This window comes from Streptomyces sp. NBC_00223, assembly GCF_036199905.1.
Lineage (GTDB): Bacteria > Actinomycetota > Actinomycetes > Streptomycetales > Streptomycetaceae > Actinacidiphila.
Genome location: NZ_CP108109.1, coordinates 57,672 through 114,429, shown reverse-complemented (window position 1 = coordinate 114,429; position 56,758 = coordinate 57,672). Strand labels below are relative to the sequence as shown.

The following is a 56,758-nucleotide window of genomic DNA, read 5'->3' as shown; positions in this document are numbered from 1 at the left end:
GCGTCCCGCCGGGGCGGACGGTGCCCGCCGGCGAATGGGGAGCCGGGCCCGGCCGCGAGGCCGAGATCGGCGCCGGGCCCCGGCTCGGGGTCGGCCTGGCCGTCCCGGCGGCCTGAGTCGGACGCGGGCTCCGGGCCCTGGCCCTGGCCAGGGTTGCGTCGGGTTCCCGCCGGGATGCCGCGGGCCGCCCCCGCAACCGGCCCCCGGCCGGCCGGGCCCTGACGCCAACCGTGCGGCCCGGGCCCAGGCTTCCGCTCCTCCCGCGTCTCGTTCGCCGGGGCGCGTCCCGCGCATGCGGCGGCGTTCATGCGTCGGGGGCGAACTCTCAACTGGCCCCCGCGCGCCGCGTCCCCACCGGGACGCCGAGCTTGCCCCCGGCCCCGACCCCCGCCCCCGGGCCGCCCCAGCCCCGGCCGCCCCGGCCGTCCCCCCGGCCCCGGCCACCCCGTATCCCCCTGTCGGGCTGAAAGCCCGCCGCCCCCCTTTACAACCCCCGCCGCCCCCCTCTATAAACGACCCAGACATCCGAGGAAAACGTTATCTCGGCGGTGAGCCGCCCCGGGAAACACCCGGCGGACCCGGCTCCCCGCCGGGGCCCGACCTCCGATCCCCCCAACCCGCGCACCGCCGTGACGACCCGTTCCACCTGGCCCTTCGCCGACCGTCCGTCAACGCGACGGCGGGCCACCGCCCTCCGCCCGGGGCAGTCGCTGACAACGCTGTCATCCCGCAGGCATCCGATGTCTGTGCCTGCGGGGGAGCGGCGTGGCCGCGGAGAGCCGGGCGGCCACCGGGCCCGTACCGGGCGGCCCCCACCGGACCCAACGGCCCCCCACTGTCCGAAGAGAGGCAGCAGCCCCATGAGACTCACGTTGCTCGCGAGAAGAGCCGGGAGCGCGGCGACCGCCGCGGTCCTGATCGGCGCCACGCTGACCACGGTGTTCGCGCGGCCCGCGATGGCCGACTCGGTCACCGCCGGCCAGGCCGCCCGTATCGTGCAGCAGTACCAGGGCGAATGGACCTCGCCGCCGGCGCACCTCACCGGCGGCGACAGTACCGACGCCCCGGAGCTGGGCAACGGCGACGTGGGCGTCGCGGTCGGCGGCTCGATCGACAACCAGACGTTCTACATCGGCAAGAACGACTTCTGGTCGTCGACGACCCACGCCATCCGCCCCCTGGGCCGCGTCGTCGTGGCGGCCCAAGGCATGGCGGGCGCCTCGTACCACGTCGTCCAGGACATCCAGCACGCCGAAGTGCGCGGCACCTACACCCTGAACGGCCAGACCCTCGCCACCACCAGCTGGGTGGACGCCAACACCAATATGTTCGTCACGTCCTTCACGCTGACCGGTGGCAGCGCGCGGAGCATCGGCATCACCCTGCAGAACGGCAGCGGCGGCACACCGACGGTCTCCGTCAGCGACCACGACCTGGACGCCGACGTGTTCGCCGACACCGGCGGCAGCGGCGACCCGCGCGCCCGTATCGCCGCGCGCACCATCGGGCAGAGCCAGTCGATCTCCGGCAACAAGCTCACCCTGACCATGCAGCCGGGCACCACGTCCACCCTGGTCGCCGCGATCGTGAGCAGCAACGACTCCGCGACCTACCAGACCACCGCCGACGCGATGGTCGACAACCTCACCCAGCAGAACGTCGACGACCACAACGCCTCCCACCGCGGCTGGTGGCAGAACTACTGGAACCAGTCCTACGTCGAGATCGCCGACAAGGCGGTGGAGAAGAGCTGGTACGGCTCGCTCTACCTGCTCGGCTCCGTCTCGCGCACGGGGAAGTACGCCCCGGGCCTGTGGGGCAACTGGATCACCGGCAATATGAACTGGAACGGCGATTACCACACCAACTACAACTACCAAGCGCCTTTCTACGCCGCGCTGACCACCAACCACATCCCGCTGGCCGACCCCTACGACCAGCCGGTGCTGGACTGGATGAGCCGCGGCCAGCAACTCGCCCAGCAGAACGGCTTCCAGGGAGTGCTCTACCCCGTCGGCATCTCCCCCAAGGGCACCAGCGCCGACACCAACCTGCACAACCAGAAGTCCAACGCCGTGAACCTCGCGGGCAACATGGTCATGCGGTACGAGCAGACCCATGACACCGCCTACGCGGCCAAGGTCTACCCGTATCTCAAGCAGGTCGGCCTGTTCTGGCAGAACTACCTGACGAAGGACTCCTCCGGCACGTACCACATCACCAACGACGCGCCGCAGGAGGACAACGCCTATCCGCAGACCGACAGCATCCTCTCCCTGGGCCTCGTCCACCTGCTCATGCAGGGCCTCACCGACATCTCCACCGCCCTCGGCCAGGACTCCGGCACCCGTGCCACCTGGAACGACATCAACGCCCACCTCGCTCCGCTGCCCACGATGACGCAGAACGGCCAGACCGTCTTCCGCGAGACCTCCACCGGCACGGGATGGGTCAACGACGGCAACGACATCGACATCCAGGCCGTCTACCCCGGCGGCCAGGTCGGCCTGGACAGCAGTGCCACGCTGTTGCAGACCGCCCGTAACACCGTCGGCCAGCTCACCGCCGCCTGGCACGGCGGAAACGCCCCCGCCACCTTCTACGCGGCCGCCGCCCGGGTCGGCTACGACCCGGCCACGATCCTGTCCAACCTGCACACCGAAGCGACCGGCAGCAGCTACAACAACCTGGGCATCCACCACAGCGGCGGCGGCATCGAGAACCTCAACGTCACCACGTCCGGTCTGGACGAGATGCTGCTCCAGTCCTTCCAGCACGATGTGAAGGTGTTCGCCGACTGGCCGTCGAGCAGCAACGCCAAGTTCGGCGACCTCCTCGCCGACGGCGGCTTCCTCGTCTCCAGCAGCATGTCCGACAACTCGGTGCAGTACGTGCGCGCGCTGAGCCAGAAGGGCGGCGACTTCACCTTCACCAACCCCTGGCCCGGCAGCGCCGTCCAGGTCTACCGCAACGGCTCCGACGCCGGCACCGTGTCGGGAACGAAGATCACCCTGGGCACCTCGGCCGGTGAGACGGTCACCCTGGCCAGGCCCGGCACGTCCTACGCGACCGTGCAGAGCCGGCTCACCCAGCCTCTCCAGGCGTTCTCCGGCGGCACCACCAGCAGCAGCTTCTCCACCGGTCTCGAACCGGGCAATCCGCAGCCGACCTGGACCGACACGGTCGACACCTCGGGCGGCAACATCGTCGGTGTCGCCGGCATCAACTCCGACTCCGCGGGCCCGCAGGCCGGAACCCGCACCGGCGAGACCTCCCACGCCGGCAGCTCCTCGCTCATGTACTCCGGGTCCGCGTCCGGGACCAGCCCGCACGCCTATCTCAAAGTCTTCGACCTCAGCGGCGCCCCGCTCGCCGTCGGCTCCGCCAAGACGCTGAGCTACTGGATCTATCCGCAGTCCCACACCACCACCCCCTGGGTGCCCTCCGGTTCCACCGAGAGCGAGTGCGTCGCCGTCGACCTGGTCTTCACCGACAACAGCACCCTGCGGGACTCCGGCGCCACCGACCAGAACGGCAACCGGGCCCACCCCGCCCAGCAGTGCGGCCATCTGACCCTCGACACCTGGAACCACGTCACCGTCAACCTCGCCACCAAGAACTCCGGCAAGCAGATCGCCCGCGTCCTCATCGGCTACGACCACCCGGGCGGCGCCGGCGGCTACCGCGGCTACGTGGACGACCTGTCCGTCAACTGACCACCCCCGTACGGCGGGCCGAGCGCCCGCCACCCCGAACGCCCCCGCCGTCTTGTCCACGGCGGGGGCTCACCCCCGTCAGGAGGCACCACCGTGGCCACGCCGACCGTCCACGAGGCCGAGGCCGTCATGCGCGACGGCACGGTGCTGCGCGCCGACATCCACCGCCCGCCGCACGGCGCCGGACCCTGGCCCGTACTGCTGGCCCGCTGCCCCTACGGCCGCCGCGACCCCGGCATCCTCGACCGACTCGCCCCCGCGGCCGCCGCCCGCCGCGGCTGGCTGGTCGTCGTCCAGGACACCCGCGGCCGCTTCGCCTCCGACGGCGACTGGGAACCGCTGGTCCACGAGTACGCCGACGGCTACGACACCGTCCGCTGGGCCGCGCGGCTGCCCGGCGGCGACGGCCGGGTCGCGATGTACGGGCCCAGCTACCTCGGCCACGCCCAGTGGGCGGCCCTCACCGCGGGACCACCCGAACTGGTGGCCGCCGTACCGGAGTTCACCTGGGACGACCCGTACGACGGACTTCTCGCGCGCGGCGGGGCACCCGAACTCGGCCTGGTCGTCCAGTGGACGCTGGGCCTCGGCCACGACGTCCTCGCCCGTCGGTACGCCCACGCGCCCGCGCGGCGGACCCGCGCGCTGCGGGAACTGACCCGCGCGCAGAACACGCTCGACCGCTCCTGGACACCGCCCGTGCTGCGCGAACTCCCCGTGCCGGGCCGCCCCGGCGGACCGCCGCTGCGCCCGCGCGACCCCGACCGCACACCGCCGCGGACGCCGACGCTCACGGTCGCCGGATGGTACGACGCCTTCCTCCAGGGCAGCCTGGACCACCACATCCGGGCCCGGGCGGCCGGACACCGCGCCGGGCTGATCGTCGGACCCTGGACGCACGCCGATCAGGGCCGCCGGATCGGCGACACCGACTTCGGCCCGGCCGCCGACGCCGCCCGGATCGACGGCGGCGCGGGCCTGCGGGAGCGCGCGCTGGACTGGCTCGACGGCGTGCTGGGACGCGGCCCCGCGCCCGACCCGGCGGCGCTGGTCTTCGTCATGGGCACCGGCACCTGGCGTCGGCTGGACCGCTGGCCGCCCGACGCCGCCGGGACCGCCTGGTATCTGCGCGCCGGGGGAGCGCTCTCGCCCGAACCCCCGTCCGCCGACGAGGCCCCCGCCGTCTTCCACCACGACCCCGCCGACCCCGTACCCACTCTTGGCGGCGCCCTGCTGCTCACGCCCGACTTCCCCGCGGGCCCCGCCGACCAGCGTCCCGTCGAGGAACGGCCCGACGTCCTCGTCTACACCGGTGCCCCCCTCAGCGACCCCCTGGAAGTCATCGGGCGGGTCCGGGTCACCCTCGCGGTCTCCGCCACCGCCGGGCCCGCCGACTGGGTGGTCCGGCTCTGCGACGTCGCCCCCGACGGCGTCTCGCGCAATCTGACCGACGGCATCCTCCGTACCACCGCCTCCGGTCCGGCCGAGATCACCGTCGACCTGTGGTCCACCGCGCATGTCTTCCGGCCCGGCCACGCGCTGCGCCTCCAGGTGGCCGCGAGCTGCCACCCGCGCTGGGCGGCCGGCGCCGCCCCCGCGACCCGTACCGTCCTCCACACCGCGGCCCGCCCCTCGCGGCTGGTGCTGCCCGTCGTGCGCTGAGACAGGATGCCGCCCGGCCTCAGCGCACGACGGACACGCGCTACTGCGCGATCAGGTCGAACTCCTCCCACGGGCCGATCGCGTCCCGGTTGGCGATCAGGGCCGCCGCGCCCGCGTTCTCGGCGGTCACGTACTTGCCGTTGATCTGCGCCCGGAGACTGACGCTGCCGTCCGGGTTGTGGACCAGCGCGAAGGTCTCCCAGGCGCCGGCGCCCGTCCGGTTGGCGATCAGCGGCGAGGCGCCCGCGTTGTCGGCGGTCACGATCAGGTTGTTCGCGTGGGAGCGCAGCGCGATCAGACCGCTGCCCTGGCTCAGCTCGTCGAACTGCTCCCAGCCGCCGATCGCGTCCCGGTTGGCGATGAGCGGCGCCGCGCCCGCGTTCTCGGCGGTGACGTACTTGCCGTTGGCGTGCGCGCGCAGCGCGATCACGCCGGCCGTCGGCTGCGCGGGACCGCCGAGCAGGCTCAGGTCCACCGCGTTCGCGATGGCCTGCAACCCGGCCTCGTTGGGGTGCAGATGGTCGCCCGCGTCGTACGCCGGGAGGTAGCGGGTGGGCGCGGCCGGGTCGTGGGTGGCGGTGTCCTGGTCGATGACGCCGTCGCACCCGCTGCCCGCCCCGCGGATGAACGTGTTGACCGCCTGGCGGCCGTCCTCGCCCTTCTGCGTCCAGTAGCCCGCGCCCTGGAAGGGGGTGAGCGTCGAGCACAGGAAGGAGATCCCCGCGGTGTGCGCCCGGCCGATCAATTGCTGGAGCCCGGTGATCAGTTGGGCCGCGCTCGGCGGGTTGCCGCCGCCGAGGTCGTTGATCGGGTCGTCGGAGAAGATCACCCAGCGCACGCCCGGCTGCCCGATCACATCCCGGTCGAAGCGGTTGAGCGCGCTCTGCCCGGCGCCGTCGGTGAGCAGGTCGTTGCCGCTGATGCCCTGGTTGAGCACGCCGACCGTCCGGCCGGCGTCCGACAGCCGCCGCGCGAGGTCGTTGGGCCAGCGGCGGTTGGAGTCCTGCGCCGAGGCCACACCGTCGGTGATGGACGCGCCCAGGGTGACCACCGAACCCTGCGCGGCGGGGTTCTGCACGTCCAGATTGGTGAGGAAGGCGTAACTGCCGGTCGTGGCCGCGCCGGAGAGCGTCGCGCTGCCGCTGACGTCGCCGGACGCCACGTAGTTGGTCTGCGTGCCCTGCTGGTGGTAGGTCGCGGCGCCGGTCGCGTTCGGCAGGTAGAAGCTCACCGCCACGTCCGAGAGCGCGGACACGGTGAAGGCCGCCGTGTCACTGACCGCGAAGGCCCCGGGCGCGACGGTCACCGACGACTGCCCGCCGAAGGTGACCGTACGGTCGGTGCCGGCCGTCACCGACGAGCCGGAGGCGCGCTGGGCCACGTGCACGTCGGAGACGGTCAGCGGCGCCGAGCCGAACGCGTTGGAGATCCGTATCCGCGCCGAGGTGCCGCCGATGCTGGTACGCACGATCTGCCGGAGCGTCTGCCGGCTGTACGAGGGGCCGCCGCTCTGCGGGGACACCGACCAGGTGCCGGTCCAGCCGTCGGCGGCGGCCGCCGCCGCTGTACGGGGAGCCGCGGGTGCGTCCGGGATGGCGGCGGACGCACCCGCGGCGGGGAGCGGGGCGAACAGCCCGACGGCGAGGGCGGCGGCCGCGAGGGCGGCGCCGCGCCGGGCGGTGTGCGGATGTCGTGGCACGGGGGTCTCCTGGGGTGGGGGAGTCGGACGGGAGAGGTGTCCAGTGGTGAGACGACAGCGGACGACGCCTGGACTGTAGCCGCCCTGAAGGTCCGCGCCAATCCCCTTGCAGGGATGAAGAGTTCGGATGAATGATCCTTGTGGCACGGCCTTCGGGAAGGATCGGGCCTCTGCGGCGCTCTGACATCGGATCTCTCCGGTCTTTGGCCCTCGGGTACGGCCCGGTCCGCTCCCTGCCGGGTACGGCCGGATTTGCTACAGTCGAGGACACCCGACGAGCGCGTCGTACCGGGACCCTGAAAAGACGACGCACCCCCGTAAGCAACAACCCCACGGAGGTGCCGTCATGGCATGGGTCCTGATCGTCGTTGCCGGTCTGCTCGAAGTAGCGTGGTCGGTCGGCATGAAGTACACCGACGGCTTCACCCGCCTGTGGCCGAGTCTGCTGACCGGCGCGGGCATTGTCGCGAGCATGCTGCTGCTGTCCCAGGCGGTGAAGTCCCTGCCGATCGGTACGGCCTACGGTGTGTGGGTCGGCATCGGCGCGGCGGGCGCGGCCGTGGTCGGCATGCTCGTCCTGGGCGAGCCCGCGACCGCCGCGCGGATCTTCTTCGTCGTCCTGCTGATCGTGGCGATCGTGGGCCTCAAGGCGACGTCGGGCCACTGATCCGTTTCCCACGGGGGGTTCCGCTCCTGGTGGGGGACGTCGTACGGCCGCTGCCGGGCGGCTGCCCGCTGGCCGCCGGGCCCCGGGGGCGCGTCGTGTCGGCGGCCCCCGGATCCGCCCGGCGCGGGTACGGGGGCCGCCGCCCGGTCGGCAGGCGTCCTGCCGTCGGCCGGGCCTCCGGGGTGGCTCGCTCGACCCCGGCCCTTTTGGGCGCTCGCCCTTGGGCGTGAACGGACTCGGCAGGCACGCTGACCAGGCCGCCTCTGACGGACGCCGATTCCCGGGTGCTGGACAGACCCGGCGGCGGGGGATTTGGGTCGGGCCATTCCGCTGTACGAGAAGGTCCTCGCTGACTGCGAGGTGTGCTGGGCGAAGACCACCCTGACACGCTGACCTCTGGTAACAACCTCGCTTACGCTTACCGGGTGGCGGGGGATGTGGGTCGGGCCATTCCGCTGTACGAGAAGGTCCTCGCCGACCGGCTCCGTGTGCAGGGCGGGGACCATCCCGACACACTGCGCTCCCGCAATAACCTTGCCGGGGCTTGCCGGGCGGCGGGGGATTTGGGTCGGGCCATCCCGCTGTACGAACAGACTCTCGCCGACTGCGAGCGTGTGCTGAGCAAAGATCATCCGCTCGTGGAGTTGGTCCGCGACAACCTGGGGGCCGCTCTGGCCGAGCGTGACGACGGCAGTACGGGATGAGCGTGATCTGGGCGGGGTCGGCTCGCTGGGACGTCCTGCCCGGGTTCCCGTGGACGGGGCCGAACTTCTGCTCGCCGCCGAGCCGTCCACTCAACGCCACCGCCCACCGGCTGCGTACCGCCGCGCCCTCCCGCCGCGCCACGATTCGTCGTGGCCGCCGGGCGTGAATGGGTGACTGTCTGTCAGCTGATCGTGTCCGATGGCGTTGTGCGTCCGCTTTGGGCGTGACGTTCTGGTTAGGTCGGTGACGTCAGTCTTGTTCCCCCAGCGAAAGGAATCGGTGGAATGCGCGCCAGCAAGGGAGACCGTCTGGTGGTCCACGGCCGTGTCGTGGGCCAGAACGATCACGTCGTGGAGATCGTCGAGGTCCTGGGCTCCGACGGCGAGCCCCCTTACCGCGTGCGGGCGGAGGACGGCCACGAGACGATCATGACTCCCGGCCCCGACTCGGTCGTGGACCACCGAGGCGCCACCGAACAGGGCTGAGCCCCCGTACCCGGGGGCGTACCACCCGGTTCGCCGACGCCGCCGGACCCGTAGGAGCCGCGCATACGGTCGCCCAGGGACGATGATCGGATCGGCGGGTCATACGGGCCCGCCGGGACGGAGGCGGGTCCGATGAGTGCGGGAACAGGACGACCGGGCGCGGCGAACGCGCTCACCGATGTGCACGGGTTGCGGGTCGGCCATGCCCAACGGATCGGCGACGGCTGGCTGACCGGCGTCACCGTGGTGCTCGCCCCGGAGGGCGGCGCCGTCACGGCCGTGGACGTACGCGGCGGCGGCCCCGGCACCCGGGAGACCGACGCGCTGGACCCACGCAACCTCGTCCAGCGGATCGAGGCGGTCGTGCTGACCGGCGGCAGCGCGTTCGGGCTCGACGCCGTGTCGGGGGTGGTCGGCTGGCTGGAGGAGCAGGGACGCGGCTTCCGGGTCGGCGGCCCCGGCCAGGTCGTGCCGGTGGTGCCCGCCGCCGCACTGTTCGACCTCGGGCGGGGCGGACGGTGGAGCGCGCGGCCGGGACCGGACCTGGGCCGCGCGGCGGTCGAGGCCGCGGCGGCCGCCGCCGAGGGCGGACCGGTGCCGCAGGGATGTGTCGGCGCGGGTGCGGGCGCTGTCGCGGGCGGCCTCAAGGGCGGTGTGGGAACGGCGAGTTGGGTACTCGACTCGGGCGCGACCGTGGCCGCCCTCGCCGTGGTGAACGCGGCCGGTTCCGTCCACGACCCCGACACGGGCGCGCTGTGGGGAGCCCGTCCGGCCTGGGCCGACGAATTCGGCCTGGACGGCACGCCGCTGGACGCCGAAGCCGTGGCCCGCGCCCGGCGGCCGCCCGCGGAACCGCCCGCCTTCAACACCACGCTCGCCGTCGTCGCCACCGACGCCGCACTGACCCGCGCTCAGGCGCACAAGCTCGCCGGGACCGCGCACGACGGACTGGCCCGCGCGGTACGGCCGGTGCATCTGCTCTCCGACGGCGACACCGTCTTCGCGATGGCCACCGGTCGGCGCCCGCTCGTCCCGCCGGAGCAGCCGGCCCCGCCCGACCCGGCGTTCGGCACGCACATCGAGGCGGGCGCGCTCAACGAGATTCTCGCCGCGGGCGCCGACGTACTGACCCGCGCGATCCTGCACGGCGTCCTCGCGGCGGAGAGCGTCCACGGCCCGGGCGGCGAATTCCCCTGCTACCGCGAGCTGTTCGGCCTCGGCCCGCACGACCGCGCGTGACGGCGGACCCGTACGAGCGCCGCTGCCCGGAGCGGGGGTGAAGGCCAGGTCGAGGGTGCCGGCAGGACCCCATAAGGGTCAAGTTTAGGGTGAGAGTCAGGCCGTACGGCGGCACGTCACGCGCCGCTCGCCGCGCACGGCGGCCGCTTCGGCCCGTTCGCCCACTCGGCCCGTGACGCCGCCCGATTCGTCACCGTTGGTACGGATGGACGCGACCCGCCGCCGCCCGCCCCGCGCTCCGGGCGGCGCCCCCGCGCTCCGGCCCGTACGGCCCACCGTCGCGAGGGAGACACCGCCGTGCCCGAGACCCCACCCGAAGCCCCCGCGCCGGACGCGACCGCGTACCTCGGCCCGCACCCAGCCCCCCAAGCCAGCCCCCACGCCGGCCCCCAAGCCGGCTCCGACCCAGACCCCGACCGCGCGCTCCGGTCCTCTCGCGAGGCCGTCCCCGTCCTGGCCCCCGCGTCCGGCCCGCCCGCGTCCGGCCCGCCCGCGTCCGGGTCGCGCGTACTCAGCGTGCCCAGCGCGGCCCGCTCCTGGTTCGGCATCGGCTTCGGCGCCGGCCTCGGGGCCGTGCTCGCCTGGCTGCTGGTCCGGACCGTGCTGCGGATCGGCGAGCTCCTGACCCTGCTGCTGCTCGCCGTCTTCATCGCCGTCAGCCTGGAACCGGTCGTCGCCGCGCTGTGCCGGCGCGGGCTGCGCCGCGGCTGGTCGGTCCTGGCGGTGCTCGCGGGCTTCGCCGGGCTGCTCGCCGGAGTGGTCGCGCTGGTCATCCCGCCGGTCAGCGCCGCCGTCGCCGCGCTCACCGCCGCCGTGCCGCGCTGGCGCCGCCAACTGCACGACCACCACTCCACCCTCGGCCGGATGGAGGACCACTACCACGTGATCGAGAAGGCCCGGCAGCAGCTCGGCTCGGGCGGCGGCACCTACGAGGTGGCCGGCGGTGTGCTGGGCGCGGGCCAGCTCGTGATCAGCGCGCTGACCTCGACGGTCGTCGTCATCACCGTGACCTTGTACGTGATGGCCGCGCTGCCCGCGATCAAACGGTTCTGCTACCGCTTCGTGCCCGGCACCCGCAGGGCAAGGGTGGAGACCGTCACCGAGGAGATTCTCAGCCGGGTCGGCCGCTTCATGCTCGGCAACGTCGTCACCTCGGCCATCGCGGGCGCGGCCACCTTCGTCTGGTGCGAGGGCATCGGTGTGCCGTACCCGGCCGCGCTCGGCTTCTTCGTCGCCCTGATGGACATGATCCCGGTGATCGGGTCGACCATCGGGGGAGTGGTGGTCAGCCTCGCGGCGCTGTCGGTCTCGCTGCCCGTCGCGGTCGCCACCGCCCTGTTCTACGTGGCCTTCCGGATCGCGGAGGACTATCTGATCATGCCGCGCGCGATGAAGTTCGCGGTCGACGTCCACCCCGTGGTGACCGTCGTCGCCGTGCTCGCGGGCGGCGCGCTGCTCGGCATCATCGGCGGCCTGGTCGCCATCCCCGCCGCCGTCGCACTGGGCCTGGTGCTCGACGAGTACGTCTTCCCGCGCACGGACGCTGCCTGACCTCGACGCGGCCTGCCCCTGACTCCGGTTGCCCGTCCCCGTCGCTCAACCACCCTCGCCGTGTGCGGTGTTCCCGTACGGGCGGCGCCGTACGACGTTCGCGGGCGGCGTTTGCGTACGGCGGCGCGGGCAAGACGAACCGGTGCCGCCCGCCCCGTGCCCGTACGGCCGGGACGGCGGCGGGCCCGACGGAGGAGGACCGGATGCGGGTGACGCTGGGTGTTCTGCTCGCGCTGTGGGGCGTGTTCTTCGTCCTGTTCAGCGGCCGACTGGCCCGTGGCCAGTACCCACGGGGCCGGATCGCCGCGGCCGAGGCCCCGGCGGGCGGCGCCGGACCCCACCGCGGCACCCGGCTGCTGAACGTGCTCATCGGCACCGCCCTCGCGGTGTGCGGTGTGCTGCTCGCCGTCGGAGCGTTCTAGCCCCGACGGCGAGCAGCACCGGTGGCGGCACCCGTGGCAGCGCCGGTCGCCGTCAGCCCGCGATCTCGGACAGCGCCTCGAACTCCTTGTCGCTGAGCGTCAGTTCGGCCGCGGCGATGTTGTCCTCGACATGCGCGGTCGAGGACGTGCCGGGGATCGGCAGCATCACCGGGGAGCGCCGCAGCAGCCACGCCAGCGCCAGCCGGGACGGCCCGACGCCGTGCCGCGCCGCCGCGGCGTCCAGCGGGCCGCCCGGCCTGGCCAGCTCGCCGGTCGCCAGCGGGAACCACGGAATGAAGGCGATGCCCTGCTCCGCGCAGTGGTCGAGCAGCTTCTCCGAGGACCGGTCCGCGAGGTTGTAGAGATTCTGCACGGAGGCGATCTCGGCCACCGTACGCGCCTGTTCGAGCTGGTCCACGTCCACCTGGGACAGACCGATGTAACGGATCTTCCCTTCCTCCTGGAGCAGCTTCAGCTCGCCCACCTGCTCCTCCAGCGGCACCTTGGGGTCGATCCGGTGCAGCTGGAAGAGGTCGATCCGGTCGAGCCCGAGGTGCCGCAGGCTCATCTCGGCCTGCTGCCGCAGATATTCCGGCCGCCCCAGCGGGCGCCAGTCACCCGGTCCTGAGCGGGACAGGCCCGCCTTGGTGGCGATCACCAGGTCGTCGGCGTACGGGTGCAGCGCCTTCTTGATCAGCGGCTCGGCCACGACCGGCCCGTACGAGTCGGCCGTGTCGATGAAGGTGACACCGAACTCCACGGCCCGGCGCAGCACCCGCACCGCTTCCGCGGGGTCCGCGGGGTCGCCCCAGACACCGGGGCCGGTCAGCTGCATCGTGCCGAAGCCGAGCCGGGTGACGGGCAGTTCGCCGCCGAGGGAGAAGGTCCCCGACGCCTTGGCGGATGGGATGGGGTGATTCACAGCGATGACTCCTGGTTCCGCGGTCGCGCCGCCGTCGTACTGCTGTCGCTCTGTGGTCGCGCAGGATTCCGCTGTGCGGACGGGGAAGGCGGGCGCCGCGTGAATAGGGGTATCCGCACGGCCGACCGCACCCCCCGGGACCTGCGCCTCTGCTTCACTTATTCGTCAGCGCAATCACGTTCCGTCATATTCCGCCCGTCGCGAGGAGACTTCCGTATGCGTTACACACGTCTGGGATCGACCGGCCTGGAGGTCTCGGCGCTCAGTCTGGGCTGCATGAGTTACGGCGCCTCGGACCGCGGCAGCCACCCGTGGACCCTGGACGAGGACACCAGCCGCGGGCTCATCCGGCGGACGCTGGAGGCCGGGGTGAACTTCTTCGACACCGCCAATGTCTACTCCGACGGCACCAGCGAGGAGATCGTCGGCCGGGCGCTGCGCGACTTCGCCCAGCGCGACGACGTGGTCATCGCCACCAAGGTGCACGGCCGGATGCGCCCCGGGCCCAACGGCGGCGGCCTGTCGCGCCGGGCGATCCTCAGCGAGATCGACAACAGCCTGCGGCGGCTCCAGGTCGACTACGTGGACCTCTACCAGATCCACCGCTGGGACAACGAGACCCCGATCGAGGAGACGCTCGAAGCGCTGCACGACGTGGTCAAGGCGGGCAAGGCCCGCTACATCGGGGCGTCCTCGATGCACGCCTGGCAGTTCGCCAAGGCGCTGCACACCTCAGAACGGCACGGATGGACCCGCTTCGCGACCATGCAGAACCACTACAACCTCCTCTACCGCGAGGAGGAGCGCGAGATGCTGCCGCTCTGCGCCGACCAGGGTATCGGCGTCCTGCCGTGGAGCCCGCTGGCCCGCGGCCGGCTGACCCGCCCCTGGGACGTGGTGACCTCGCGGATGGAGACCGACGACTTCGGCAACACCCTCTACCTCGACGACGACCGCTTCGTGGTCGAGCGGGTGGCCGAACTCGCCGCCAAGCGCGGTCTGCCCGCCGGCCAGATCTCCCTGGCCTGGCTGCACCGCAACCCGGTCGTGACCGCCCCCATCGTCGGCATCACCAAGCCGGAGCACCTGGACGACGCGGTGGCCTCGCTCGACGTGGAGCTGAGCGCCGAGGAGGTCGCCTACCTCGAAGAGCCCTATGTGCCGCACAACGTGGTGGGCTTCCGCTGACCTCCGCCGACCTCCGCCGACCTCCGTGGGAGCGGGGGAGCGGCGCGCCCGGGCCCGTCGCCCCCTGATCGGCGGCCGAGAACAGGCCCGGCCGCCCCGGGCCGCGCATACTGGCCGCAGACGAGGCGCGTACGGCCGGGCAGCCGGGGAAGGCGGAGCGTACAGGCACCGACCGTGCTTTTCCCAGGAGGCAGGCCATGATCCAACCCGCTGATCTTCGCGAGTGGCGTGATCACGACGTGGTCGACGCGGAGGACCACAAGATCGGTGTCCTGGAAGCGGTCTATGTGGACACCGTCACGGACCTGCCCTCGGTGGTCACGGTCCGTACCGGACTGCCCACCCGCCACCGGCTGGTGTTCGTGCCGGTCGGCGACGTGACCGCGGGACCGGGCTATGTACGCGTGCCGTACACGAAGGCGCTGGTGAGGTCCGCCCCCTCGATCGGAACGGACGACGTCCTCCCGGTCGAGGACGAGGAGGCGATTTTCCGGCACTACGGCCTGCCGTACAAGCCCGGCCCGGACGGCGCGCGGCAGCTGGCCCGCCGCTGAGCCGGCCCACCCGCCGGTCCGACCGAGCCGCCGCGGCCCCCAGCGGGCCGCGGCCCGGAGAGGAAGCTGGACGATGACGCTCTTCCTGTCACTGGTCATCGTGGCCATCGTGCTCGGTCTGGTCGGCGCGGTCGCCTCCGGCCTCGGCTATCTGCTGGTCCTCGGCATCGTGGTGTTCGCCGCCGACCTCCTCTACGGCTACCGGCTGATGCGCGGCCGCCGGCCGGTCCGGTAAGCGGCCCGGCGCCCGGATGCACACCGTCACCGACTGGCTCTCGCGGGCCTCGGGACCCGCGGTGTACGCCGTCGTCGCCGCGCTGGTCTTCTGCGAGGACGCCCTCTTCTTCGGCTTCGTGCTGCCCGGCGAGACGGCGGTCGTCCTCGGCGGGGTCGTCGCCAACCAGGGCCGGATCTCGGTCTACTGGCTCGCCGCCCTGGTCGTCCTCGCCGCGGTCGCCGGCGACAGCGTCGGATACGAGGTCGGCCGCCGCTACGGCTCGCGCATCCTGGAGACCAAGGCGCTGGCCGCCCACCACGAACGCATCGACCGCGCCCAGCGGCTGATCCGGCGCCGGGGGCCGACGGCCGTCTTCCTCGGCCGGTTCATCGCCTTCTTCCGCGCGCTGATGCCCGCGCTGGCCGGCATCTCCCGTATGCCCTACCGGGTCTTCCTGCTCTTCAACGCCGCGGGCGGCCTGGTCTGGGGCGTCGGCTTCACTCTGCTCGGCTACTTCGCGGGCAGCGCCTACAAGCAGGTCGAGCACACGGCGGGAACGGCCGCCGCGATCACCGTGGCGGTGCTCGCCGTCGTCGCACTGGTCGTCTGGCACTTCCGCCGCAAGCGGCGCGAGGACGAGAGCGAGCGCGGGGGCGGGCAGGGGCCCGGCAACGGGAACGGTCACGGCAACAGCCACGGGAACGGGAACGGCTGACCGAATCGGACCGTACGGCGGTTCGAGGACCGGCCGGGGAATGTGCAGGTCCGGAAACAATCGCGGCCCCGAGGTTCGAAGCGGCTCCACGCTGCGCAGCGGATAGGTATGCGTACTCCGCCGGACCGTGCCGCACCCCCCGAACCCCTCGCCCGCCGCGCCGCGGAACCCGCCGGCCGCCGGGACCCCCGGGCAGTGGCGGCCGGCGGCATCCCCGGAGCGGGCACCGCGCGCTGAACCACCGGCAGCCGCCCGCGCCCGCGCCCGCGCGAAAGGACAACCATGACCGTCAAGGGAATCGACGTCGCCTCCTACCAGGACACCGGCTACGCCACGGCCGGTCTGGACTTCGTGATGGTCAAGACCACCGAAGGCACCACGTACCTCAACCCCAAGCACGCCGCGCAGGTCGCCACCGGCCGCGCGCACTCCCTGGTCGTCGGCCACTACCACTTCGTACGGCCGGGCTCGATGAGCGCCCAGGCCGACTACTTCCTCAAGAACGCCGCCCCCAAGGCCGGTGACCTGCTGGCCCTGGACTGGGAGGACACGGGCGTCAGCGGCGCGGACAAGGACACCTTCATCAAGCATCTCCAGGCCGCCTCGCCCACCCACCGGGTCCTGCTCTACTGCAACCGTGACTTCTGGCTCAACCGGGACCACACCTCGTTCTGCGGCGACGGACTGTGGATCGCCGACCCGGGCACGGCCGGCAAGCCCCGGATCGAACACGCCTGGCGCTTCCACCAGTACAGCACCGCCGGCGGCGTCGACCACAACGTCGGTAACTTCGCCACGAAGGCCGCGCTGCGGACCTGGGCGGCCAAGGGCGGCACGGCCCAGCCCGGGTACGTGCCCTTCCCCGGGGCGAGCTGGTTCACCGTCGGGCGCCGCTCGCCGGTCGTCGCCTCGATGCACGCCCGGCTGGTGGCGGTGGGCTGCGACCACTACCAGAGCAGCGCCAACAAGGACGTCATCGGCTCCGGCGACGTCGCGTCGTACGAGGCGTGGCAGCGCGCCTACAACACCGCCCACAAGAAGGGCTGGAGCGGCAGCGCCCTCAAGTGGCCGCCCGGCAAGGAGACCTGGGACGCGCTCAAGGTGCCCGTGGCCTGAGCGGTCCGCTCGTACCGGCGGCCGGTCCGTGATCCGGCCTGACGGGTGACGCGCGGGCGCCCTCCCGTTAGCGGCGCCCGCGAGCGGGAACAGCGGTGACCATGGAACCGATCGAGGCGCTGGAACGGATCGCGTTCCTGCTGGAACGCGCGCAGGCCCCCACCTACCGGGTCCGGGCCTTCCGCAACGCGGCCGAGGTGCTGGGCGCCCTGCCGCCGGCCGACCGGGAACGCCGGGCGCGCACCGGCCGGTTCACCGACCTCAAGGGCATCGGCGCCACCACCGGGCAGGTGATCGCCGAGGCGTACGAGGGGCGTACCCCGGCGTATCTGGCCGATCTGGAGGAGGAGGCCCGCACCCCGCTCACCGAGGGCGGCCGGGAGCTGCGGGCCGCCCTGCGCGGCGACTGCCATCTGCACTCCGACTGGTCGGACGGCGGCAGTCCGGTCGAGACGATGGCGCTGGCCGCGCGGGGGCTCGGCCACGAGTGGGCCGTGCTCACCGACCACAGCCCGCGGCTGAAGATCGCCCGCGGGCTGAGCGCGGACCGGCTGCTGCGCCAGCTCGACCTCGTCGCCGAACTCGCGGACCGGCTCGCGCCCTTCCGGCTGCTCACCGGGATCGAGTGCGACATCCTCCCCGACGGCTCCCTCGACCAGCGCGACGACCTGCTGGACCGGCTCGACCTGGTGGTCGCCTCGGCCCACTCCGAACTGCGGATGGCCGCGCCCGCCTTCACCGCGCGGCTGCTGGCGGCGGTGGCCAATCCGCGGGTGGACGTGCTCGGACACTGCACCAACCGGCTGATCGGCGGGAAGGGGCGGCCCGAGTCCTCCTTCGACGCGGAGGCGGTCTTCGCCGCCTGCGCGCGGGCGGGCACGGCCGTGGAGATCAACAGCCGGCCCGAGCGGCGTGACCCGCCGGGCCGGCTGCTCGCCCTCGCCCGGGACGCGGGCGCGCTGTTCAGCATCGACAGCGACGCGCACGCGCCCGGGCAGCTCGACTGGCAGATCCTCGGCTGCGCCCGCGCCGAGCGGGCGGGCATCCCGCCCGCCCGCATCGTGAACACCTGGACGGCGGACCAGCTCCTGACCTGGACCACCACGGCCCGCCTCCCGCCGAGGGCTACACCCGCCTGACGCCGTCGTCACCTGCCACCCGGCCCCGGCAGGTGTCCCGGGTCGGTACGGCCCGCCACCCACCGCCGCAGACCCGCCGGTCCGCCGTCCGGGCGACGGCGTCGACGGGGGAGTCGGCTGCCGTCCAGGCGGTCGGCCGTCGGCCGGTGCTCCCCCGACGCACGACGGTCGGATCGGCCCGGTTCTCCTGCTTGCCGCTGTCCGGCGGCGCAGCCGGGACCCGGCTCAGGCCGGGTGGCGTGTCCTGGGCCGTTGCCCCGCCCGGAGGGCGGTTAGTGGGGGGACTCCTTTGTGATGATGTCCAGGGCGGCCTGGACGAGGGAGGCGTTGTCGGGGGCGGGGGTGGCGTCGGGGAGGAGGAGGGCGTCCTCAAGGCCGATCCGGGTGTCGAGGCCGCGCGCCGCGGCGACCCGGAGCACCGCCCACGCGCCGCCGTCCTCGCCGTGCAGCAGCACGGGATGGCGGCCGAGGCCGCCGGGCCCGTACAGCGCCGCCAGCTCGTCCAGCAGCGCCGCCGCCGTACCGGGCGCGGTACGCGGATCCGTGTCGGTGACCTCCGCGAGCACCCGCAGCACCCGCGCCGCGTGCGGCCAGGCCCGCAGCCGCCGCGCCGCGTCCGTACCGGAGAACACGCCCGCCTCGATGCCGATACCGGTCTCCAGCAGGGCGTCGGCGACCGCTTCGGCGCCCTCCTCGTGCCAGTTCACCGAGGCGTGGTCGGGCAGTACGGACCAGGACCGCACCAGAGCGGCACGCCGCGCGGCGTCGGGATCGGTCCACTCCCCGGTGGTCACCCCGATCGGGATGCCGGGGGCCGAGGCCCGTACCGACGCGACGGCCGCGTCCACATGGACCGGCGCCATCGTGTCGGCGCCCCGGTCGTCCTTCGGATGGATGTGCACGGCCCGGGCCCCGGCCGCGACGGCCTCCGCGGCGGCGTCGCCCAGTTCCTGGGGCGTCACCGGAAGCCGTTCGCAGTCGGATCGCTCTCTGGCGCCGTTGAGGCATACCTGCAACATGACGAAGATCATCGCAGCCGCGGACCCGCGGCTCCCTCAGGAGGCGCCGGGCCGCGGCACCTCCTTGCCCCGTTCGGCCGCGCCCCGCGGGGCCCGTACGGACACACCACGCGGGGACCCGCCACGCCCCCGTGAGGCCGCGCCCGGCGGCAGCGCGGATTCCGCCGCCGAACTGGTGTGCATGAGGGCATCGCGAGGGGGCAAGCGCAGGTCAGGAGGCTGATACACATGGGTCCACTTCTTTTGGTTCTGCTGCTCGCGCTGATCCTGTTCGGCGTGGGTTTCGCGGTGAAGGTGTTGTGGTGGGTGGCGGTCGTCGTCCTCATCGTCTGGCTGCTCGGCTTTGTCGCACGCGGCACCCACAGCAGCGGACGCCGGGGACGCTGGTACCGCTGGTAGCGGCTTCGCCCCGCTTCCCGTGGTTTTTCCCCGTACACACGCGGGCCCGGCCGGAACACCGGCCGGGCCCGCCTGGCGTGCCCGCGTCCACGGGCCGCGATGCGCTCGTTCGAGATCAGGTCGTCGTGCAGACCGTACCGTTGAGAGTGAACACGGTCGGGGGCGGATAGGCGCCGTTGTTCGCTCCCGTGAAGCCGAAGCTCGCGGAGTTGCCGCCGTTCGCGGCCAGCGTGCCGTTCCAGTCCACCGGCGTCGCCACCACGTTCCGGCCCTGCTCAGTGATGTTCGCGTTCCAGAAGCCGCTGATCGACTCGTCGCTGCTGGGGAAGGAGAAGGCGAGCGTCCAGCCGGTGATCGGCGTCGGACCGGTGTTGGTGACGCTCACATTCGCGTTGAAGCCGTTCCCCCAGCCCCCCGTGACCTGGTAGGAGACCTGGCAGGTCGAGCTGACCGGGGTCCCGGTCCGTACGGTGACCGGCTCCGAGGGCCGCGACAGCCGCCCGCTGGAGTCCCGCGCCAGCACGTTCCAGGTGTACGTGGTGCCGGGCGTCAGGTTGTGCACCGTCGCGGAGGTGCCCGTGGAGCCGACCAGCAGCTCGCTGGTCGTGCCCAGCTGCCGGTAGACCTCGTAGCGGTCGGCCTTGCCGCCGGTGGCCGGGGTCCACGACACGGTGGCCGAGGTGTCGCTCACGGCCGTCACCTTGGGCGCGCCGGGCGCCGACAGCGCCGAGGCGCTGCCCGCGGCGGGGTGCAGGGTGATGGTGGTCAGCGAGTACGGCGGCAGGGTCTGCGCCGCGGTGTTGGACGTGGTCGCCTTGTCGATGTCCGACGCCTGGTCGCGGAAGGTCGCCACGGTCGCGGAGGACGGGTCCGGGGTGAAGCCGGTGTAGTGCAGGGCCACGTTCTGCGCGTTCGCCGGGTCCTTGTTGATCAGCAGCACGCTCAGATCGCCGTTGGCGCGGTGCACCGCGTGCGCGGACACCAGCGCGCTGCTGCTCCCGGCATTCACCAACTGGTCCCCGGGGCGGCCCACTTCGCTGAGCATCTTGATCGCGTAGTAGGTCGGGAAGGGGGTGTTGAGCGCCGGCTCGCACACCGTGCCGACGCAGGTGCCGCTGGACAGGATGCCGTAGTCCTGGAAGTCCGTGGCACCGTCGGGCGCGGTGCTGATGGCCTCCGGGCCGTTGTGGGTGTCCCACCAGTCGACCGTGAACACCCCGCTCTGCAGCGCGGTCAGGTACGCGTCCGCGCCGAAGAGGGCGTTCGGCTGGGTGTCCTCGTAGACGTTCGAGTTCACCTCGGTCAGCGCGACCGGGGTGCCCGCGGCGCCCGCCGCGTCCAGCTGGTCGCGCAACTGCGCGAGCTCACCGGTCAGTTGCGCCGGAGAGTTGAGCGTCTGGGCCGCGTTGGAGCCGCCCGGGTACCAGTGCACGATCACGAAGTCGGCCTTGCCGGCGATCAGCGGGATCACCGTGTGGTTCCAGTCCGCGGTCTCGTTCCCGGCCATCACCCCGTCCGGCCAGTTGCCCGGCAGGGTGAGCACGGCGCCGACCTTGACCGTCGGGTCCACGGCCTTCATCGCGGAGGCGTACTTCACCACGTTGTCGGCGTACTCGGTCGGCGAGGTGTCGGCGTGGTTGTCGGTCTCCCAGCCGGAGCCGTAGTGCCCGTTGCCGTACAGCTCGTTGCCGACCTCCCAGAACTTGGCGCCGTAGCCCTTGGTGACGTTGGCGTACCGCACCCAGTCCGCGGCCTCCTGCGGGGTGCCGGAGCCGTAGTTCGCGATGAGGATGGGCTGCGCGCCGATCTTCTTCACGGTTCCCATGAAGGAGTCGAAGTCCGTGCCGGGAGCGACATAGCCGCCGGGCGCGGTGTTGTCCTGCCAGTGGTAGATGTCGCCGTACGAGCCACCGGGGTAGCGCAGCATCCCGATCTTCGCCGCCTGGAGGAGGTCCTGGACCTCGGGCACGTTCATCTGGGAGTCCCAGATGGCGCTGTTGAGCCCGTACGCCGTGTCGGGGATCGTGCCGAACCCCTCATTGGCGTTGACGGTCACATTGACCGCGGAACCACCCGGGTCGGCCGGACCCGCGGGGTCGGCCGCGGCGGTGCCGCCGCCGGCCAGCAGTGCGGCGCCGAGCGCGGTGGCCAGGGCCCCCGCGGCGATACGGCGGCGCCAGGGCGCCGCCTTGGACAGAACTCTTCGGACGGGCACGGAAGTTCTCACCTTCACGAGGCGGAATGTGGGGGGCGTGCGGTGATCCCATGGGAGCGCTCCCATATTTGGACCGGGCCACCCCCGCTGTCAATGCTCCCCGGCAACCCACAGGGTGCGGGCACGGGCCCGACGTACCGTCAATCCCCGTGCCCGCCAACGGAGTTCAGCCCCGCGCCAGTACGTCGTACCCGACGAAGGAGAACATCCGCGCCCCCGGCTCCAGCGGTCGCGGGACACCGGTGAAGCGGTGCGTCCCGATGCCCTGGCGCTCGTCCGGCGGCGACAGCCACACCCGCTCGAAGCCGCGCTCCTCCAGCCAGCCGCAGATCCGCGGGAAGACGTCGGGCTGCTTGCGGTGCCGGGTCCAGATCAGGGTGCCGCCGTTCGCGCACAGTTGTGTGCACCAGCCCGCGGCGCGCTCGATGTCGGCGTCGGTCAGATTGCCGAACACCCCGACCATCAGCACCAGTTCGGCCGGGACCAGGCCCGCGTAGGCGTCGGTCGCGGCCGCGTCGCCGGTCACCACCTCGACCCCGCCCAGGCCGGCCGCCTCGGCCGCCTGCCGGGCCCGCGCGGTGTTGCGCGGGTCGAGTTCCACCAGCCGCGCCGTCACGTCCGCGCGCCGGGGGTGGTCGGCCAGGGCGCCGATCAGGTCGCGGCCCTGCCCGGCGCACACGCTCACCGCGCGCAGCGGGCCCGGCGGCGCCGCGTCCAGGGCCTGCCGGATCAGGCCCTGGACGGTGTGCAGCCGCCGGGTGAGCGGCGAGTCGGGGCGGTCGTAGTCGTCATGCCATGCGTGCCAGTCCATGCGCCGGACCCTAGACAGCCCGGCGGCCCGCCGCACCCGAATTCGGCCCCGGGCGGGCGCCGTGTCGCGCTCTTCGGGGGTCCGGCGCCGAGCCCGGGCGGCGAGCCGTGACCGGGCCCGGCCACGCGTTCACGGCCACGTCAGGTGGCCGCTCCCGTCCCGGGTCCGGCTACGCGCCCGGGTGCTGGTCCCATGGCCGTCCCGGGTGGGGCGCCGCGCCCGGCGGCGCACCTGCGGCCGGTCCGGCCGGGTGCCGCCCCGGCCACGGCCGGTGGCCGCACCCGTCGTCGGTCCGCCGCGCGCCGCGCGCTCCTCAGTCGCCGAGGCGGTCGATCTGCCGGATCTTGTTGGTGACGTCCAGCGCCGCGACCTTGTACGACTCCGCCAGCGTCGGGTAGTTGAACACCGCGTCGACCAGGTAGTCGACGGTCCCGCCGCAGCCCATCACCGCCTGCCCGACGTGGATCAGCTCGGTCGCGCCCGTGCCGAAGCAGTGCACGCCCAGCAGCCGGCCGTCGGTGGGGGAGACCAGCAGCTTGAGCATGCCGTGCGCGTCGCCGATGATCTGCCCGCGGGCCAGCTCGCGGTAGCGGGAGACCCCGACCTCGAACGGGATCAGCTCGTCGGTGAGCTGGTCCTCGGTCCGCCCGATGAAGCTGATCTCCGGGATCGTGTAGATGCCGATCGGCTGGAGGCCAGCGACCGCGTGCACCGGCTCGCCGAAGGCGTGGTAGGCGGCGGTACGGCCCTGCTCCATCGAGGTCGCGGCCAGCGCGGGGAAGCCGATGACGTCGCCGACGGCGTAGATGTGCGGCACCGCGGTGCGGTACTGCTCGTCCACCGCGATCCGGCCCCGCTTGTCCGCGCTCAACCCGGCCTTGTCCAGGTCGAGTCCGTCGGTGAGCCCCTGCCGTCCGGCGGAGTACATCACCGCGTCCGCGGCGATCTTCTTGCCGCTCGCCAGCACCGTCAGGGTGCCCCGCTCATGGCGCTCCACGGCCGAGACCGTCTCGCCGAAGCGGAAGGTCACCGCGAGGTCGCGCAGATGGTACTTGAGCGCCTCGACGACCTCCGCGTCGCAGAAGTCCAGCATGGACTCCCGCTGCTCCACCACGGTGATCTTGCTGCCGAGCGCGGCGAACATCGAGGCGTACTCCATGCCGATCACCCCGGCCCCGACGATCACCATCGAGCGCGGCACCCGCTCCATGTTCAGCACGCTGTCGGAGTCCAGCACCGTACGGTCGTCGAACTCCACGCTCGCCGGGCGGGCCGGGCGGGTGCCGGTGGCTATCACCACGAAGTCGGCGGTCACCAGCCGGTCCTGGCCCTGGGCGTCGCGCACGGCCACCGTGTGGTCGTCCATGAAGCGGCCGGTGCCCGACAGCATCGTGACCTGGTTCCTGGCCAGCTGGCTGCGGACCACGTCGACCTCGCGGCTGAGGACGTGCTGCGTCCTGGCCGTCAGATCGGCGACGGTGATGTCCTCCTTGACCCGGTAACTCTGGCCGTAGAGGTCGCGCTGGTTGAGACCGGTGAGATAGAGCACCGCCTCGCGCAGCGTCTTGGACGGGATGGTGCCGGTGTGCAGGGACACACCGCCGAGCGACTCGGGGCGGTCCACGACCGCCACCCGGCGGCCGAGCTTCGCCGCCGCGATGGCGGCCTTCTGACCACCGGGACCTGAACCTATGACGAGCATGTCGAAATCGGGCACCCGCAGAGTCTGTCAGGTCGTCCCCCCTCCCGGAAAGCCGGTCACGCGGCCGCCGGACACGCCCGGCCGCCGCGGACCGCCGTGAAACCGCCGCGGGCGGGAATCAGGAACAAGGAAGGGGTCGGCCCTGGTAGGAGCGAGCCGGTACGCGGAAGGAATCTTGACGTGATCGTGGACTGCGCCATCTACCGGGACGGACACCGGGCCGGCACCCCGGACGACCTGTCCGACGCGCTGGCCGAGGCCCGCGCCGCCGGCGACTCGTTCGTCTGGGTCGGCGTGCACGAACCCACTGCCGGGGAGTTCGAACTGCTCGCCTCGGAGTTCGGGCTGCACCCGCTCGCCGTCGAGGACGCCCTCAAGGCCCATCAGCGCCCCAAGCTGGAGACCTACCGGGACTCCCTGTTCACCGTGGTCAAGCCGTTGAGCTACGACGACGCCGCGGGCCGGGTGACCGCCGCCGAGGTGATGGTCTTTGTCGGCGACTGCTTCGTGGTGACCGTACGGCACGGGCCCGCGCGCACCCCCTCCGAGGTCCGCACCCGGCTGGAGAAGGACCCCGTGCTGCTGCGGTACGGGCCGGTCGCCGTGCTCTACGCGATCTGCGACAGCGTGGTCGACGCCTACATGGACGTGGCCGCCGAACTCCAGATGGACCTGGAGGAACTGGAGGAGCAGGTCTTCGCGCCCAGCGGCGGCGACGCCACCCGGGTGGCCGGGGTCATCTACGCCTTCAAGCGCCAGGTGCTGGAGTTCCGGCGCGCCACCGGCCCGCTCGCCGACCCGATGGCCCGGCTCGCCGGGGGCGCCTCGCCCTTCGTCAACGAGCACACCCGGCCGTTCTTCCGCGACGTCGCCGACCACCTCACCCGCGCCAACGAGGCCGGCGACGGCCTCGACCACCTGCTGTCCGACATCCTGGCCGCCCACCTCACCCAGGTGGGCGTGCGGCAGAACGACGACATGCGCAAGATCTCCGCCTGGGCGGCCATGGCCGCGGCGCCCACGATGATCGCCGGGATCTACGGCATGAACTTCCACCACATGCCGGAGCTGCGGCAGATTTGGGGCTACCCCGCCGCCCTGGCCCTGATGGCGACGGTGGTCACCTTCCTGTACTTCCAGTTCAAGCGGCGCGGCTGGATGTGAGCCGCGCCGAGGCGGGGGACGCCCGCCCCCGCCCGGAATCAGAGGTGTTGCGAGGTGCGCCTGCGCGGGGCCCGTCCCGGCGGCTGCTGCGGCTGCGGCCGGTGCGGGAACTCCGGCAGATCCCGGACCACCGCCCGGTCCGTGCTGAGCGTGAACGGCTTCTCGTAGTGCAGGATCTCCAGCGGCTCGCCCTGCGCCAGGGTGTACGTGGCCGTGGTCCTGGTGACCTCCACCCGCAGCCGGCGGCCGCGGAAGACCAGACGGAACGCGATCCGGCTGAGCGAGTCCGGCAGCCGCGGGGCGAACCGGATCGGGCCGGCGTCGAACAGCCGCATCCCGCCCAGTCCCGCCACCAGCGCCGTCCAGGTGCCGGCGAGGGCCGCGATGTGCAGCCCGTCGCGCGCGTTGTTCTCCAGGTCGTCCAGATCCATCAGCGCCGACTCGCCCAGGTAGTCGTACGCCAGCTGGAGGTGGCCCACCTCGGCGGCGATCACCGACTGGCAGTACGCCGACAGCGAGGAGTCCCGTACGGTCAGCGGCTCGTAGTACGCGAAGTTGCGGGCCTTCTCCTCCGGGGTGAAGGCGTCCCCGCGCAGATACATCGCCAGCACCAGGTCCGCCTGCTTGACGACCTGCTTGCGGTACAGATCGAAGTACGGGTAGTGCAGCAGCAGGGGGTAGTGCTCGGGGTCGGTCCCGGCGAAGTCCCAGGCCTGGTGGCGGGTGTAGCCGCCGGACTGCTCGTGCACCTTGAGGTCGTCGTCGTAGGGCAGGGTCATCGCCGCGGCCGCGTCCCGCCAGGCCGCGGTCTCCTCGTCGGTGACGCCGAGCACCGCCGCCCGGTGGTGGTGGCGCTCGGTGGCGTCGGCGGCCGCCACCAGGTTCGCCTGCGCCATCAGGTTGGTGTACAGGTTGTCGTCGCTGATCGCGCTGTACTCGTCGGGCCCGGTGACGCCGTCGATGTGGAAGGCTCCCGCGTGGTCGTGGTGGCCCAGCGAGCGCCACAACCGGGCGGTCTCCACGAGGAGTTCGAGCCCGGTCTCGGCCTCGAAGGCGTGGTCCCCGGTGGCGGCGACGTACCGGACGACCGCGTCGGCGATGTCCGCGTTGATGTGGAAGGCGGCGGTGCCGGCCGGCCAGTAGCCCGACGCCTCGTCGCCGTTGATGGTCCGCCAGGGGAACGCGGCCCCGGCCAGGCCCAGTTGACGGGCCCGCTCCTGCGCCACGGGCAGTGTGTTGTACCGCCAGCGCAGCACCTCGGCGGCGGCCCGCGGCTCGGTGAAGGACAGCAGCGGCAGGACGACGGTGTCGGCGTCCCAGAAGGTGTGGCCGTCGTACCCCGAGCCGGTCAGCCCCTTCGCCGGGATCGCCCGCTCCTCGGCGCGGGCACCGGCCTGGAGCACGTGGAAGAGGGCGAAGCGCACCGCCTGCTGGATCTCGGTGTCGCCGTCGACCTCGACGTCCGCGCGCTCCCAGAAGTCGTCGAGGAAGGCGCGCTGCTGGTCGAGCAGCCCCTTCCAGCCGGTGTCACGTGCCCCCACCAGGGCCGCGTCGGCCTGGTCGCGCAGCGCGGGCAGCGACCGGGTCGCCGACCAGCCGTAGCCGACGAACTTCTCCAGCCGCAGCCGCTGGCCGACCTCCAGCACCGAGGTCACCGTCAGCCGGCTCACGTCGTCGCCGGACTCCGCGGACAGCTGGGTGGTCCCCTCCGGGCCCTGCACCCGGTGGTCCGCGGCGGCGGCCACCCGCAGCTGGCTGCGGACGGTGGAGTGGATCAGCCGCAGCCGGGTGCCCTCGGCGTAGTGCTCCTCGGCACGCAGCGGCGACTCCAGCGCGGCGGCCACCCGCGGGTCGCCCGGCGCGCGCGGGATCTCCTCGTTGGCGGCCAGCTCCGACTGCACCACCACCCGCACCTGTGCGTCCACCGGCTCGACCTCGTACGCGATGACCGCGACCGCGCGCTGCCGGAAGGAGACCATCCGGGTGGAGCGGACCCGTACCGCCCGGCCGGCCGGCGACACCCACTCGCAGGTCCGCCGCAGCACCCCGGCCCGCAGGTCCAGCTCCCGTTCGTGCGAGCGGGTGGTGCCGTAGCGCAGGTCGAAGGGCTCGTCGTCGACCAGCAGCCGGATCAGCTTGCCGTCGGTGACGTTGATGACGGTCTGGCCGGACTCCGGGTAGCCGTAGCCCCCCTCGGCGTAGGGCAGCGGGTGCAGCTCGTGCAGGCCGTTGAGGTACGAGCCGGGCAGGCCGTTGGGCTCGCCCTCGTCGAGGTTGCCGCGCCAGCCGATGTGGCCGTTGGACAGCGCGAAGACGGACTCGCTCTGCGGGAGCAGGTCCAGATTCAGTTCGCACTCGCGCAGCGACCACGGCGTGACCGAGTACGCCGGGTCGGTGATCACACCGTCACCCCCACCAGGGCGGCCAGGTCCGTGACGACCGTGTCGGCGCCGTGCCTGCGCAGCTCCTCGGCCTGGCCGACCCGGTCCACGCCCACGACGTACCCGAACCGGCCGGCCCGGCCGGCGTCCATGCCGACCAGCGCGTCCTCGAAGACCGCCGCCGCGCCGGGCTCGACGCCCAGCTCGTGGGCCGCCTCCAGGAAGGTGTCCGGCTTGGGCTTGCCGCGCAGCCCGCGCTCCACCGCCGTCACGCCGTCGACCCGCACGTCGATCAGGTGCTCGATGCCCGCGGAGACCAGCACGTCCCGGCAGTTGGCGCTGGACGACACGACGGCCGTACGCAGCCCGGCGCCGCGTACGGCCTCCATGTACCGGACCGAGCCCGGGTACGGGCGTACGCCATCGGTGTGGATCTTCTCCAGCACCAGGGCGTTCTTGCGGTTGCCGAGCCCGTGCACGGTCTCGCGCTGTGGCGGGTCGTCGGCGTCGCCCTCGGGCAGTTCGATGTTGCGCGAGGCGAGGAAGGTGCGGACGCCGTCGGCGCGGGGGCGGCCGTCGACGTAGGTGTCGTAGTCCGCGGTGGCGTCGAACGGCCGGAAGTCGGCGCCCTCCCGGCGCCGCAGGAAGTCGTCGAACATCTGCTTCCACGCGGCGGCGTGCACGGACGCCGTCGGGGTCAGGACGCCATCGAGGTCGAAAAGGCAGGCACGCACTCCGCTGGGCAGGCCGATCTCCGTCATGTGGCGCTTCTGCCCGCATCTCCCTCCGGGCATACCCCCCACCTCGGAAGACCCCCCGACTCGCCGAACGTCCCCTCGCGGGGCGGTGGGGTCTGCCCGGCGCCGCGGGCTGCGCCCGGGCGCGGGCGGGGCGCCGTACGGGCGGCCCCGGCCGGGGGCACGCGCGGTCCTGCCGCGGGTCATGCTCCGTACGTGGCCGCCAGGCCCGAGCCCCTTGCGGTCGGTTGTCGGGCCGCCGGTGGGTGGGTGGTTGCTCGCGCAGTTCCTCGCGCCCCTTTGGGGCTTCGCCCGGGGGTGCCCCCAGCGCCCCTTGGCGGCGCGCCGTGCGGGCGGTGGGTATGCGCGGGCCGCGGTGGGTCGGTGCGGGCCCGGGGCGCGGGTGGTCAGGGGGCGAGGTCGGCGGGGGTGGGCGGGTTGGCGCCCTCGCGGGCGCAGGTGAGGGCGGCCGCGCGGGACGCGAGGGTCAGGGTCTCGGTCACGGCGGGCGGCAGCCGGTCCCCGGACGTCGCGGTCCGCAGCGCCGCGCGGAAGTCCGGCGCGCCGCCGAGCAGCCCCGCCCGCAGCAGCCCGCCGACCAGCGCCGACGTGAAGGCGTCACCCGCGCCCACCGTGTCCACCACCCGTACCGGCGCCGCCGCCACCGCATGGCTGCCGTGCCGCCACCAGGCCCGCGCCCCCCGCGCGCCGAACGTGAGCACCACCAGCGCCGGCCCGCCGCCCTCCGCCCAGCGCGAGGCCACCTCGGCGGCGTCCCGCCCGGGATACAGCCACGCCAGATCCTCGTCGCTGGCCTTCACCACGTCGCTCGCGGCCACCAGCCGCTCCACCCGGTCCCGCTCGCGCTCCGGCGGCCCGAGCAGCGCGGGCCGCAGATTCGGGTCGTAGGAGACGGTCGCCGCCGCCCGGGCCGTCTCCACGGCGGCCAGCACCGTGTCCGCGCCTGGCGTCAGGGCCGTGGCGATCGAACCGGTGTGCACATGCGCGGGCGCCCCCGTGAGGACCGCCCCGACCGCCTCGGGAGCCGGCGCCCAGGTGATGTCGAAGTCGTACGTGGCCGCGCCGCGCGAGTCCAGCAGGGCGGTCGCCGTGGAGGTCGGGCCGCCGTCCACCGAACCGGGCGTCAACTCCACACCGCTCTCCCGCAGATGCCGCAGCAGCAGATCGCCGTACCGGTCCCGGCCGATCCGCGTGGCGAACCGTACCGGGTGGCCCAGCCGGCCCAGGCCCAGCGCCACGTTGGCCGGGCTGCCGCCGGGCACCTCGCGCCTGCGCCCGCCCGGCTCGACCAGCACGTCGATGAGCGCCTCACCGATGACCAGCGCGGGCGCGGGTACCGCCGCAAGCGCCATGTGAACTCCTCTGCCGTCGAAGCCGCCGTAAGGGCGGGGCCGCCCCGGAAGGGGACCGTGCCCTGGAGACTACGAGGCCGCGCGGCGTGTCCGACCGCCGCTCACACCCGCAGCGGGCCCGGGGTCCGCTCGACCGCCTCCACCAGCGGCGCGAGCTGCGGATCGCGCGCCGCCAGATCCAGCGCCTCGCGCAGCGCCGCGCAGTTCGTCGGCCGCGCGGCCGCCAGCAGCGCGAGCCCGGACTCGCTCACGTCGGTGTAGATGCCGCGCCGGTCGGTGGGGCACAGATAGCGGGCCAGCAGCCCGCGCTCCTCAAGGCGCGTCACGAGCCGGGTGGTCGCGGACTGGCTGAGCACCACCGCGTCGGCGACCTGCCTCATCTGGAGGTGGCCGCCCTCCCCGTCGTGCTGGCGGCTGAGCACGTCGAGCAGCGCGTACTCGCGCACGCTCAGCCCGTGACCGGACTGGAGCGCCCGCTCGATGCGGGCCTCGATCCGCCCGTGCAGGACGGACAGGGCGCACCAGCTGTCGGCCAGGGCGGTCAGTGCCGGGTCCGTGGCGGTCATGGTCCCTCCGTGGCGGTGCCGGCCCGGGGCGTGGGTGCCGTACGGGCGCACCTCAAACTATAGCGCGCTTGCAATTAACCAGCGTCTGCAATTATTGTCGGCGCTCGTAAGACGCTTCCGCATTGATTCCCGGGCCGGGCACCTGCCGGGCACCCGTATCCGCGGGCCCGCATCCGGCATCCGGCAAGCCCGCGCCCGACCCCCTCACCGGAAAGGCCCCCTCATGCCTCTCGCGCTGCTGGCCCTCGCCATCGGTGCCTTCGGCATCGGCACCACCGAGTTCGTCGTCATGGGCCTGCTGCCGCAGATCGCCGGCGACTTCGGCGTCTCCGTGCCCACCGCGGGCTTCCTCGTCACCGGCTACGCCCTCGGCGTGATGACGGGCGCCCCGCTGATGACCGCGCTGGGCACCCGGATCTCCCGCAAACGGATGCTGATGCTGCTCATGGGCCTGTTCGTCCTGGGCAATCTGGTCTCCGCGGCCGCCCCGGTCTTCGCCGTGATGCTGATCGGCCGAGTGATCGCCTCGTTCGCGCACGGCGCCTTCTTCGGCATCGGCTCGGTGGTCGCCGCCGGCCTGGTCGCGCCGCAGAAGAAGGCGGGCGCCATCGCGATGATGTTCACCGGGCTGACCGTCGCGAACGTCGTCGGCGTCCCCCTGGGCACGTACGTCGGGCAGAGCGCGGGCTGGCGGGTCACCTTCGTGCTGGTCGCCGGGCTCGGCGTCCTGGGCCTGCTCGGCGTCGCCCGGCTCGTCCCCGACCTGCCCCGGCCGCCGGGGGTGCGGCTGCGGCACGAACTGGCCGCCCTGCGCGATGTCCAGGTGCTGCTGGCGATGGGGATGACCGTGCTCGGCTTCGGCGGGGTCTTCGCCGCGATCACCTACATCGCGCCGATGGCCACCGAGGTCACCGGGTACGCCGAGGGGTCGGTGAGCTGGCTGCTGGTGCTCTTCGGGCTGGGCATGGTGGCCGGAAACCTCCTCGGCGGGCGGTTCGCCGACCGCCGGCTGATGCCGATGCTGTACGTGACGCTCGGCTCGCTCGCCGTCGTACTCGCCGCCTTCACCGTCACCGCGCACGGCAAGGTCGCGGCCGCCGGCACCGTCTTCCTGATCGGCGCGCTCGGCTTCGCGACCGTGCCGCCGCTCCAGAAGCGGGTGCTCGACCACGCGTCCGGCGCCCCGACGCTCGCCTCTGCGGTCAACATCGGCGCCTTCAACCTCGGCAACGCGCTCGCCGCGTGGCTCGGCGGCCTGGTCATCGCCGCCGGCCACGGCTACACCGCCGCGAACTGGGTCGGCGCCGCGCTCGCCGCCTCCGCGCTGGTGCTCGCCCTGGTCTCCGGCGCCCTGGAGCGCGCGGGCCGGGGGTCGGGGGGCCGGGGAGCAGGCCGTACGGTCGTCCGTTCCACGCCCGGAGCGCACCCGCCCGCCCGCGCCACCGCGGACCACCGCTGACCCGCCGGACCGGCGGTCCGCGGTCCGCGAGGGAGCCGTCCGAGCCCCCGCCGTCAGTCGCGGCGGTCCTCCACGCCGTAGCCGAGGGCCGTGAAGACCGCCTGGACGTTCGGGTACGACTCGTCCGGCGGGAGGTCCGCCACGCGGTCGATCAGTCCGTCCGGCGCCTGGTGCCGGTGCAGGGTGCCCAGCAGCGCCGACCTGCGCGCCGGGTAGATCGTGCGTTCCAGGTGCCTGGCCAGATCGCTGCGGACACCGACCCCCTCCGGGGTCATGCCGGAGGGCGCCGGAGCGGTCGGGTCGGCACCGGCGCCGGGACCGGCGACGGGCAGATCCTCGCCCGAGGGCTGCGGCTCCATCTCCTCCTCGACGCGTACCGCCCGGTTGGCCTTGAGTTCGCCCTGAATCCGCCGCTTCAGCTCGTCGTCACGGGCGAAGCCGGTCTTGTTGGTTCCCTGGTCCGTCATGGGGATGTGGCCTCCCTGGTCGTTCCTCGGCCGACGCCGGGCCCGCCGCGGCGGGCCCTCCACCGGCTCCACGACCCCGTCGGGTACCCGCCCGGAACGTCCCGAAACGGCCCCCCGGTCAGAGGCGCGCGAAGCGGCACCGCGAGCCCCCGCCACCGCCCGGACGGGCGCCGCCGTCAGCCGGACGGACGACGCCGCAGGATTCCCGCGCGCTGACGGGGCAGGGTCTGAGCATGACCACCTATGTCGTCACCGTTCCCGGCACGTTCCTCGAAGCCCCGACCGAGCAGACCCGCGAGGCCCTGGTACGGGCCCTGCGCTCGGCCGACCCGCGGGGCACCGACTTCGGCGAGGCGGAGAACCTGGACATCCTCACGGTCTACGAGGGCTCCCCGGCCTTCAGCCTCCACCTGGAGGTCGAGGCCGAGAGCGCGCCCGCGGCCCAGGACTCCGCCCGGGAGCTGGTCACGGACGCCCTGCGCACGGCCGGCCACCCCGAGGGGGCCGCGGCCCTGGGCGTACCGGTCATCACCGGCATCGACACGGACTGACCGCCGTACCCGGGATCCGGGTACGGCGGCCGAGGGGTGCCCGCCCGGTCAGGACGCCGGGCTGAGCCCGATGCTCACATACGTCACCGGGACGACCGACGGGCGCGCGTCGGCGTTGGCCGGCACGGGCGTGAAGACGACCGTGCCGGTGCCGTAGCAGGGCAGTTCGATCGACGTCGGGATCGGCGCCCTGACCGCGTAGGTGCTCAGGACCGACGACTTGGAGGCGACCGTCGGGACCCCGAAGTCGACGGCCACCTGGTGCGCGTCGCCCGTGTAGCCCAGGGGCGTCGTCGAGGACGAGACGGCCCCCGGCAGTACGTCCACGGTCTGGCCGCCCACCGGGTGCCCGGTCTCCCCGGGCGTGATCGGCCCGAAGCAGCCGACCTGGATGACGGCCCCGGTCGTCACACCGTTGACCTGTCCGAAAAACCACTGCTGCGGCCCGATCGGCGCCGGATCGACCACGGCGGCCGCCGCGGACGACACTCCGGCGACCCCGGCCGACACCACGAGCGCGGCGGCCGTCGCGCCCACACGCAATGAACGCGACGCACGGATCCGATGGTGCTTGCTGCGCATGTCTACCTCCGAAAGAGCGAACCGGAACCGTCGGCGGTCCCGGAGGGCGTGGGGCGAACTGTGCAGGAGCACCAGCATGATAGCGAGGCGGAGCCGATTCGTACCCCGCGCCGCGTCACACACCGGGAGCGCGGTGCGACGCGGCGCCGGGTTCAGGACACCGGCCGGCCGGCGGCCGTGGTCACGGGCGGTGAGCGGACGTCAGCTGTGGTTCCAGGCGACGGTGAAGCTGTTGCCGCCCGACAGCGCGGAGGTCGTGGCCTTGGTCGTGCTGCCCGAGGCCATGTTGATCTTGTCGGGGCCGTAGTTACCGATCGGCTGGCCGTTGGCGGTCGCGCTGGTGAAGGCCGCGGTGCTGAAGTGCGCCAGCGGAAGCACCCCGGAGGAGCTGGAGGGCGCCTCGGCGATGACCTCGGCCGAGGCGAGTGAGGCGCCGCTGAGCGTCTTGGTGGTGGTCTTCGTCCAGTTCTTGGTGACGTCGGTGAGGGTGAGGGTGAACGAGCCGCTGCCGTTGGTGCTCACCGTGGCGGTGAACTGGTCGCCGGGGCTGACGGTGTTGGTGTAGTTCACCGGGTATGCCGGATACATCTCGTACCAGGAGGAGTACACCGCGCGGCCGCCCGAGCAGTCGGCCTCGGTGCCGGTCTGCTCCACGGAGCTGCTGCCGTCGCCGTCGAGACCGATCCAGAACGAGGAGTAGGTCGTGGTGCTGGTGCAGGTCACCGACGGCTGCACCCAGCTGGCGGAGACGCTGGTGAAACGGGAGCCGGTGGCCGCGTAACCGGCCCAGTTGGAGCTGGTGCTGTGCGTGACGCGCCCGGCGGGGTTGATCAGGCGGTGGCTCGCCAGCGGGGTCTGCCGGGCCGCCGGGGCGGTCGCGGCGACGGCGGGCGCGGTCGCCAGGGCGGACAGTACGGCTGCGGCCACGGCGGATACGGCGGTGACGCGGCGAATGGTTGCCGACATGCTGCTCCTTCTCGCGGGTCTCGCGGTGCAGGACACAACCGGCGTGTCCCGATGGGTTGCCGGGACGCCAGTGGTGATTGTCAGTGTGCAGACAATCGGCTCGACGGCGGCTCAGGGCGGGTCAAACGATCGGCAAAGGTCGTGTCAAGTCCCCTGGGGAATCAGCCCTGTTGCCGGTCCTGATGGGCAATGCCGGGAATGCCCACCGGCCAACCCCGGCCCGAATCAGGACAGTTGGGCCGGATCGCCGTGCGGGCCGGCGGCCGCCGCCTATGCTCGCCGTGCACGGGAGACGTTCTTGGGGGGAGTCGGCACGATGACGGTCACCGTCCAGCCCACGTCGCAGGTCGACGCGACGGCCGAACTCGGCGAGGGCACGACCATCTGGGAGTTGGCGCAGATCCGCGAGCGGGCCGTGCTCGGCCGCGGCTGCAATGTGGGCCGGGGGGCGTATGTCGGCCCGGGCGTGCGGATCGGCGACCATGTCAAGCTGCAGAACTACGCGTTGGTGTACGAGCCGGCCGAACTCGCCGACGGGGTCTTCGTCGGCCCGGCCGCGGTGCTGACCAACGATCACTTCCCGCGCGCGGTGGACCCGGAGGGGCGGGCCAAGCGCGGCGGCGACTGGGAGCCGGTCGCGGTGCGGGTCGCCGAGGGCGCCTCGCTGGGCGCCCGTTCGGTGTGCGTGGCGCCGGTCCTGATCGGCCGCTGGGCGCTGGTGGCCGCGGGCGCGGTGGTGACCCGGGACGTACCGGACTTCGCGCTGGTGGCCGGGGTGCCCGCGCGCCGGGTCGGCTGGGTCGGCCGGGCCGGTGAGCGGCTGGTGGAGAGCGAGGGCGAACCGGGGGTGTGGCGGTGCCCGGCGACGGGCGCGCTGCACGACGAGAAGGACGGCGAGCTCTTCGAACGCCGCTGAAGCGGAACCTCCGGTGAACGGATGACGGCAGGTTTCCGCAAAACGTCAATCAGCGCACATCCGCAGGCATATCGTGTACCCACATTGCGGGCCGTACACGACAACACACCGTGTACGGCGGGGGGTTGGCACGATCGGTGACGGCTGAACGGAAGGGCTGAAGCGCCGCGGCAGGGGATTGCCGCAGGCCGCCGACGCCCGACCGGGCCGTGCCCGCTTCCGGCTGAGCACCGGCAAGCGCCGCGCAACCGATCGGCAATTGACCAGGGGGGCTGGTGTGCCAGATCAGTACGGTCCGGACGCGCGCGCGTCGCGCCGCCGGACCGCTCTTCGTGCCAGGGCCGGGTACTGCTTCGACGATCCGCGCGGACAGGTGCCGTGCGGATCGGAATGTGGCATGCCCATGATCATTGTGGGGGAACGATGACCACGACACGTCTGACGGCGCTCGGCCAGGAGGACCCGCCGCTGCACGCCCTGGCGGAACGGCTCCTCGCGGTCGCCGAAGCGGGCCTGCCCGCGATGTACCTGCCGGACCGGGACACCTTCGTCTTCACTCGCGCCGCGCGGACCGCGCCCGGCGGCGGCTGGACGCTGCGCGACCGCGGCACCAGCACCCGCTACGCGGCCATCACCGCGCTCGGGGTGCGGCTGCTGCCCGAGATGCGGCAGCGGGCCGTGCTCGGCGGGCACACCGCCGAGGAGTTCACCGGACTGCTGGTCCAGAAGCTGCCCGAGGTGACCAACCTCGGCGACGCAGCCCTGATCGCCTGGGCCGCCGCCGAGAGCGGCCACCCCAAGCTCTCCGACGCCCTCGACCATGTCGCCGCCCTCGACGGCGACGGCCCCAAGTACACCGTGGAGGCCGCCTGGGTGCTGTCGGCGCTGGCCGCCGCCCGCGGCACCCTGGACGTCGAACAGCGCCTGGCCGCCGCCCGCGGCCGGCTGCTGCGCGCCCGTACCGGCGGCGGCCCGCTCTTCGCGCACGCCACCGGGCCCGGCCTGGTGCCCTGGTACCGCGCGCACATCAGCTGCTTCGCCGACCAGACCTACCCGCTCCAGGCGCTGGCCCGCGCCCACGCGAGCGGCGACGACCGCGAGGCCCTGGCCGCGGCCGACGCCTGCGCCGCCCGGATCTGCGCGCTCCAGGGCGCGGGGGGCCAGTGGTGGTGGCACTACGACGCGCGCCGCGGCACGGTCGTGGAGGGCTACCCCGTCTACAGCGTCCACCAGCACGCCATGGCGCCCACCGCGCTGTTCGACCTGGCCGACGCCGGGGGCACCGACTTCCGCCCGGCGATCCGGCGCGGACTGCGCTGGATGGACGCGCCCGCGGAGCTCGGCCCCGCCGCCGGGCCGGACGGGGCCGCCGGACCGCTGATCCTCGACGGCCTGGGCGTCACCTGGCGCAAGGTGTACCGCGGCGACCCGAAGAAGGCCGTACGCGCCGCCCGGGGGCTCGCCACCCGGGCCGTGCCCGGCGCCAGGCTGTCCGTCCTGGACCGGTTCTACCGCCCGGCCGCCGTGGACCGCGAGTGCCGCCCGTACGAATTCGGCTGGATGCTGTACGCCTGGCTCGCCGCCGACCGCCTGCCGCGGCCGGACGAGCGGCCCGGAGTACGGATATGACCAGGCGTGCCCTGTTCGGATTCGGCGTCGACGCCCTGACGATGGACCAGGCCGTGGAACGCTGCCTGGACGCGGTACGGGCCGGCGACCGGCTGGAGGTCGGCGTGGTCAACGCCGCCAAGCTGGTCACCATGCGGCGCGACCCCCGGCTCGCCGAGGCGGTCTCCGGCTGCGACCTGGTGCTGGCCGACGGCCAGGCCGTGGTCTGGGCGAGCCGGCTGCTGCGCTCCCCGCTGCCCGAACGCGTCGCGGGCATCGACCTGTTCACCCGGCTGCTGGCGGCCGCCGAGCGGGAGGGTTTCTCCGTCTACTTCCTGGGCGCCCGTCAGGACGTGCTCGACCGCATGCTCGGCGAGGTCGCCCGGCGCCACCCGCGGCTGCGGGTGGCCGGCGCCCGCCACGGCTACTTCACCGACGCCGAACAGCAGGCGATCGCCGACGCCGTGCACGACAGCGGCGCCCAGCTGCTCTTCCTCGGCATGACCTCGCCCAAGAAGGAGATCTTCACCGCCTCCTACGGCAAGACCACCGGCGTCCACGTCGCGCACGGCGTCGGCGGCTCCTTCGACGTCCTGGCCGGAGTCACCCGCCGCGCCCCGGGCCTCTGGCAGCGGCTGGGCCTGGAATGGCTCTACCGCCTGCTCCAGGAACCGCGCAGGCTCGCCCGGCGCTATGTCACCACCAACGCCGCCTTCCTCCTCATGACGCTCCGAGAGCTCTTCCACCGCACACCCGCAGCCGGCTTTGCGAACAGGAGATACTGATGCGCGTCGTCGTCGTAGGACAGGGGTACGTAGGACTGCCGCTCGCGATACGCGCCGCGGAGGTCGGGCACGAGGTCATCGGGTACGACGTGGACGCCGGCCGGGTCAAGAGCCTGGCCGCCGGGGTCTCCTACGTCGAGGACGTCTCCGCCGAGCGCGTCCTCGCCGCCATGGACAGCGGCGCCTACCGGCCCACCGACTCCGCCCGCGACTGCGGCGGCTTCGACGTCGCCGTGGTCACCGTCCCCACCCCGCTGCACGAGGGCGTGCCCGACCTGCGCCACATCGAGGAGTCGGCCCGTACCCTCGCCCGCTATCTGCGCCCGGGCGCCACCGTCGTGCTGGAGTCGACCACCTACCCGGGCACCACCCAGGAGCTGTTCGGGCCGCTGCTGGAGGACGGCTCCGGGCTCACCGCGGGCACCGACTTCCACCTCGGCTACAGCCCCGAACGCATCGACCCCGGCAACCCCGTCTGGGGCTTCCGGCAGACCCCCAAGGTCGTCTCCGGCGTCGACGCGGCCTCCCTGAAGGCGGTTCAGCGCTTCTACGGCGAACTGGTCGACACCACCGTGCCGGTCGGCTCGCCCAAGGAGGCCGAGCTGGCCAAGCTGCTGGAGAACACCTTCCGGCACGTCAACATCGCGCTGGTCAACGAGATCGCGATGTTCGCCCGCCATCTCGACATCGACATCTGGCAGTCCATCGAGGCCGCCGCCAGCAAGCCCTTCGGCTTCATGAAGTTCACCCCGGGACCCGGCGTCGGCGGCCACTGCCTGCCGATCGACCCCTCGTACCTGTCCTGGCACGTGCAGCGCGAACTCGGCCAGAACTTCCGCTTCGTGGAACTGGCCGACGACATCAACGGCCACATGCCCGACTACGTCGTCCGCCGGGTCACCGACGCCTTCAACCGGCGCAAGCGCTCGGTCAACGGCTCCCGCGTACTGCTGCTCGGCCTGGCCTACAAGAAGAACACCGGCGACGCCCGCGAGTCGCCGTCCCTGCGGGTGTCCCGGCTGCTGCTCGACATGGGCGCCAAGGTCAGGGCCGCCGACCCGCACGTCGTGGAGACCGCCGCCGTCGACCCCCGGCTGGTACGGGTGGAGCTGACCCGCAAGGAGATCGCCGCCGCCGACGTGGTCGTCCTGCTCACCGACCACGACGCCTTCGACTACGACCTGGTGACCCGGCACGCCTCCTTCGTCCTCGACTGCCGCCACCGGCTGTCGGGCCCCGCGATCGAGGTGCTCTGAACCGTGATGCGCGTCATCTGCGTGGCCGGCGCCCGCCCCAACTACCCGAAGATCAAACCGGTGATGGACTCCCTGGAGCGGCACGGCGCCGACGTCCTGCTGGTCCACACCGGACAGCACTACGACGACGCCATGAACGACGTCTTCTTCCGCGACCTCGGCATCCGCCCGCCCGACCGCTTCCTCGGGGTCGGCTCCGGCAGCCACGCCGAGCAGACCGGACGCGTCATGACCGCCTTCGAGCCGCTGCTGGCCGAGGTGGCGCCGGACGCCGTGGTCGTGGTCGGCGACATCAACTCCACCCTGGCCTGCGCCCTGGCCACCGCCAAGGCGGGCCCGCTGCTCGCCCATGTCGAGGCCGGGCTGCGCAGCCGCGACTGGACCATGCCCGAGGAGATCAACCGGGTCGTCACCGACCGGCTCAGCGACTACCTGCTGGCCCCCTCGCCCGACGCCGCCGACAATCTGCGCGCCGAGGGCTACCGCGACGACCAGATCCACGTCGTCGGCAATGTCATGATCGACACCCTGCTGGCCAATCTGGACCGGGCCCGCGACTCCGGTGTGCTGCGCCGCTACGGGCTGACCCCGGGGGAGTACGGCCTGGTCACCCTGCACCGGCCGGCCAACGTCGACGACCCCGTCGTACTGGCCGCCCTGCTCTGCGCGCTCGGCCGGGTCGCCGAACGCCTGCCGCTGCTGCTGCCGGTCCACCCGCGCGCCGAGAAACGGCTCGCCGGGATCGGCGTGCCCGCGGGTGTCCGCTTAGTGCCGCCCGCCGGGTACCTGGACTTCATCGCCCTCCAGGACTCCGCCCGCGTGGTGCTCACCGACTCCGGCGGCGTCCAGGAGGAGACCACCTCCCTCGGCGTGCCCTGCGTGACCCTGCGCGACAACACCGAACGGCCCATCACCGTCGAGCAGGGCACCAACGTACTGGCCGGACGGGACCCCGCGCGGATCGTCGGCACCGTGCACCGGGTGCTCGACAGCCCGCCCGCGCCGCGCCGCCCGGAGCTGTGGGACGGCCGCGCGGGCGACCGTATCGCCGCCGTCCTGCTGGGGGGAGGCACCGCGCGCACCCGGCCCCGGCCCACCGACCGGCCGACGCGCGACCGCCTGGGATGAGCCGCGCTCCAGGAGCGGAAACGGCCCTCGTCCGGGTACTTCGCACCATATGCTCGATCAAGCACCACGGGGCCGCAAGGGGGAACGTCATGGATCTCGCCGAGATCTTCCGGGTCATGCGCAGACGCTGGTACGTCCTGCTGCCCGGACTGCTGCTCACCGCGGTCCTGACGGCCGGCGCCTATGTGGCGGTGCCGGTCACCTACCAGTCGCAGAGCACGGTCATGCTGCTCAACTCCCAGAAGGCCACGGTCGCCTTCGACGGCAACCCGTTCCTGAGCACGCAGACCTCGCTCACCGGCATGGCCGACAGCCTCGCCCGCAACCTCAACTCCGACGCCTCGGTCGCCGCCCTGCGGGCGCAGGGCGCGACCGGCGCCCCCGTGGCCAAGATCGCCGACAACGCGCTGGGCCCGCTGATGTGGCTCACCGTCACCGGCACCGACCGGGCGGCCGTACTGCGGTCCGACCGGCTGCTGACCGCCTACGCGAAGAAGCGGCTGGAGGAGTTCCAGGACCAGCAGTCGGTCGCCGCCGAGGCGCGTATCCGCATGACGACCGTGGTCGCCCCGCAGAATCCGGTCGCCCAGACCAAGACCAGGCTCGAATACCTGGTCCTGGCCGGTCTGATGGGCGTCGTGGTCAGCATGGTGGCCACCTTCTGGGTCGAGGCCCGCCGCCGCTCCTCCGGCTCCGGACGGCACGGCGGCGGGCGGTCCGGGCGCGACGAGCCCGCCGCCGACGCCGGGGAGCCCGCGCAGCCGGCCGCCAGGGCGGCGCGGCCCGCGCCCCGGTGGTCGATGCCCGGGGAGGCGGCCGGCGGTCGGGGCCCGGCCGGACCGGCGCCCGAGGAGACCGCCACGGCGGCGAAGGAGACCCAGACGCCCCGGTTCGTGTGACCCCGTTTCCCAGGAGCCGCTCGGCAAGGAGTCGTCCCATGAACAGGGCGCGCGTACACACGGACACCGCCGCGGGCCGGACCCCGGCCGGTCCGCCCGCCCCCGCACCCCTGCGCAGAGTGCCCTCCTGGGCGCTGCGGGACCCCGAGGAGCCCGGCGCCACCGGCCCCGGGGACACCGGCACCGGGCCCGCCCCGGAGCCGAAACCGGCCCCCGACGCCTCGCTGGGCCGCCGGGTGCGCTCGGCCGCCCGGTGGAGCCTGATCAACACCGTCGTCATCCGCCTGGGCAACTTCGCGACCGGCATCGTGCTGGCCCGCTTCGCCCTCGGCCCGGCCGCCTGGGGTGTGTACGGCATCGCCCAGACCGTGCTGCTGGTGCTGCTGTCCGCCAACGAACTCGGCGTCGGGCTCGCCCTCGTGCGCTGGGAGGGCGACCCCCGCCGGTTCGCCCCGACCGTACTGACCCTCAGCACCGTCTCCAGCGGCCTGCTGTACGCGGCGCTCTTCGCGGCGGCCCCGGCCGTGGCCGGTTCGCTCGGCTCGCCCGACGCCGCGGGCGTCCTGCGGGTGATGTGCCTGTGCGTGGTGCTCGACGGGCTGGCCCAGGTGCCCGGCGGCATCCTCACCCGCGAGTTCGCACAAGGCAGACGGATGGCGATCGACGCCGTCAACTTCGTGCTCAGCACCGCCGTCACCCTGCTGCTCGCCTTCCAGGGCTGGGGCGCGATGAGCTTCGCCTGCGGCGCCGTGGTGGGCAATGTCGCCGCCCTGGTCGGCTGCGCGCTCGCCGCCCCCGGCACCCTGCGGTTCGGCTGGGACCCGGCCCAGGCCAGGGCGCTGCTGCGGTTCGGACTGCCGCTCGCGGGCGCCAGCATGCTCGCCCTCGGCGTGGTCAACGTCGACACCCTGGTGGTCGGCTCCACCCTCGGCAAGGTCTCGCTCGGCTTCTACGTCCTGGCGTTCAACATCTCCGGCTGGCCCGTGCGGATCATCTCCGAGGCCGCCCGCCGGGTCTCCTTCGCCGGCTTCTCCCGGCTGGCCTCCTCACCGCAGGCCCTCGCCCAGGGCTTCGGCCGCGCCCTGGGCGTCCTGGTGACCGGCACCGTTCCGCTCTGCGTCCTGCTGGGCGTGCTGGCCGGACCGGTCGTCGAACTCCTCTACGGCGACGAGTGGGCGCCCGCCGCCAAGGCGCTGCCCTGGCTGATGGCGCTCGGCCTGGCCCGGATCGGCTGCGAACTCGCCTACGACTGCCTGGTGGCCGTCGGACAGCGCCGCTCGCTGATCACCGCCCAGGGCCTGTGGCTGGTCGCGCTGATCCCCGTACTGATCGTCGCCGCCCGGCTGCACGGCATCGTCGGCGTCGCCGAGGGCCATGTGCTGGTCGCCTGCGGGCTCGTGGTGCCCGTCTTCCTGCTCGCGCTGCGCCGCGGCGGCGTCGGCGTCCGCTGGATCGTCCGGGCCTGCGCCTGGCCCGCGCTCGCCGGAGCCGTGATGGCGGGCACGGTCGTCCTCCTGCGGCGGGAGTTCGGCGACAGCCTGCCCGCCCTGGCGGCGATATCCGTGGTCGCCCTGGCGGTGTACGCGGCCGGAGTGCTGCCCAGCCGCACCTTCCTGCGCGGCCCCGCCCGCCCCGCGCCCGTACCCGTACCCGAGGACACGAGGTAGCCCCATGGCCCGCAACGCCCCCAAGAAGAGCCGACTGCTCGTCATGCTCTCGGTGAGCGCGGCCGTCGCCGTCGTGCTGTCCCTGCTCCTCGCGTCCCGCTCCGGCGACACCCACTCCACCGGCGCCGGCTGCCCGGTCGAAGCGCTCAGCTGCGCTCCCGGCCAGTACGACCCCGTCGACTCCGCGTCACCCGCCGGGCGGACCGGTGAGCAGACCACCGACCAGGCCGCCGAGCAGGGCGGCGACGCCAAGGCCCCGGGAATCGACCGCGCCCGCCCCTCGCCGGCCCCCACCACCGGCACACCGCCCACCGCGTCCGCCACGACCAGCCCCGCCGCCGCGGGGCCGTGCGCCTCGCCCGCCGCCTGCGGCTTCCCCGACGCCCGTACCACCGGCCCCCGGCTGCCCTTCACCAAGCACAAGACCGGCGACATGACGCTCAGGACCAACGGGGAGGTCATCCGCGGCTGGGACCTGACCGGCTCGCTGGACATCTACGCCAACGACGTCACCGTCATCGACAGCCGGATCACCTCCACCAACTGGTGGGGCGTCAACCTTCGCGCCGGCTACCACGGGCTGCGGGTGCTGCACAACACCATCACCGCCGTACCGGGCAAGGGCCCCGACAACGGGGGAGTGGACTACGCGGTCTCCAACATGGGCGGCAGCGTCGTGGAGGTCGGCTGGAACGACGTCTCGGTCTTCGGCGACGCGCTGTCCATGGGCCAGGGCAATCTGCACGACAACTACATCCACGACATCGTGCCGTTCGTCAACCTCGGCGGCGAGTACCAGCACACCAACACCGTGATCAGCGACGGCGGCGGCACCGGCGAGCTGATCATCCGTCACAACACGCTGCTCAACCCCACCCCACTGGACAAGGGCGCCTCCGCAAGCATCGGTCTGTACGCCGACACCGCGCCGGTCACCCACACCACCGTGGACCACAACTGGCTGGCCGGCGGCGCCTACGCGCTCTACGGCGGCGGCAAGGACGCCTCGCACATCCGGGTCACCGACAACGTCTTCTCCTCCCAGTACCACCCGCACTGCGGCGCGTACGGCCCGATCGCCGCCTGGAACTCCGGCGGCGCCGGGAACGTCTGGAGCGGCAACCGGATGTCCGACGGCACGCCCGTCGTCCCGGAGCCGTCATGAGCGGCGGCCCCGAGGACAGAGCCGCCGAGGGCGCCGCCGTGCCTGGGTCCGCCGCCCGCCGGGCCGCCCGGGCCCCCTGGGAGCTGGCCAAGCGGCTCTTCGGCTGGATGGTGCTCTTCGAACTGCGCAACAAGGTGCTGCTCGCGCCCACGGCCGTGGCGCTGCGCCGCTTCGAGAACGCCGAAGTCCGCCGGCTCACCCGGTCCGGGCCACGCCCGCCCGCCGCGCTGGTCGCCACGGTGATCGCCACCCACCGGCGCCCCGAGGCACTGCTGCGGGCGGTCGGCTCCGCGCTGGCCCAGACCGTGACCGACCAGATCGTCATCGTCGTGGACGACGGCGCCGGACTGCCCGAACTGCCCGCCGACCCACGGCTGTTCGCCGTCGGCCTGGCCCGCAACACCGCCGTCGCGGGCGTCGTCCGCAACGTCGGCATCCGGCTCACCCGGTCCCGTTACATCGCCTTCCTGGACGACGACAACCGGTGGGAGCCCGACCATCTGGAACAGGCACTGGCCGCCCTTGAGGCGCCCGGCGGCCCCGACGGCGTCTACACCGCGCTGCGGCGGGTGCTGCCCGACGGCACCGACAAGGACGTGCTGTCCGTGCCGTACGACCGCCGCAGGGCCGCCCGCGAGTCGTTCCTCGACACCAACGCCTTCGTCGCCCGCCGCACCCGCGCCCTGCGCTTCAGCCGGCTGCGCCGCACCCCCGAGGTGCTGCCCCGCGAGGACTGGGAGCTGATCCGCCGTTACGGCCGGGGCCACCGGATACGGCATCTTCCGGTCCCCACCGTGCGCTATCTCGTCAACCCCGGGAGTTTCTATACGGAATGGAGTGATTGACGAACAACTCGCGCCCCCGGCCCCTAGGGTGTTCCCCGGGTGCGGGTTGCACGGCAACCCACCGGGGCGAGGGGGGCTCGCATGCTCAACAACCTGATCAACCGACATGACGCCGACCGGCTGATGCGCAAGGTCCGGCGGCTCGACCTCGATCCCGTACTGGCCAAACTCCGGGTGCGCGGCGGCGAACGGGTGGTCGCCCACTGGTCGCGGGTCGAGCCCTCGCAGACCGAGTGGTGGGCGATACCGGCGGTCATCAAGCGGTGGAACACGCTGATGACCGGCGACCCCGACACCTCCTTCCCGCAGTACGTGGCCCGCGAGCACTTCGCTCCCCGCCGCGATCTGCGCGGCCTGTCCCTGGGCTGCGGCACGGGCGGCAATGAACTGCTCTGGGCGAAGACCGGGTCGTTCGCCCTGCTGGAGGGCGTGGACGTGGCCGACCGGCGGATCGACTTCGCCACCGGGGCCGCCGCCGACGAGGGGCTGTCCGACGTCCTGCGCTTCCGCGTCGCCGACGTCCAGACGATGACCGACGACGGCGAGCGCTTCGACGTCCTGCTCGGCCTCCAGTCGCTGCACCACTTCGCCGCCCTCGACACCACCCTGCCCCAGCTGGCCCGGCTGATCGAACCCGGCGGCCTGTTCGTCGTCGACGAGTTCGTCGGCCCCACCCGCTTCCAGTGGACCGACGGCCAGCTCGACGCGGCCAACGCGCTGCTCGCGACGCTCCCCGAGGAACGCCGTCGGCTGGCCGACGGCCGGATCAAGCGCCGGGTGGTCCGCCCCAGCCGTATGTCGATGGTGCTGGACGACCCCTCCGAGGCCGTCGACGCGGCCGCCCTGCTGCCCGGCCTGCGGCGGCTGTTCGACGTGGTCGAGGAGCGCCCCTACGGCGGGACCGTGCTGCACATCGCGTTCTCCGGCATCGCGCACAACTTCCTCGGCCGGGACGCGGAGACGCACGACCTGCTGGAGCGCTGTTTCGCCGCCGAGGACAACGCGCTGCCCGAGATCGGCCACGACTTCACCGCCCTGGTGTGCAAGCCCAAGGGCGCCGGCTGAGCGCGTCCCGCACGCCCCCGCCCCGCCCCCGGCCCTCGCAGAACCCCGCACCCGCACCCCCCTGTCCGTACAGTGCTCCCGATCCCAGGTGGTTGACCTCATGTCCGACGTGCCCGGCACCCGTTCCCGCGCCCTGCGCAACCGATTCGTGGACGCCCCCGGTTCGCTGGGCGAGCGGATGCGGCTGGCCCGCTGGGAGCGCTTCCGGCGCTGCTTCCCCGGCATCGCGGAACTGTCCGTCGTGGACCTCGGCGGGACCGCCGACATGTGGCTGCGGGCCCCGCTGCGCCCCCGGCACGTCCATGTGATCAACCTGGAGCCGCACCCCGCCGAGGTGCCGGACTGGATCACCACGCAGAACGCCGACGTGACCGACCCCGATGTCGCCGCCGAACTCGGCCGCTACGACGTGGTGTTCTCCAACTCGACCATCGAGCACGTCGGCGGCCACAGCCAGCGCCTCCGGTTCGCCGCCGCCGTCGAGGCGCTCGCTCCCCTGCACTGGGTGCAGACCCCGTACCGCTACTTCCCGGTCGAGCCGCACTTCGTGGCGCCCGGCTTCCAGTTCCTGCCGCTGGCCGCCCGCGCCCGGCTGGTACGGCACTGGCCGCTCACCCACAGCCGCCCCGGCACCGCCGAGGAGGGCATGAACGCCGTGATCAACATCGAGCTGCTGACCCGCGCCGAGATGCGCTACCTCTTCCCCGGCTCGGCGCTGATCGGCGAGCGGGTGCTCGGCGTCACGAAGTCGCTGATATCGGTGCGGCCGCAGCGGGACCAGGCCGGGCCCGCAGCCGCGAAGGACTGAGCAGCGCGGCCACCGCAGCCCGGTTCTGCGCCCGGCCGAGCAGCGCCCGCGACGCCTCCCGCAGCAGCACCGCCGCCCAGAACAGCGCGGTGGCCGCCGCGCCGTGGCGGCGGCGGTGCAGCCGCACCCTGTTGACCGTCAGCAGCGTCCACAGCCGCGGCGAGACCCGCGAGTCGCCGCCCAGGTGCACCGCGGACGCCTCGGGCCGCAGCCGGGTGGCGAAACCCAGGTCCCGCGCCCGCAGACAGAACTCGGTCTCCTCGGAGTAGAGGAAGAACGACTCGTCCCACGGCCCGCACGTCTCCACGCACGCGCGCGACAGCGCCATCAGCGCGCCCGTCGCCCAGTCCGCGCGGGTGGGCCGGGTGTACGCCGCCGGGTCGGTGACCAGCTCGCCCCAGCGCGCGAACCGCCCCGCCCTGCGGTTGCCGAGCACCGCCTCCCCGAACGCCCGCGCCACGCTCGGCTCGCGGCGCAGCGAGCGGACCGGGGTCAGGCCGTCCGCCTCGTACAGCAGCGGCACGCTGATCCCGGTCCTGCCGCCGTCCGCCGGGGACGTACCGGCCGCCCCGGACTCCCCGGGCTCCCCGGCCTCCGCGGCCTCCCCGGCGTCCAGCGCGCCGACCAGCGCGGCCGCGCACCCCGGCCGCATCCGGATGTCCGGGTTGCACACCAGCGCCGCCCGGTAGCCGCCCTCCCACCGCGCGGCGGCGCCCAGCGCGGCGTTGACGCCCGCCGCGTACCCGGCGTTGCGGCCGGTGCGTACGACCGTCGCGTCGGGGGCGAGGGCGTCCAGCACCTCCAGGGTGGTGTCGCCCGAGTCGTTGTCCGCGACGACCAGCCGCCAGTCGAGACCTTCCATGCCGGCGGGCAGCGAGGCGAGGAAGCCGGGCAGCACGGCGGCGCTGTTCCACGTCACGACGAGCACGGCGACCGGCCCCGCGGCCGGGGACTGGACGGGCATCAGGACTCCACGAGTTGGGGCCGGTCCGTACGCGGACCCGGCACGGAGGGATCGTCCGGCACGGCGGCGTTCCGCGCGGCCGCCTGCCGGCGGACGAAGCCCAGACAGCTCCCGCCGGCGCCGAGGGTCAGGAAGAACATGCCCGCGAACATGGGGAAGCTCAGCGCGTCGAAGGTGGCGCTGATGACCAGGCCGACCACCGCCGAGGCCAGGAACGCCTGGCCCAGCTCCCGGTCCGACTCACTCGCCGCGAGCCTGCGCACGGCCCCGCCGTGGTGGACGCCGGCCGCGAACAGCGCGAGCAGCGCCACCGTGCCCAGCAGGCCCATCTCGGCCAGGGTCAGCATGTACTGGTTGTCGGTGAAGAAGTACAGATCAGGGGTGAAGGTCCCGAACCCCCGCCCGAACAAGGGCCGTTCGCGCAGATAGGGCACGATCGCCGAGTACTTCACCGTACGGGCCTGGGTGCTGCTGTCGGAGTTCGACAGGAAGGTCGAGAACAGAGTGGTGATCGTGCCGATCAGACCCGGCACGAGGACCTTGAACACGCCGACGGACGCCACCAGCAGCCCGATCGCGGTCCACCGCCGCTGCGGCTTCCAGCGCGGCACCATGACCAGCACCACCAGCGCGGCGCCGATGATGGACGTCCGGGACACCGTCAGCGGCAGCGCCCCGCCCATGACCGCCACCGGCGCCCAGCGGCGCAGCGCGCCCGCGTGCCGGCGCACCGGGTCGAACGCCTGGTGCACCGCGAAGGGCACCAGGATCGCCAGCATTCCGCCGAACTCCAGCGGGTGGGCGGTGGTCGAGCGCGGCCGGGTGAAGGAGCCGCGGTCCATGGCCGAGATCTGGGCCACGCTCGCGTGCAGGCCCGGGATGCTGATGGAGTCGGCGATGTTGGTCGAGGCGAAGAAGTCGTAGTAGCCGATCGCGGCCACCACCGTGCCCATCACCACCAGCCGCCGCAGCAGCGTGTCGAGCCGGTCCCGGTCCTGGATGCCCGCCGAGGCCAGCACCACCAGCGACACCCACACCAGCAGCCCGATCAGCCCCCGGTCGGCGCCCAGGATCTCCTCGTGGGAGCCGCCGCGGGTCGCGTCGGCGACGTAGGCCATCAGCACGGCGGCCGACAGCAGGCACATCACCAGCCGCGGCCCCCGGGTGCCCGGCGCGGGCACGATCCGGCCGGTCAGCCAGGACGCCACGTACCACAGCAGCCCGAGCAGGGCGAAGACATTGGCGGGGGTGCCGACCCCGCCGAGCGCGGGCAGGGTGAGGTTGGAGGGGATGAAGAAGGCCAGCGCCAGATAGCCGGTGAGGATCGTGGTGGCGTCCAGCGGCCGCCGCAGCAGCCCCCGCCGGCCCCCGGACCTGGTCGGCCGTACGGTCTCCTCGCCGCGCCTGCGGCGGCGGGCCAGCGCCGCCGACTCGGTGACGAAGCTGAGGAAGAACCCCCCGGCGACGCCCGCGATCACCACCGCCGCCATGTACTGGTAGCGGCTCTTGAGCTGCGAGACCGGCGTCTGCGGCAGCACGATCGGCGCGGCCTTCACGTAGTACTGCGGCGCGACCCGCGCGGCCGCCTGGAGCGCCCGCAGCTGCTCGCCCGCGAAGTCGGTCAGGGTCCTGGTCTCCCGCAGCACCTTGGCCCGGTCGGTCCCGGTGACGGCCAGCGAGAGCAGCGGGCCCGAGGCGTTCGCCGCGAAGCCGACCGTGTAGCGGTCGCTCACCCCCCGGTCGCCCAGATCGTGCGCCGCCCCCGCCGACTGGAGGGTCCTGATCAGCACATCGGCGGTGACGACCAGCGAACCGCCCGCGTTCGAGATCGGATTGCCGTACGTCGGGGCCAGTTTGGCGACCGCCGAGGAGTCCAGCAGCGAGATCGAGCTCTCCGACTCGTACGCCACCGGCACCGACGTGTACAGGTACCCGCCCATGAGCACCCCGATCAGGGTGAGCGGCGCCATCAGGTACCAGCGGCGGCCCAGCACGGCGAGCAGTTCGCCCAGCGTCATACGGTCCCCCCCGCCCCGGCGCGCCCGCCGCCCGGCAACTCCCGCCGCGGGATGCCCGATCCGGTGGCAGCGGCCCCGCCGCCCTGCCAGTATCGGGGGTGACGGGAGGAGGCCCGGTGTCCCCTGGTGAGGTCGTCCTCGCGCTGCTGCGCCGATGGTACGTGCTGCTGTTCGCGCTGCTGCTGACCGCGGCCGGCGCCTACCATGTGCTGCGCCCGCAGACGCAGTTCGTCAGCTCCGCGGTGATCGTGGTCAAACCGCCCGTGACCGGTAACCAGCCCAACCAGCTGACCAATCTCCAGCCGCCGCTGGCCGCCGTGTCGTACGCGATCGTCGAGCAGCTGCGCTCGCCCGCCGGCGCCGAGGAGCTGGGGGCGGCCGGGGTGACGGGCACCTACACCCTCGTCCCGCGCAACAGCGGCACCAGCGTGACCCCGCAGTATCTGATCCCCTCGCTGCAGATCCAGGCCCGGCTGGCCGACCCGGCCGGCGCCGACACCCAGGTCCGGGCGATCATCTCCGTCTTCGGCGACCATCTGGCCGCGCTCCAGGCCGCGCAGGACATCCCCGCGGCCTCGCGGATGAGCGTGGACCTGCTGGTGCCGCCCAACGCGGTCCCGGTGGTGGGGATCAGGAGCCGGGCGCTGGCCGGGGTGGCCCTGAGCGGCGCGGTCGGCGGGACCCTGGCCGCGCTGTGGACCGACCGGCGGCTGACCGCCAGGAAGCGGCGGCGCGGGAGTCACCGGCGGCACCGCGCGGGCGGCCCGGTCCCCGCCGTCAACTGACCTGCGCCGAACGGCTGTTGCCACCGCCGCTGACCCGGGCGGCGTCACAGGCCCCGGCGCTTCCACGACTGCCACCACAGCCACTCCCGGCCGCGCTCGGCCACCGCGGAGAGCACCAGTGGCTGGAGATACGGCATCGCGCGGGCGCCGATCCGCCGCCGCAGCCGCAGCGCCCGGTACTCCGGCAGCGCGGCGAAGCCCGGCAGGCACTCCCGGGCGAACTCCACCAGCTCGTCCACGGGCACCACCTCGGTGCGCCCCCGGTCGTACGCCCGGTAGGCCCGGCGCAGCGCGAACCGGGCCAGCCGGGTGTGCACGGTCTCGGCGAGCCGCTCGGCGGGCAGCAGTTCGCCGCACTTGTCGAGCACCGACTCGAAGGCGACCCGCCGCTGCCGCAGGTCGTCCAGCTGGCCGCCGAAGTCCGTGGTGGACATGTTCGCGCCGTGCACCCGGTAGAACGCCTGGTCCGCCCCGCGTACGTACCCGACGTCGGCGTGCGCGGCCAGCCGCATCCACATCTCGATGTCGCCCGCGTGCGGCAGCTTCGGGTCGTAGCCCCCGACCTTCCGCTGGAGGGAGGTACGGACCACGACCTCAGGAGAGGTGATGCAGCCGGTGCCCTCGCGGAAGCGGCGCTCCAGCCACCAGCGGCCCGGGTAGACCACCGAACCGGCGCTCCGGGTACGGGCCTTGGGCAGCGGGCCGCCGTGCGTGAAGCGCAGCGGCCTGCCGTAGCAGAAACCGGCCTCCGGGTGGGCGTCCAGGAGCGCGGCCGCCCGTACCAGCGCGCCCGGCACCAGCCGGTCGTCCGCGGAGAGCAGGACGGCGTAGTCCCCGTCGGCCCACTCCAGCAGGCCCTCGTTGTAGGTGGCGATGTGCCCCTGGTTGCGGGCGTGCACCCGCACCTCGATCCTCGGGTCGGAGGCCGCCAGCGCGCGGGCGGCCTCCGCCGAGTCGTCGGGCGAGGCGTCGTCGATGATCAGCACCCGTACGTCGAGCCCCGGCTGCTCGTCCAGCACACTGCGTACGCAGTCGGCGAGGAAGTGGCCGTACTTGTAACAGGGGATCACGACGCTGACACTGCTCATCGATGCGCTGCCCATCCGGTGTCGCCTAGTGGATTTCCGTGGTCGTGCCGTCCGACTGTGCGGGCGGCAGGGTCGTGCTGAAGATCGGCGCCACCCAGTAGTTCGCCGACCCGTAACCGGCGTTCGGGAAGGCACTGCCGGCGCCGTACGCGTACAGGCCGTTGGGGCTGCCCGCGGTGTCGGGGGTGGCCGTCAGCGGATACGACTGGTGGGCGCCGGCGAAGTACCCGCCGTCGACCGCGTAGTTGCCGTTGGGCGCGTGGTAGGACACCACGTACCTGGTGCCCGCGGTGATCGGCACGGGGGTGCCGAAGGACAGCAGCTGCCAGCCGGTCGCGGTCTCGCTGGAGAACGTGCCGGTGGCCAGCAGCGTCCCGGCGTCGGACCACAGGCTGCCGGTGTGCGTCCCGGTGTTGCCCGCGCCCTTGTAGAAGGTGACGCCGGTGATGTAGCCGCTGACCGCCGAGGTGAACCGGGTGCCCAGCTCGACCGGGTTGGGGTCGCCGGTCATGTCGGTGGTGGCCGGCACCGTGGAGTTGCCCCACAGGGTGCACGGGCAGGTCACCGCGGGCGGGGTCGCGCTGGTGCGGAAGCTCCAGGCGGTGGGCTCGTCCATCGAGTTGCCCCACAGGTCGTCCGCCTGTACGGAGGCCGTGTAGGTGGTGTTCAGGCCGAGTTGGCTGGACGGGGTGAAGGTCACGCTGTTGGCTGCGCCGAAGGTCGTGACGCCCGGCACGTTGTCCCCGTCGGCGTCCTTGAGCGTGAAGGCCAGCGTGTCCGCGTCCAGGCCCTCGCTGAAGACGGCCGTGACCGGCGCGGTGATCGGCACGTTCACGGCGCCCGAGGTCGGCGAGGTGCTGGTGACCGCCGGCGGCACCGTACTGGCCGAGGCGGTGTCCATCACCGCGTCCACCCAGTAGTTGCTGCCCGAGGACTCCGAGCTCGGGAAGCCGCCGGAGGAGCCGTAGTGGTACAGGCCGTTGCCGCCGTCGGAGCCTGACCTGAGCGCGGTCAGCGGGGCGAGCCCGGCGTCGCCGCCGGTGAAGTAGTCGCCGTCGTAGGAGTATCCGCCGTTGGGCGCGAAGTACGAGGCCACATACGTGGTGTTGGGCTTGACCGGCACCGGCGTGGCGAAGTTCATCTGCTGCCAGCCCGACGCCGTCTCGTTGGTGAAGGTGCCCGTCGCCAGCAGATGGCCCGAGGCCGTCCACAGACTGCCGGTGTGCGTCCCGGTGTTGGCGGGCGACTTGTAGAAGCGGATACCGGTGACCGAACCGTTCGTGGTGGTGCGGATCTTGACGCCGAGTTCGACCGCGCCGCCGTCACCGCCGTTGACATGGGTGGGGACCGCCGTTGCGGGCCAGACCGTGCACGGGCACTGCTGCGGGCCCACGGTCAGCGGGATCGTGGTGGTGGCGCCGATGTTGACGCTGTCGTCGACCGCCCGCACCTTGATCTGCACGGTGCCGGGGACCGTCGGCGTCCAAGTGTAGTTCCACGACGCCAGGCCGGTCGCGGGATGCCAGGTCGTACCGCCGTCCGTGGACACCTCGACCCGGGCGACCACACCGCCGGTGTCGGACGCCGTGCCGGTGACGGTCACCGGCCGCAGCGCGGGCGCGGTGGCCCCGAGGCCCGGACTGGTCACGGTGACCGCCGGGCCCACCGTGTCGGTGGAGGCGGTGGCCGCGACCAGGCCGCTCTGCGGCGTCCTGGGCTGGATGCCCATGTCCGCGAGGATGTTCACCGTGGCCTGCTGCATCCGCTTGTCCGCGGTCACCACCGCCGCGGCCGGGTCGCTGGTCGGCACATTGGTCAGACCCCACGACCACTGCACGGTCCCCGAGCCGAAGACCAGCGCGTGCGAGGTCTGGTCGCGGAAGGCCACCAGACTGTGCGTCATCGTGCCGTTGCCGTAAGTGTTGCCGTAGTCCAGCCGCACCTTGCCGTCGGTGATGTCGACCGTCGTCGAGGACAGGTCGATCTGCCCGGCCGGCCGGGTGCTGGTCGCCAGGTCGCTGTCCCACTCGTAGCCCAGCGTGCCCACCGGGAAGGTCGCGGTCTGGTTGGCCGCCAGATTCGCCACCGTGGTGTTGCGCCACAGCCGCAGCTTGGCGTAGGCGCCCGGCACGGTGATCGCGTCGCTGCGGTAGCCGTTCACCGTGAACAGCGAGCCGGTCAGGATGTTCTGCGGCTGGAACGGCTCGCCCTTGACCGCGCTGCCCGGGTCGAGGAACGCGCCGGTCCACACCTGCGGGTCGGGGTCCGGTATGCCGTCCGGCGTGCCCAGCTCCAGCTTGGTCTCCTTGTAGCAGACCAGGGTCCGGTTCGCCGTGGACGTGCCGTCGACGCTGGGCGCGAGCCGGGTCTTCCAGGACACCTCGTTGCCGCTGAAGAACGTCTCGTTGAGCCCCGCGTGCCGGGCGTTCAGGACATTGGTGAACTGGTCCTGGGTCCAGTACTCGTCGTGCCCCGACGACATGAACATCTTGTGGTTCACCAGGTCCGCGGGTCTGGTCGAGACGTCCACGCCGGACAGATAGCTCACGTCGTAGCCGTTCTGCTCCAGCCACGACAGCATCTCGAACTCCGAGCCGTACACCCCGTTGTCGCCGCCGATGTCCAGCGGCCGGTTGTAACTGACCTGGTACGCCCGCCCGTCCGGGGCAGGACCGTTGCCCTGGTAGAGGTTGCGGCCGCCCCAGGTGTTGTACGCCTGCCAGGTCTCGTCGCTGGTCTGCACCACGATGTCCGAGTGGCTGGAGTCCTCGCGCACCACGAACGGGTACGGCATCACCCCGTTGCCGTCCGTCTGGTCGAAGTTGGCGATGTACAGCCCCGAGACCGCGTCGGCGGGCACCGTCCAGCTCGCCGTCACCGGCCAGTTGCCGCAGTCCACCAGACCCGTGTCGTTCGTGCTGCACTTGAGCGGCTTGCCGTCCGCGTCCCCGTCGACGACCGTGTTGTCCGGCGGACTGCCGGGGGTGCCGTCCTTGGTGAAGTTCGCCGGATAGGTGGCCGACGCCTGGGCGGCCGTCGAGATCTCCCGCGCCCCGTCACCGCCGTAGTAGCCCAGCCGGTAGACCTCCACGTGGTACGGGATCGGCGACTGCACCTTGAACTGCACGGTGTCGCCCGCCTGCACGCTGACCTGCGTGGAGAATCCCTGGACGTTTCCGTAGGAGTTGGGCGAGAACCAGTCGGACATCGGCGTGCCCGGCTTGGAGTTCTCACAGACGATCTTGTTCATGCCCGATCCGCACGGATCGGCGGCGGCCGCGCCCGAACCGGTGACCAGCGGCAGCACGGCCGCCGCCGGCACCGCGATCAGGGCGCACAGAACTCCCCGGAAGAGTCTGCTCCTTGTGAACATCTGAACCTCTCAGGCAGTGCGGGGGCCCGCCCGTGAGGGCGGGTGGAACACAAGCGGTGGCTGATCGCGCGTCCGCGGCCGGCGGCCGCGGAGGGCCTCAGCGCAGAGCATCGGCGAGCGCGTCCACGACTCGCTCCTGCTGGTCGGCGGTGATCTGCGGAAAGAGCGGCAGCGAGACGATCCGGTCCGCCGCCAGTTCGGCGTTCGGGAAGTCACCGCGACGGTGACCGAGCCCGGCGAACGCCGGCGTCAGATGGACCGGGGCCGGATAGTGCACCCCCGCCCCGATGCCCTCGGCGTTGAGCTTGCCCACCACGGCGTCGCGGTCGGCGCCGACGACGTGCAGGACGTACAGGTGCCACACATGGGCGTTGCCCGGCACGGTGACCGGCAGCACCACCCGGCCGGCCGCCGCCAGGTCCGCGAGCAGCGCGTCGTAGCGCCCGGCCGCGGCCAGCCGGGCCCGGTTGCCGTCCGCCAGCCGGGCCAGCTTCGCCCGCAGCACGACCGCCTGGAGGCCGTCAAGACGGCTGTTGAACCCGGCCACGTCGTGCCGGTACTTGGCCACACCGCCGTGGTTGGCGAGCGCGCGCACCAGCCCGGCCGCCTCCTCGTCGTCGGTGAGCACCGCGCCCGCGTCCCCGTAGGCGCCCAGGTTCTTGCCCGGGTAGAAGCTGGTCGACGCGATGCCGCCGCTGCCGGGGGAGCGGCCGTCGCGGGTGGCGCCCTGGCACTGCGCCGCGTCCTCGACCAGCCGCACCCCCGGCGGCAGTCCGGCGGCCAGCGCGGCGGTGTCGGCGCACTGCCCGTACAGATGGACCGGGACGACCGCGCGGGTGGCCGGGCCCACGGCGGCCAGGGCGGCGGCCGGGTCCATCAGGAACGTCTCCGGCAGGCAGTCCACCAGCACCGGGCGGGCACCGATCCTGGCCACCGCGCCGGCCGTGGCGACGAACGTGTTGGCGGGCAGCACCACCTCGTCGCCCGCGCCGACCCCGCTGACCCGCAGGGCCAGTTCGAGCGCGTCGGTGCCGTTGGCGACGCCCACGCAGTGCGCCACCCCGGCGAACTCGGCGTACTCCCGCTCGAAGGCCCGCACCTCCTCGCCGCCGACGAAGGCGGTGGCCGCGAGCACCCGCTCGAAACCGGCCCGCACCTCGTCGGCGACCTCGGCGTGCGCCGCCTTGAGATCGACCAGTGGAATCTGGTTCATACGGCTGGACTCCCCCTTCGTGTCGCCGGCTCGGGGCCGGCGCCGATCACGCCAACGGGCGACTGCCCGCGGCCCGCGCCGCGGCTATCCCGGCCACCGGGCCCGTACGGCTCCCCGGCGCCGGTGTCGTGCGGTCCGTTCTGTTCACCTGACGCGTGCCGCTCGGGCTGCTCCCGCAGCTCTCGCGACTCCGCCGGGCCGGCCGCGCGCAGCCGGCGGGCCGGGCTGCCCACCCAGACCTCGCCCGGCGGCACGTCGCCGAGCACCGCGGCCCCCATGCCGATCAGCGACCACGCGCCGACCGTGACGTACTCGCGGACCAGCGCGCCCGCGCCCACGTAGCAGCCGCGCGCCAGCCGCACCCCGCCGCCCAGCCGCACCCCGGAGGCGATCGTGACGAAGTCCTCGGCCACGTCGTCATGGGTGAGCACCGCGTGCGGCATCACCGCCACATGCGCGCCCAGGCGCACTGCGGCGGTGAGCGCGCAGTGCGCGAGGAGCACCGAACCCGGCCCGGCCGACGAGGACTCCGACACCGCGGCGGACGGGTGCGTCACCGTGGCGTACCGCTCGTCGGGCAGCGCCAGCCGCCGCACCAGCCGGGCCCGTACCGCGTGGTCCCGGGGGCTGCCGACGCAGACCACCACCTGGGCGTCCGGCAGGTCGCGCACCCGCTCGCAGCCGCCGAGCACCGGGGTCCCGTCGACCTCACGGCCGTGCAGCGCCGGGTCGTCGTCCAGATGGCCGAGCAGCCGCAGCCGGGGCGGGCGTCCGGCGGCCAGGTCG

49 protein-coding genes and 1 riboswitch (1 of these 50 running past the window's edge) are annotated in these 56,758 nt (G+C 73.1%); of the genes, 30 read left to right on the top strand and 19 right to left on the bottom strand.

The window, feature by feature from the left end; genetic code table 11:
* Positions 1-860: 860 nt before the first annotated feature.
* Positions 861-3,716 (top strand): glycosyl hydrolase family 95 catalytic domain-containing protein, encoded by a 2,856-nt coding sequence (locus OHA30_RS00485; protein WP_328911748.1) that lies wholly within the window; start codon positions 861-863, stop codon positions 3,714-3,716.
* Between the two features lie 93 nt (positions 3,717-3,809).
* Positions 3,810-5,378, top strand: coding sequence for a CocE/NonD family hydrolase (locus OHA30_RS00480; RefSeq protein ID WP_328911747.1), 1,569 nt, complete (start codon positions 3,810-3,812; stop codon positions 5,376-5,378).
* A gap of 40 nt (positions 5,379-5,418) precedes the next feature.
* Here the strand turns inward: OHA30_RS00480 and OHA30_RS00475 are convergent, their stop codons facing one another.
* The gene (locus OHA30_RS00475; protein ID WP_328911746.1) at positions 5,419-7,077 is read right to left on the bottom strand and encodes a GDSL-type esterase/lipase family protein; all 1,659 of its coding nucleotides are present in this window, start codon (positions 7,075-7,077) and stop codon (positions 5,419-5,421) included.
* A 248-nt stretch (positions 7,078-7,325) separates the two neighbouring features.
* Positions 7,326-7,391, top strand: a riboswitch (guanidine-III (ykkC-III) riboswitch).
* A 32-nt stretch (positions 7,392-7,423) separates the two neighbouring features.
* On the opposite strand from OHA30_RS00475, the gene OHA30_RS00470 reads away from it, so the two are divergent.
* The 6 genes from OHA30_RS00470 (at position 7,424) to OHA30_RS00445 (ending at position 12,146) form a co-directional block, all read left to right on the top strand.
* Complete coding sequence (locus tag OHA30_RS00470) at positions 7,424-7,744, top strand: DMT family transporter (RefSeq protein ID WP_328911745.1); 321 nt, start codon at positions 7,424-7,426, stop codon at positions 7,742-7,744.
* 362 nt (positions 7,745-8,106) lie between these two features.
* Positions 8,107-8,448, top strand: a complete 342-nt coding sequence (locus OHA30_RS00465; protein ID WP_328911744.1) for a tetratricopeptide repeat protein — start codon at positions 8,107-8,109, stop codon at positions 8,446-8,448.
* A gap of 285 nt (positions 8,449-8,733) precedes the next feature.
* A complete protein-coding gene (locus OHA30_RS00460) occupies positions 8,734-8,934 on the top strand; it encodes a DUF1918 domain-containing protein (RefSeq protein WP_328911743.1) in 201 nt (66 codons plus the stop codon).
* A 132-nt stretch (positions 8,935-9,066) separates the two neighbouring features.
* Positions 9,067-10,173: a P1 family peptidase gene (locus tag OHA30_RS00455; protein WP_328911742.1), complete on the top strand. Its 1,107-nt coding sequence runs from the start codon at positions 9,067-9,069 to the stop codon at positions 10,171-10,173.
* Positions 10,174-10,689: 516 nt separating this feature from the next.
* A complete protein-coding gene (locus OHA30_RS00450; RefSeq protein WP_328911741.1) occupies positions 10,690-11,724 on the top strand; it encodes an AI-2E family transporter in 1,035 nt (344 codons plus the stop codon).
* Between the two features lie 203 nt (positions 11,725-11,927).
* Positions 11,928-12,146: a hypothetical protein gene (locus tag OHA30_RS00445; protein WP_328911740.1), complete on the top strand. Its 219-nt coding sequence runs from the start codon at positions 11,928-11,930 to the stop codon at positions 12,144-12,146.
* A gap of 52 nt (positions 12,147-12,198) precedes the next feature.
* On the opposite strand, the gene OHA30_RS00440 is transcribed toward OHA30_RS00445, so the two are convergent.
* On the bottom strand, positions 12,199-13,068 hold the full coding sequence (locus OHA30_RS00440) for an aldo/keto reductase (protein WP_328911739.1): 870 nt from the start codon (positions 13,066-13,068) through the stop codon (positions 12,199-12,201).
* A gap of 216 nt (positions 13,069-13,284) precedes the next feature.
* Between OHA30_RS00440 and OHA30_RS00435 the strand changes: the two genes are divergently transcribed.
* The 6 genes from OHA30_RS00435 (at position 13,285) to OHA30_RS00410 (ending at position 17,997) form a co-directional block, all read left to right on the top strand.
* The gene (locus OHA30_RS00435; protein WP_328911738.1) at positions 13,285-14,256 is read left to right on the top strand and encodes an aldo/keto reductase; all 972 of its coding nucleotides are present in this window, start codon (positions 13,285-13,287) and stop codon (positions 14,254-14,256) included.
* 197 nt (positions 14,257-14,453) lie between these two features.
* Positions 14,454-14,810: a PRC-barrel domain-containing protein gene (locus tag OHA30_RS00430; protein WP_328911737.1), complete on the top strand. Its 357-nt coding sequence runs from the start codon at positions 14,454-14,456 to the stop codon at positions 14,808-14,810.
* Between the two features lie 73 nt (positions 14,811-14,883).
* Positions 14,884-15,045, top strand: a complete 162-nt coding sequence (locus OHA30_RS00425) for a hypothetical protein (protein ID WP_328911736.1) — start codon at positions 14,884-14,886, stop codon at positions 15,043-15,045.
* A gap of 16 nt (positions 15,046-15,061) precedes the next feature.
* Positions 15,062-15,742 (top strand): DedA family protein, encoded by a 681-nt coding sequence (locus OHA30_RS00420; protein WP_328911735.1) that lies wholly within the window; start codon positions 15,062-15,064, stop codon positions 15,740-15,742.
* Between the two features lie 282 nt (positions 15,743-16,024).
* Positions 16,025-16,858, top strand: coding sequence for a GH25 family lysozyme (locus tag OHA30_RS00415; RefSeq protein WP_328911734.1), 834 nt, complete (start codon positions 16,025-16,027; stop codon positions 16,856-16,858).
* A 101-nt stretch (positions 16,859-16,959) separates the two neighbouring features.
* Positions 16,960-17,997, top strand: coding sequence for a PHP domain-containing protein (locus OHA30_RS00410; RefSeq protein ID WP_328917679.1), 1,038 nt, complete (start codon positions 16,960-16,962; stop codon positions 17,995-17,997).
* Positions 17,998-18,269: 272 nt separating this feature from the next.
* Here the strand turns inward: OHA30_RS00410 and OHA30_RS00405 are convergent, their stop codons facing one another.
* On the bottom strand, positions 18,270-19,016 hold the full coding sequence (locus OHA30_RS00405) for a 3-keto-5-aminohexanoate cleavage protein (protein ID WP_328911733.1): 747 nt from the start codon (positions 19,014-19,016) through the stop codon (positions 18,270-18,272).
* Positions 19,017-19,244: 228 nt separating this feature from the next.
* Between OHA30_RS00405 and OHA30_RS00400 the strand changes: the two genes are divergently transcribed.
* Entirely contained in the window at positions 19,245-19,415 is a 171-nt protein-coding gene (locus tag OHA30_RS00400) for a hydrophobic protein (RefSeq protein WP_328911732.1), read from the top strand.
* Between the two features lie 115 nt (positions 19,416-19,530).
* Here OHA30_RS00400 and OHA30_RS00395 read toward each other — a convergent pair whose 3' ends face one another.
* The 3 genes from OHA30_RS00395 to sthA all read right to left on the bottom strand — a co-directional run bounded on the left by OHA30_RS00395 (position 19,531) and on the right by sthA (position 24,158).
* Positions 19,531-21,630, bottom strand: a complete 2,100-nt coding sequence (locus OHA30_RS00395; protein ID WP_328911731.1) for a cellulose binding domain-containing protein — start codon at positions 21,628-21,630, stop codon at positions 19,531-19,533.
* Between the two features lie 166 nt (positions 21,631-21,796).
* Entirely contained in the window at positions 21,797-22,441 is a 645-nt protein-coding gene (locus OHA30_RS00390) for a class I SAM-dependent methyltransferase family protein (RefSeq protein ID WP_328911730.1), read from the bottom strand.
* Between the two features lie 313 nt (positions 22,442-22,754).
* On the bottom strand, positions 22,755-24,158 hold the full coding sequence (sthA, locus tag OHA30_RS00385; RefSeq protein ID WP_328911729.1) for a Si-specific NAD(P)(+) transhydrogenase: 1,404 nt from the start codon (positions 24,156-24,158) through the stop codon (positions 22,755-22,757).
* A gap of 165 nt (positions 24,159-24,323) precedes the next feature.
* On the opposite strand from sthA, the gene OHA30_RS00380 reads away from it, so the two are divergent.
* A complete protein-coding gene (locus OHA30_RS00380; protein ID WP_328911728.1) occupies positions 24,324-25,307 on the top strand; it encodes a magnesium and cobalt transport protein CorA in 984 nt (327 codons plus the stop codon).
* 38 nt (positions 25,308-25,345) lie between these two features.
* Here the strand turns inward: OHA30_RS00380 and OHA30_RS00375 are convergent, their stop codons facing one another.
* The 4 genes from OHA30_RS00375 to OHA30_RS00360 all read right to left on the bottom strand — a co-directional run bounded on the left by OHA30_RS00375 (position 25,346) and on the right by OHA30_RS00360 (position 30,364).
* Positions 25,346-27,709, bottom strand: a complete 2,364-nt coding sequence (locus tag OHA30_RS00375; protein ID WP_328911727.1) for a glycoside hydrolase family 65 protein — start codon at positions 27,707-27,709, stop codon at positions 25,346-25,348.
* On the bottom strand, positions 27,706-28,449 hold the full coding sequence (locus OHA30_RS00370; protein ID WP_328911726.1) for an HAD family hydrolase: 744 nt from the start codon (positions 28,447-28,449) through the stop codon (positions 27,706-27,708). The genes OHA30_RS00375 and OHA30_RS00370 overlap by 4 nt, the downstream gene beginning before the upstream one ends.
* 383 nt (positions 28,450-28,832) lie before the next feature.
* Positions 28,833-29,798, bottom strand: a complete 966-nt coding sequence (locus tag OHA30_RS00365; protein WP_328911725.1) for a carbohydrate kinase family protein — start codon at positions 29,796-29,798, stop codon at positions 28,833-28,835.
* A 101-nt stretch (positions 29,799-29,899) separates the two neighbouring features.
* Positions 29,900-30,364: a MarR family winged helix-turn-helix transcriptional regulator gene (locus OHA30_RS00360; protein ID WP_328911724.1), complete on the bottom strand. Its 465-nt coding sequence runs from the start codon at positions 30,362-30,364 to the stop codon at positions 29,900-29,902.
* Between the two features lie 223 nt (positions 30,365-30,587).
* On the opposite strand from OHA30_RS00360, the gene OHA30_RS00355 reads away from it, so the two are divergent.
* On the top strand, positions 30,588-31,823 hold the full coding sequence (locus OHA30_RS00355; protein ID WP_328911723.1) for an MFS transporter: 1,236 nt from the start codon (positions 30,588-30,590) through the stop codon (positions 31,821-31,823).
* A gap of 53 nt (positions 31,824-31,876) precedes the next feature.
* Here OHA30_RS00355 and OHA30_RS00350 read toward each other — a convergent pair whose 3' ends face one another.
* Positions 31,877-32,290, bottom strand: coding sequence for a DUF2795 domain-containing protein (locus OHA30_RS00350; RefSeq protein ID WP_328911722.1), 414 nt, complete (start codon positions 32,288-32,290; stop codon positions 31,877-31,879).
* Between the two features lie 233 nt (positions 32,291-32,523).
* On the opposite strand from OHA30_RS00350, the gene OHA30_RS00345 reads away from it, so the two are divergent.
* On the top strand, positions 32,524-32,841 hold the full coding sequence (locus tag OHA30_RS00345) for a hypothetical protein (protein WP_328911721.1): 318 nt from the start codon (positions 32,524-32,526) through the stop codon (positions 32,839-32,841).
* 48 nt (positions 32,842-32,889) lie between these two features.
* Here OHA30_RS00345 and OHA30_RS00340 read toward each other — a convergent pair whose 3' ends face one another.
* Together OHA30_RS00340 and OHA30_RS00335 are read right to left on the bottom strand one after the other, a co-directional pair.
* Positions 32,890-33,423 carry a hypothetical protein gene (locus tag OHA30_RS00340; RefSeq protein WP_328911720.1) on the bottom strand — a complete coding sequence of 178 codons (534 nt, stop codon included), beginning with the start codon at positions 33,421-33,423 and terminating at the stop codon, positions 32,890-32,892.
* A 201-nt stretch (positions 33,424-33,624) separates the two neighbouring features.
* Positions 33,625-34,389, bottom strand: a complete 765-nt coding sequence (locus OHA30_RS00335) for a G1 family glutamic endopeptidase (protein ID WP_328911719.1) — start codon at positions 34,387-34,389, stop codon at positions 33,625-33,627.
* Between the two features lie 316 nt (positions 34,390-34,705).
* On the opposite strand from OHA30_RS00335, the gene OHA30_RS00330 reads away from it, so the two are divergent.
* From OHA30_RS00330 to OHA30_RS00280, 11 genes are all read left to right on the top strand, one after another.
* Entirely contained in the window at positions 34,706-35,305 is a 600-nt protein-coding gene (locus tag OHA30_RS00330; protein ID WP_328911718.1) for an acyltransferase, read from the top strand.
* 423 nt (positions 35,306-35,728) lie between these two features.
* Entirely contained in the window at positions 35,729-36,934 is a 1,206-nt protein-coding gene (locus OHA30_RS00325; protein ID WP_328911717.1) for a hypothetical protein, read from the top strand.
* On the top strand, positions 36,931-37,698 hold the full coding sequence (locus tag OHA30_RS00320; protein WP_328911716.1) for a WecB/TagA/CpsF family glycosyltransferase: 768 nt from the start codon (positions 36,931-36,933) through the stop codon (positions 37,696-37,698). Before OHA30_RS00325 ends, OHA30_RS00320 begins: the two co-directional genes overlap by 4 nt.
* Positions 37,698-38,954 carry a nucleotide sugar dehydrogenase gene (locus OHA30_RS00315; RefSeq protein ID WP_328911715.1) on the top strand — a complete coding sequence of 419 codons (1,257 nt, stop codon included), beginning with the start codon at positions 37,698-37,700 and terminating at the stop codon, positions 38,952-38,954. The genes OHA30_RS00320 and OHA30_RS00315 overlap by 1 nt, the downstream gene beginning before the upstream one ends.
* Before the next feature lie 6 nt (positions 38,955-38,960).
* The gene (wecB, locus tag OHA30_RS00310; protein WP_328911714.1) at positions 38,961-40,082 is read left to right on the top strand and encodes a non-hydrolyzing UDP-N-acetylglucosamine 2-epimerase; all 1,122 of its coding nucleotides are present in this window, start codon (positions 38,961-38,963) and stop codon (positions 40,080-40,082) included.
* 89 nt (positions 40,083-40,171) lie between these two features.
* A complete protein-coding gene (locus tag OHA30_RS00305; protein ID WP_328911713.1) occupies positions 40,172-40,981 on the top strand; it encodes a chain length determinant protein in 810 nt (269 codons plus the stop codon).
* A gap of 38 nt (positions 40,982-41,019) precedes the next feature.
* Positions 41,020-42,648, top strand: a complete 1,629-nt coding sequence (locus OHA30_RS00300) for an oligosaccharide flippase family protein (protein WP_328911712.1) — start codon at positions 41,020-41,022, stop codon at positions 42,646-42,648.
* A gap of 4 nt (positions 42,649-42,652) precedes the next feature.
* The gene (locus OHA30_RS00295; protein WP_328911711.1) at positions 42,653-43,813 is read left to right on the top strand and encodes a hypothetical protein; all 1,161 of its coding nucleotides are present in this window, start codon (positions 42,653-42,655) and stop codon (positions 43,811-43,813) included.
* Positions 43,810-44,658 (top strand): glycosyltransferase family 2 protein, encoded by an 849-nt coding sequence (locus OHA30_RS00290; RefSeq protein WP_328911710.1) that lies wholly within the window; start codon positions 43,810-43,812, stop codon positions 44,656-44,658. The genes OHA30_RS00295 and OHA30_RS00290 overlap by 4 nt, the downstream gene beginning before the upstream one ends.
* An 81-nt stretch (positions 44,659-44,739) precedes the next feature.
* Positions 44,740-45,723 (top strand): class I SAM-dependent methyltransferase, encoded by a 984-nt coding sequence (locus OHA30_RS00285; RefSeq protein ID WP_328911709.1) that lies wholly within the window; start codon positions 44,740-44,742, stop codon positions 45,721-45,723.
* A gap of 100 nt (positions 45,724-45,823) precedes the next feature.
* The gene (locus OHA30_RS00280; protein ID WP_328911708.1) at positions 45,824-46,531 is read left to right on the top strand and encodes a class I SAM-dependent methyltransferase; all 708 of its coding nucleotides are present in this window, start codon (positions 45,824-45,826) and stop codon (positions 46,529-46,531) included.
* On the opposite strand, the gene OHA30_RS00275 is transcribed toward OHA30_RS00280, so the two are convergent.
* Positions 46,464-47,495, bottom strand: a complete 1,032-nt coding sequence (locus OHA30_RS00275) for a glycosyltransferase family 2 protein (protein ID WP_328911707.1) — start codon at positions 47,493-47,495, stop codon at positions 46,464-46,466. The genes OHA30_RS00280 and OHA30_RS00275 overlap by 68 nt on opposite strands.
* Positions 47,495-49,513, bottom strand: coding sequence for an O-antigen ligase family protein (locus OHA30_RS00270; RefSeq protein WP_328911706.1), 2,019 nt, complete (start codon positions 49,511-49,513; stop codon positions 47,495-47,497). Before OHA30_RS00270 ends, OHA30_RS00275 begins: the two co-directional genes overlap by 1 nt.
* A gap of 116 nt (positions 49,514-49,629) precedes the next feature.
* Between OHA30_RS00270 and OHA30_RS00265 the strand changes: the two genes are divergently transcribed.
* Positions 49,630-50,298 (top strand): hypothetical protein, encoded by a 669-nt coding sequence (locus OHA30_RS00265; protein ID WP_328911705.1) that lies wholly within the window; start codon positions 49,630-49,632, stop codon positions 50,296-50,298.
* Between the two features lie 44 nt (positions 50,299-50,342).
* On the opposite strand, the gene OHA30_RS00260 is transcribed toward OHA30_RS00265, so the two are convergent.
* The 4 genes from OHA30_RS00260 to OHA30_RS00245 all read right to left on the bottom strand — a co-directional run.
* Entirely contained in the window at positions 50,343-51,386 is a 1,044-nt protein-coding gene (locus OHA30_RS00260; RefSeq protein ID WP_328911704.1) for a glycosyltransferase, read from the bottom strand.
* 25 nt (positions 51,387-51,411) lie between these two features.
* Positions 51,412-54,759: a DUF4082 domain-containing protein gene (locus OHA30_RS00255; RefSeq protein ID WP_328911703.1), complete on the bottom strand. Its 3,348-nt coding sequence runs from the start codon at positions 54,757-54,759 to the stop codon at positions 51,412-51,414.
* A 97-nt stretch (positions 54,760-54,856) separates the two neighbouring features.
* Positions 54,857-55,972, bottom strand: coding sequence for a DegT/DnrJ/EryC1/StrS family aminotransferase (locus tag OHA30_RS00250; RefSeq protein WP_328911702.1), 1,116 nt, complete (start codon positions 55,970-55,972; stop codon positions 54,857-54,859).
* Positions 55,969-56,758, bottom strand: the 3' portion of a protein-coding gene (locus OHA30_RS00245; RefSeq protein WP_328911701.1) for a NeuD/PglB/VioB family sugar acetyltransferase. The gene runs 104 nt beyond the window's last position; only the last 790 of its 894 coding nucleotides appear in the window; its start codon lies off the right edge, out of view; the stop codon is at positions 55,969-55,971. The genes OHA30_RS00250 and OHA30_RS00245 overlap by 4 nt, the downstream gene beginning before the upstream one ends.

Excerpts from the sequence above, each read along its gene's own strand:
- OHA30_RS00485 (WP_328911748.1), top strand. The coding sequence starts at position 861 with ATGAGACTCACGTTGCTCGCGAGAAGAGCCGGGAGCGCGGCGACCGCC.
- OHA30_RS00470 (WP_328911745.1), top strand. The coding sequence starts at position 7,424 with ATGGCATGGGTCCTGATCGTCGTTGCCGGTCTGCTCGAAGTAGCGTGG.
- OHA30_RS00460 (WP_328911743.1), top strand. The coding sequence starts at position 8,734 with ATGCGCGCCAGCAAGGGAGACCGTCTGGTGGTCCACGGCCGTGTCGTG.
- OHA30_RS00455 (WP_328911742.1), top strand. The coding sequence starts at position 9,067 with ATGAGTGCGGGAACAGGACGACCGGGCGCGGCGAACGCGCTCACCGAT.
- OHA30_RS00445 (WP_328911740.1), top strand. The coding sequence starts at position 11,928 with ATGCGGGTGACGCTGGGTGTTCTGCTCGCGCTGTGGGGCGTGTTCTTC.
- OHA30_RS00435 (WP_328911738.1), top strand. The coding sequence starts at position 13,285 with ATGCGTTACACACGTCTGGGATCGACCGGCCTGGAGGTCTCGGCGCTC.
- OHA30_RS00430 (WP_328911737.1), top strand. The coding sequence starts at position 14,454 with ATGATCCAACCCGCTGATCTTCGCGAGTGGCGTGATCACGACGTGGTC.
- OHA30_RS00425 (WP_328911736.1), top strand. The coding sequence starts at position 14,884 with ATGACGCTCTTCCTGTCACTGGTCATCGTGGCCATCGTGCTCGGTCTG.
- OHA30_RS00420 (WP_328911735.1), top strand. The coding sequence starts at position 15,062 with ATGCACACCGTCACCGACTGGCTCTCGCGGGCCTCGGGACCCGCGGTG.
- OHA30_RS00415 (WP_328911734.1), top strand. The coding sequence starts at position 16,025 with ATGACCGTCAAGGGAATCGACGTCGCCTCCTACCAGGACACCGGCTAC.
- OHA30_RS00410 (WP_328917679.1), top strand. The coding sequence starts at position 16,960 with ATGGAACCGATCGAGGCGCTGGAACGGATCGCGTTCCTGCTGGAACGC.
- OHA30_RS00405 (WP_328911733.1), bottom strand. The coding sequence starts at position 19,016 with ATGTTGCAGGTATGCCTCAACGGCGCCAGAGAGCGATCCGACTGCGAA.
- OHA30_RS00400 (WP_328911732.1), top strand. The coding sequence starts at position 19,245 with ATGGGTCCACTTCTTTTGGTTCTGCTGCTCGCGCTGATCCTGTTCGGC.
- OHA30_RS00390 (WP_328911730.1), bottom strand. The coding sequence starts at position 22,441 with ATGGACTGGCACGCATGGCATGACGACTACGACCGCCCCGACTCGCCG.
- OHA30_RS00370 (WP_328911726.1), bottom strand. The coding sequence starts at position 28,449 with ATGACGGAGATCGGCCTGCCCAGCGGAGTGCGTGCCTGCCTTTTCGAC.
- OHA30_RS00365 (WP_328911725.1), bottom strand. The coding sequence starts at position 29,798 with ATGGCGCTTGCGGCGGTACCCGCGCCCGCGCTGGTCATCGGTGAGGCG.
- OHA30_RS00360 (WP_328911724.1), bottom strand. The coding sequence starts at position 30,364 with ATGACCGCCACGGACCCGGCACTGACCGCCCTGGCCGACAGCTGGTGC.
- OHA30_RS00355 (WP_328911723.1), top strand. The coding sequence starts at position 30,588 with ATGCCTCTCGCGCTGCTGGCCCTCGCCATCGGTGCCTTCGGCATCGGC.
- OHA30_RS00350 (WP_328911722.1), bottom strand. The coding sequence starts at position 32,290 with ATGACGGACCAGGGAACCAACAAGACCGGCTTCGCCCGTGACGACGAG.
- OHA30_RS00345 (WP_328911721.1), top strand. The coding sequence starts at position 32,524 with ATGACCACCTATGTCGTCACCGTTCCCGGCACGTTCCTCGAAGCCCCG.
- OHA30_RS00340 (WP_328911720.1), bottom strand. The coding sequence starts at position 33,423 with ATGCGCAGCAAGCACCATCGGATCCGTGCGTCGCGTTCATTGCGTGTG.
- OHA30_RS00335 (WP_328911719.1), bottom strand. The coding sequence starts at position 34,389 with ATGTCGGCAACCATTCGCCGCGTCACCGCCGTATCCGCCGTGGCCGCA.
- OHA30_RS00330 (WP_328911718.1), top strand. The coding sequence starts at position 34,706 with ATGACGGTCACCGTCCAGCCCACGTCGCAGGTCGACGCGACGGCCGAA.
- OHA30_RS00325 (WP_328911717.1), top strand. The coding sequence starts at position 35,729 with ATGACCACGACACGTCTGACGGCGCTCGGCCAGGAGGACCCGCCGCTG.
- OHA30_RS00320 (WP_328911716.1), top strand. The coding sequence starts at position 36,931 with ATGACCAGGCGTGCCCTGTTCGGATTCGGCGTCGACGCCCTGACGATG.
- OHA30_RS00315 (WP_328911715.1), top strand. The coding sequence starts at position 37,698 with ATGCGCGTCGTCGTCGTAGGACAGGGGTACGTAGGACTGCCGCTCGCG.
- wecB (WP_328911714.1), top strand. The coding sequence starts at position 38,961 with ATGCGCGTCATCTGCGTGGCCGGCGCCCGCCCCAACTACCCGAAGATC.
- OHA30_RS00305 (WP_328911713.1), top strand. The coding sequence starts at position 40,172 with ATGGATCTCGCCGAGATCTTCCGGGTCATGCGCAGACGCTGGTACGTC.
- OHA30_RS00300 (WP_328911712.1), top strand. The coding sequence starts at position 41,020 with ATGAACAGGGCGCGCGTACACACGGACACCGCCGCGGGCCGGACCCCG.
- OHA30_RS00295 (WP_328911711.1), top strand. The coding sequence starts at position 42,653 with ATGGCCCGCAACGCCCCCAAGAAGAGCCGACTGCTCGTCATGCTCTCG.
- OHA30_RS00290 (WP_328911710.1), top strand. The coding sequence starts at position 43,810 with ATGAGCGGCGGCCCCGAGGACAGAGCCGCCGAGGGCGCCGCCGTGCCT.
- OHA30_RS00285 (WP_328911709.1), top strand. The coding sequence starts at position 44,740 with ATGCTCAACAACCTGATCAACCGACATGACGCCGACCGGCTGATGCGC.
- OHA30_RS00280 (WP_328911708.1), top strand. The coding sequence starts at position 45,824 with ATGTCCGACGTGCCCGGCACCCGTTCCCGCGCCCTGCGCAACCGATTC.
- OHA30_RS00275 (WP_328911707.1), bottom strand. The coding sequence starts at position 47,495 with ATGCCCGTCCAGTCCCCGGCCGCGGGGCCGGTCGCCGTGCTCGTCGTG.
- OHA30_RS00270 (WP_328911706.1), bottom strand. The coding sequence starts at position 49,513 with ATGACGCTGGGCGAACTGCTCGCCGTGCTGGGCCGCCGCTGGTACCTG.
- OHA30_RS00260 (WP_328911704.1), bottom strand. The coding sequence starts at position 51,386 with ATGAGCAGTGTCAGCGTCGTGATCCCCTGTTACAAGTACGGCCACTTC.
- OHA30_RS00255 (WP_328911703.1), bottom strand. The coding sequence starts at position 54,759 with ATGTTCACAAGGAGCAGACTCTTCCGGGGAGTTCTGTGCGCCCTGATC.
- OHA30_RS00250 (WP_328911702.1), bottom strand. The coding sequence starts at position 55,972 with ATGAACCAGATTCCACTGGTCGATCTCAAGGCGGCGCACGCCGAGGTC.